The 57671-nt window shown below is 32.5% G+C and carries 47 protein-coding genes (2 of these 47 cut by a window edge); 14 read left to right on the plus strand and 33 right to left on the minus strand.

Features of this window, described 5'->3' with window-relative positions:
- Positions 1-865, minus strand: partial view of a YifB family Mg chelatase-like AAA ATPase gene (locus AAGV33_RS03435; RefSeq protein WP_373390548.1) — the 5' portion only. Its footprint begins 671 nt before the window's first position; only the first 865 of its 1536 coding nucleotides appear in the window; the start codon lies at positions 863-865; its stop codon lies off the left edge, out of view.
- Between the two features lie 51 nt (positions 866-916).
- Positions 917-1897, minus strand: a complete 981-nt coding sequence (locus tag AAGV33_RS03440; RefSeq protein WP_373390549.1) for a Gfo/Idh/MocA family protein — start codon at positions 1895-1897, stop codon at positions 917-919.
- 454 nt (positions 1898-2351) lie between these two features.
- On the opposite strand from AAGV33_RS03440, the gene AAGV33_RS03445 reads away from it, so the two are divergent.
- The 6 genes from AAGV33_RS03445 to AAGV33_RS03470 all read left to right on the plus strand — a co-directional run bounded on the left by AAGV33_RS03445 (position 2352) and on the right by AAGV33_RS03470 (position 9169).
- A complete protein-coding gene (locus AAGV33_RS03445) occupies positions 2352-3821 on the plus strand; it encodes a sodium:solute symporter family protein (protein WP_373390550.1) in 1470 nt (489 codons plus the stop codon).
- The gene (locus AAGV33_RS03450; protein ID WP_373390551.1) at positions 3802-4236 is read left to right on the plus strand and encodes a GNAT family N-acetyltransferase; all 435 of its coding nucleotides are present in this window, start codon (positions 3802-3804) and stop codon (positions 4234-4236) included. Before AAGV33_RS03445 ends, AAGV33_RS03450 begins: the two co-directional genes overlap by 20 nt.
- Positions 4237-4242: 6 nt before the next feature.
- Positions 4243-5397 (plus strand): amidohydrolase, encoded by a 1155-nt coding sequence (locus tag AAGV33_RS03455; protein WP_373390552.1) that lies wholly within the window; start codon positions 4243-4245, stop codon positions 5395-5397.
- The gene (gene alr, locus AAGV33_RS03460; protein WP_373390553.1) at positions 5387-6538 is read left to right on the plus strand and encodes an alanine racemase; all 1152 of its coding nucleotides are present in this window, start codon (positions 5387-5389) and stop codon (positions 6536-6538) included. The genes AAGV33_RS03455 and alr overlap by 11 nt, the downstream gene beginning before the upstream one ends.
- Positions 6538-7611: an alanine/ornithine racemase family PLP-dependent enzyme gene (locus AAGV33_RS03465; protein ID WP_373390554.1), complete on the plus strand. Its 1074-nt coding sequence runs from the start codon at positions 6538-6540 to the stop codon at positions 7609-7611. Before alr ends, AAGV33_RS03465 begins: the two co-directional genes overlap by 1 nt.
- A 253-nt stretch (positions 7612-7864) precedes the next feature.
- Positions 7865-9169 carry an ammonium transporter gene (locus tag AAGV33_RS03470; RefSeq protein ID WP_373390555.1) on the plus strand — a complete coding sequence of 435 codons (1305 nt, stop codon included), beginning with the start codon at positions 7865-7867 and terminating at the stop codon, positions 9167-9169.
- Between the two features lie 206 nt (positions 9170-9375).
- Here the strand turns inward: AAGV33_RS03470 and ypfJ are convergent, their stop codons facing one another.
- The 14 genes from ypfJ to AAGV33_RS03540 form a co-directional block, all read right to left on the minus strand.
- The gene (gene ypfJ / locus AAGV33_RS03475) at positions 9376-10239 is read right to left on the minus strand and encodes a KPN_02809 family neutral zinc metallopeptidase (RefSeq protein ID WP_373390556.1); all 864 of its coding nucleotides are present in this window, start codon (positions 10237-10239) and stop codon (positions 9376-9378) included.
- Positions 10240-10252: 13 nt separating this feature from the next.
- Entirely contained in the window at positions 10253-14317 is a 4065-nt protein-coding gene (locus AAGV33_RS03480) for a PAS domain S-box protein (RefSeq protein WP_373390557.1), read from the minus strand.
- A gap of 137 nt (positions 14318-14454) precedes the next feature.
- Positions 14455-15207: a hypothetical protein gene (locus AAGV33_RS03485; protein ID WP_373390558.1), complete on the minus strand. Its 753-nt coding sequence runs from the start codon at positions 15205-15207 to the stop codon at positions 14455-14457.
- A 75-nt stretch (positions 15208-15282) separates the two neighbouring features.
- Positions 15283-15972: an RluA family pseudouridine synthase gene (locus AAGV33_RS03490; protein WP_373390559.1), complete on the minus strand. Its 690-nt coding sequence runs from the start codon at positions 15970-15972 to the stop codon at positions 15283-15285.
- 166 nt (positions 15973-16138) lie between these two features.
- On the minus strand, positions 16139-16957 hold the full coding sequence (gene panB / locus AAGV33_RS03495) for a 3-methyl-2-oxobutanoate hydroxymethyltransferase (RefSeq protein ID WP_373390560.1): 819 nt from the start codon (positions 16955-16957) through the stop codon (positions 16139-16141).
- A gap of 87 nt (positions 16958-17044) precedes the next feature.
- Positions 17045-18349, minus strand: coding sequence for an acetylxylan esterase (locus AAGV33_RS03500; RefSeq protein WP_373390561.1), 1305 nt, complete (start codon positions 18347-18349; stop codon positions 17045-17047).
- 83 nt (positions 18350-18432) lie between these two features.
- Entirely contained in the window at positions 18433-19761 is a 1329-nt protein-coding gene (locus tag AAGV33_RS03505; RefSeq protein ID WP_373390562.1) for a rhamnogalacturonidase, read from the minus strand.
- A 423-nt stretch (positions 19762-20184) separates the two neighbouring features.
- On the minus strand, positions 20185-21480 hold the full coding sequence (locus AAGV33_RS03510) for an APC family permease (protein ID WP_373390563.1): 1296 nt from the start codon (positions 21478-21480) through the stop codon (positions 20185-20187).
- A gap of 190 nt (positions 21481-21670) precedes the next feature.
- Positions 21671-21901, minus strand: a complete 231-nt coding sequence (locus AAGV33_RS03515) for a HepT-like ribonuclease domain-containing protein (protein WP_373390564.1) — start codon at positions 21899-21901, stop codon at positions 21671-21673.
- Positions 21902-22004: 103 nt separating this feature from the next.
- On the minus strand, positions 22005-22304 hold the full coding sequence (locus AAGV33_RS03520; RefSeq protein WP_373390565.1) for a nucleotidyltransferase family protein: 300 nt from the start codon (positions 22302-22304) through the stop codon (positions 22005-22007).
- 159 nt (positions 22305-22463) lie between these two features.
- Positions 22464-23429 carry a hypothetical protein gene (locus AAGV33_RS03525; protein ID WP_373390566.1) on the minus strand — a complete coding sequence of 322 codons (966 nt, stop codon included), beginning with the start codon at positions 23427-23429 and terminating at the stop codon, positions 22464-22466.
- 210 nt (positions 23430-23639) lie between these two features.
- Positions 23640-24869: an ATP-binding cassette domain-containing protein gene (locus AAGV33_RS03530; RefSeq protein ID WP_373390567.1), complete on the minus strand. Its 1230-nt coding sequence runs from the start codon at positions 24867-24869 to the stop codon at positions 23640-23642.
- 279 nt (positions 24870-25148) lie between these two features.
- Positions 25149-25919, minus strand: coding sequence for a patatin-like phospholipase family protein (locus tag AAGV33_RS03535; RefSeq protein ID WP_373390568.1), 771 nt, complete (start codon positions 25917-25919; stop codon positions 25149-25151).
- A 39-nt stretch (positions 25920-25958) separates the two neighbouring features.
- Positions 25959-26396, minus strand: a complete 438-nt coding sequence (locus AAGV33_RS03540) for an acyl-CoA thioesterase (protein WP_373390569.1) — start codon at positions 26394-26396, stop codon at positions 25959-25961.
- 392 nt (positions 26397-26788) lie between these two features.
- Between AAGV33_RS03540 and AAGV33_RS03545 the strand changes: the two genes are divergently transcribed.
- Positions 26789-27631 (plus strand): transglutaminase-like domain-containing protein, encoded by an 843-nt coding sequence (locus AAGV33_RS03545; protein WP_373390570.1) that lies wholly within the window; start codon positions 26789-26791, stop codon positions 27629-27631.
- Between the two features lie 24 nt (positions 27632-27655).
- Here AAGV33_RS03545 and AAGV33_RS03550 read toward each other — a convergent pair whose 3' ends face one another.
- From AAGV33_RS03550 to AAGV33_RS03565, 4 genes are all read right to left on the minus strand, one after another.
- Positions 27656-28939 carry a serine hydrolase domain-containing protein gene (locus tag AAGV33_RS03550; protein ID WP_373390571.1) on the minus strand — a complete coding sequence of 428 codons (1284 nt, stop codon included), beginning with the start codon at positions 28937-28939 and terminating at the stop codon, positions 27656-27658.
- A gap of 146 nt (positions 28940-29085) precedes the next feature.
- Positions 29086-29394, minus strand: a complete 309-nt coding sequence (locus AAGV33_RS03555) for a type II toxin-antitoxin system RelE/ParE family toxin (RefSeq protein ID WP_373390572.1) — start codon at positions 29392-29394, stop codon at positions 29086-29088.
- Positions 29376-29618: a hypothetical protein gene (locus AAGV33_RS03560; protein ID WP_373390573.1), complete on the minus strand. Its 243-nt coding sequence runs from the start codon at positions 29616-29618 to the stop codon at positions 29376-29378. The genes AAGV33_RS03555 and AAGV33_RS03560 overlap by 19 nt, the downstream gene beginning before the upstream one ends.
- Before the next feature lie 154 nt (positions 29619-29772).
- A complete protein-coding gene (locus AAGV33_RS03565; RefSeq protein ID WP_373390574.1) occupies positions 29773-30162 on the minus strand; it encodes a DUF1398 domain-containing protein in 390 nt (129 codons plus the stop codon).
- Between the two features lie 276 nt (positions 30163-30438).
- Here AAGV33_RS03565 and dnaK point away from each other — a divergent pair, with 276 nt between their 5' ends.
- Positions 30439-32316 carry a molecular chaperone DnaK gene (gene dnaK / locus AAGV33_RS03570; RefSeq protein WP_373390575.1) on the plus strand — a complete coding sequence of 626 codons (1878 nt, stop codon included), beginning with the start codon at positions 30439-30441 and terminating at the stop codon, positions 32314-32316.
- A 93-nt stretch (positions 32317-32409) separates the two neighbouring features.
- Here the strand turns inward: dnaK and AAGV33_RS03575 are convergent, their stop codons facing one another.
- From AAGV33_RS03575 to AAGV33_RS03590, 4 genes are all read right to left on the minus strand, one after another.
- The gene (locus AAGV33_RS03575) at positions 32410-32808 is read right to left on the minus strand and encodes a DoxX family protein (RefSeq protein ID WP_373390576.1); all 399 of its coding nucleotides are present in this window, start codon (positions 32806-32808) and stop codon (positions 32410-32412) included.
- A gap of 96 nt (positions 32809-32904) precedes the next feature.
- Positions 32905-35433: a TonB-dependent receptor gene (locus AAGV33_RS03580; RefSeq protein WP_373390577.1), complete on the minus strand. Its 2529-nt coding sequence runs from the start codon at positions 35431-35433 to the stop codon at positions 32905-32907.
- Positions 35420-36334 (minus strand): FecR family protein, encoded by a 915-nt coding sequence (locus AAGV33_RS03585; protein WP_373390578.1) that lies wholly within the window; start codon positions 36332-36334, stop codon positions 35420-35422. The genes AAGV33_RS03580 and AAGV33_RS03585 overlap by 14 nt, the downstream gene beginning before the upstream one ends.
- A gap of 58 nt (positions 36335-36392) precedes the next feature.
- Positions 36393-36908: an RNA polymerase sigma factor gene (locus AAGV33_RS03590; protein ID WP_373390579.1), complete on the minus strand. Its 516-nt coding sequence runs from the start codon at positions 36906-36908 to the stop codon at positions 36393-36395.
- Between the two features lie 238 nt (positions 36909-37146).
- Here AAGV33_RS03590 and AAGV33_RS03595 point away from each other — a divergent pair, with 238 nt between their 5' ends.
- Positions 37147-38190 carry a hypothetical protein gene (locus AAGV33_RS03595; protein WP_373390580.1) on the plus strand — a complete coding sequence of 348 codons (1044 nt, stop codon included), beginning with the start codon at positions 37147-37149 and terminating at the stop codon, positions 38188-38190.
- 77 nt (positions 38191-38267) lie between these two features.
- Complete coding sequence (locus AAGV33_RS03600; protein WP_373390581.1) at positions 38268-39023, plus strand: membrane metalloprotease; 756 nt, start codon at positions 38268-38270, stop codon at positions 39021-39023.
- 57 nt (positions 39024-39080) lie between these two features.
- Here AAGV33_RS03600 and AAGV33_RS03605 read toward each other — a convergent pair whose 3' ends face one another.
- Complete coding sequence (locus AAGV33_RS03605) at positions 39081-39956, minus strand: lysophospholipid acyltransferase family protein (RefSeq protein ID WP_373390582.1); 876 nt, start codon at positions 39954-39956, stop codon at positions 39081-39083.
- Positions 39957-40071: 115 nt separating this feature from the next.
- Here AAGV33_RS03605 and AAGV33_RS03610 point away from each other — a divergent pair, with 115 nt between their 5' ends.
- Positions 40072-40710 (plus strand): rhomboid family intramembrane serine protease, encoded by a 639-nt coding sequence (locus AAGV33_RS03610; protein WP_373390583.1) that lies wholly within the window; start codon positions 40072-40074, stop codon positions 40708-40710.
- 46 nt (positions 40711-40756) lie between these two features.
- Positions 40757-41446 (plus strand): SIMPL domain-containing protein, encoded by a 690-nt coding sequence (locus tag AAGV33_RS03615; protein ID WP_373390584.1) that lies wholly within the window; start codon positions 40757-40759, stop codon positions 41444-41446.
- 91 nt (positions 41447-41537) lie between these two features.
- Here the strand turns inward: AAGV33_RS03615 and AAGV33_RS03620 are convergent, their stop codons facing one another.
- The 8 genes from AAGV33_RS03620 to AAGV33_RS03655 form a co-directional block, all read right to left on the minus strand.
- Entirely contained in the window at positions 41538-43946 is a 2409-nt protein-coding gene (locus AAGV33_RS03620; RefSeq protein ID WP_373390585.1) for an alpha-ketoacid dehydrogenase subunit alpha/beta, read from the minus strand.
- A 184-nt stretch (positions 43947-44130) separates the two neighbouring features.
- Positions 44131-46959, minus strand: coding sequence for a gluzincin family metallopeptidase (locus AAGV33_RS03625; RefSeq protein ID WP_373390586.1), 2829 nt, complete (start codon positions 46957-46959; stop codon positions 44131-44133).
- An 88-nt stretch (positions 46960-47047) separates the two neighbouring features.
- Positions 47048-47776: an LOG family protein gene (locus tag AAGV33_RS03630; RefSeq protein ID WP_373390587.1), complete on the minus strand. Its 729-nt coding sequence runs from the start codon at positions 47774-47776 to the stop codon at positions 47048-47050.
- A 154-nt stretch (positions 47777-47930) separates the two neighbouring features.
- Positions 47931-48425 (minus strand): MepB family protein, encoded by a 495-nt coding sequence (locus AAGV33_RS03635; protein WP_373390588.1) that lies wholly within the window; start codon positions 48423-48425, stop codon positions 47931-47933.
- A 34-nt stretch (positions 48426-48459) separates the two neighbouring features.
- Entirely contained in the window at positions 48460-51291 is a 2832-nt protein-coding gene (gene uvrA, locus AAGV33_RS03640) for an excinuclease ABC subunit UvrA (protein WP_373390589.1), read from the minus strand.
- Positions 51292-51482: 191 nt separating this feature from the next.
- Complete coding sequence (locus AAGV33_RS03645; protein ID WP_373390590.1) at positions 51483-53267, minus strand: chloride channel protein; 1785 nt, start codon at positions 53265-53267, stop codon at positions 51483-51485.
- Between the two features lie 34 nt (positions 53268-53301).
- Positions 53302-53976 carry a DNA alkylation repair protein gene (locus AAGV33_RS03650; protein ID WP_373390591.1) on the minus strand — a complete coding sequence of 225 codons (675 nt, stop codon included), beginning with the start codon at positions 53974-53976 and terminating at the stop codon, positions 53302-53304.
- Positions 53977-53997: 21 nt separating this feature from the next.
- On the minus strand, positions 53998-54582 hold the full coding sequence (locus AAGV33_RS03655; protein ID WP_373390592.1) for an acyl carrier protein phosphodiesterase: 585 nt from the start codon (positions 54580-54582) through the stop codon (positions 53998-54000).
- Between the two features lie 100 nt (positions 54583-54682).
- Here AAGV33_RS03655 and glmM point away from each other — a divergent pair, with 100 nt between their 5' ends.
- Together glmM and AAGV33_RS03665 are read left to right on the plus strand one after the other, a co-directional pair.
- Positions 54683-56083 carry a phosphoglucosamine mutase gene (gene glmM, locus AAGV33_RS03660; RefSeq protein WP_373390593.1) on the plus strand — a complete coding sequence of 467 codons (1401 nt, stop codon included), beginning with the start codon at positions 54683-54685 and terminating at the stop codon, positions 56081-56083.
- A 644-nt stretch (positions 56084-56727) separates the two neighbouring features.
- Positions 56728-57671, plus strand: partial view of a glycoside hydrolase family 95 protein gene (locus AAGV33_RS03665; protein WP_373390594.1) — the start only. The gene runs 1516 nt beyond the window's last position; the window shows 944 of its 2460 coding nt (coding positions 1-944); the start codon lies at positions 56728-56730; the stop codon falls past the right edge of the window.

The raw sequence follows: 57671 nt of genomic DNA on the forward strand, positions 1-57671 counted from the left end.
GGTAGCTCCCCCCACCGACAAGTGCTACGTTCGAAATTGTGTGATGTGGACTGCGAAAAGGCCTTTGATTCATTAACCCGACTTCTTTTAATTTTCCAGCGACACTATGAATTTTAGTAGTTTCTAAGGCTTCGTGTAAGGTCATTGGCGGAAGAATACTGGGTAAACGTTTGGCAAGCATGGTTTTTCCTGCTCCTGGAGGACCAATTAAAATAATATTATGTCCGCCAGCAGCGGCAATTTCCATACATCTTTTGATACTTTCTTGTCCTTTAACATCTGAAAAATCAAATTCTGGAAAATCTAAATCTTTATAGAATTCGGCACGAGTATCAATTTTTGTGGGTTCCAAATCGCCTTTTCCTTCGAAAAAATCAATTACTTCTTGTACGTTTTCAATTCCGTAAACATCCAGTCCTTTTACAATGGCAGCTTCTTTTACATTGTGTTTTGGAAGAAAAAAACCTTTAAAACCCTCTTCTTTTGCTTTGATAGCAATGGGTAAAGCACCACGAATAGGTTGTAAACTACCATCAAGTGATAATTCGCCCATGATGATGTATTTGTCAATTTCGTCTCCTTTAATTTGTCCTGAAGCTACAAGAATGCCTAAGGCAAGTGTCAAATCGTAAGCTGAGCCTTCTTTGCGTAAATCAGCGGGAGCCATATTGATGGTTATTTTTTTGCCTGGCAACATATAACCATTGTTTTTTAAGGCAGCGGCAATCCTGTAACTGCTTTCTTTTATGGCGTTGTCAGGCAAGCCAACTAAATGATAACCTACACCTTTATCAATATTTACTTCAACAGTAATTGTTGTGGCTTCTACACCAAAAACGGCACTTCCAAATACTTTTACTAACATAAAAAATAGAATTACAATATTACACTAAGCTTATATACTCTCAATTTGGTTTTAAATAGAAAAATCCAATCCTACTTGGTTTTTAACTTCATCAATTATCTTAATTAGTTCTAGGCTATTTTTATGAGACCATAAGTTGCTTTCGATAACATTATTTCGAATGCATTGATGACATTCTTCAATTTCATACGTATAGCCCATGCCTTTTGTGGGCAAAGAATAATTAGTTTCATTGTTGTCTTTTATCAAAGTATAGGATTCAGTCATGTGCCAATTAGAACTCAAATTGATTCTGCCTTCAGTCCCGCTTATGGTGGCTTCCATGTTAGATGTATGGGAAATTCCAGAGTATAATACCGCTTGAGCTTCCTTATAATGTAATATCATAGAGGTTTGGGTGTCAACACCAGAGGAATGAAAATTTGATTTTGCATAGATGCTGTCTGGAATTCCTAGAATAACATAAGATAAAAATAATGGGTAAACACCAATATCCATTAAAGAACCACCTCCTTGTTTTAAATCAAACATCCGATTTCCTTTTTTTTCTTCAGCAGGAAAGGCAAAATCAGCATTGATGTAACGTATTTTTCCAATTTCTCCTTGTTGAATTTTTATAAAAGCTTCTCTAAAAGAAGGATTAAATCTTGTCCAGAAAGCTTCCATGAAAAATTTATTATACTTCTTTGAAGCAGCAATCATTTTTTCGGCATCTTGATACCGCAACGCAATTGGTTTTTCACATAAAACATGTTTGTTGTTTTCTAATGCTTTTAAGGATAATTCAGCATGAGAATCATGTGGTGTGGCGATATATAGAATGTCAATAGTATCGTCATTCATAATGTCTTCATAAGTATCATAAGCCTTTGGACATTGATAAATATCAGCAAATGCAATCGCATTATCTTTACTTCTTGAAGCGACTGCTACTAATTTTGCACCATCAACCATTTGTAATTCTTTTGCAAACAGATGTGCAATATTGCCTAGTCCTATAATTCCCCAGTTAACCGTGTTTTTATCTTTCATATTTTATATAAAAATTAGAATGTATTCTTGCTTTCATAATTAATTTTAATGATGCAGGAATATTTTTTTTGTAGTCTAATTTTTAAAAATAATTATTTTTTTCTTACAAAACTATTTTTGTTAAATAATCTCTATCAATTATTTGATATTGAGGATTGATTTAAAATGAAACAACAGTTTTTTAATAAATTTTGAAGTGTAATAATTTTTGAGTTTGGTTTTGTATCAAGCCTAAAATGGTTTAAATATTAAGTTTTAGGATGTTTTTCTTATATTTGCAAAAGTTATTTGATTTTTAAATGGTAAAAAAATGATTTATTGTCATTGTTTTTAAGCCTATCTACTATTTCATTTTCTTGAAATAATTTTAAAAATCACCTTTTGTAGCATGCTACATCTTTGCCTTTGGAAAAATTCCATGTACAGGCTATTAAAAATCTTGAAAATTGAAAAAATGCACATAATTGATTATGTAATCTTTTTTGTTTATATGCTGGCTATGCTAGGTGTTGGTCTTTATTTTTTTAACAAAAATAAAACTGCAGAAGACTTTTATGTTAGTGGAAGAAGTATGAGTAGCTGGCACATTGGGTTATCTGTTGTTGCTACCGATGTGGGAGGAGGATTTTCTATAGGATTGGGAGGTCTGGGTTTTACTATGGGTTTATCAGGTTCCTGGATGCTTTTTACCGGTTTATTAGGTGCTTGGCTGAGTGCAGTATTTTTAATTCCAACTATTAGTAAATTAGGACATAAACATAAATTTTTCACATTTCCTCAAATTTTCAGTCATTTTTACAATGCGAGAGTGGCTTTTTTAGCAGGAATTATTTCGGCAATTGGTTATATTGGTTTTACCAGTTCGCAGGTTTTGGCTGGAGCCAAATTAGCTTCGGCTACCATTCCAGAATTAGACATTCAAACAGCGCTAATTGTTATGGGAGTTATTGCGGTAGCTTATACTTCAATAGGCGGTTTAAAAGCAGTTATTTATACCGATACCATTCAGTGGTTAGTACTTATTAGTGGTTTGGTTTTTATTGGAATTCCCGTTGCTTACAACGCCGTAGGAGGTTATGATGCTATAAAAAGTACTTTAGCTCCTGAATATTTATCGTTAACCAATGTTTCTATTTATCAAATTATAAACTGGTCGGTAACAATTATTCCTATTTGGTTTGTAGGAATGACATTGTACCAACGTATTTATGCCAGTAAAGGAGAAAAAGAAGCTAAAAAAGCCTGGTTAATTGCAGGTGTTTTCGAGTGGCCTATTATGGCTTTTATGGGCGTAATATTAGGAATGCTTGCCAAAGTAGCCGCAACAAAAGGAATGTTTACAGGAATTACAGATGCTGCCAATATGGATAGCGAAATGGGATTACCTATTTTGCTCGCTACTATTTTACCCGTTGGGTTAATGGGGTTGATGCTTTCTTCTTATTTTTCGGCAATACTTTCTACTGCTGATAGCTGTTTAATGGCGGCTTCCGGAAATATTGTAACCGATATTATTGCTAAATTTTCTAAAAAAGAATTAACTCATAAAAAGGAATTACAGCTGTCGCAAATAGTGACTTTATTAGTGGGCTTATTTGCTATTTTATTAGCGTCCCAAATGCAAAATGTATTGGAACTTATGCTTTATTCCTATGCTTTTATGGTTTCTGGATTATTCATTCCGGTTATTGGCGCATTATTTTGGAAAAAAAGCCATCCCATTGCGGCTTTTTGGAGTATGCTTTTGGGTGGAGCAACTACAATTGGACTAATAGTTACAAATAATAAACTACCTTTAGGGATACAACTTTCTGAAAATTTAGATGCTAATATTTATGGAATAAGTGTTTCTCTTATTTTATTCGTCACATTATCAATTTATTATCATAATAAAAAAATAAAAAATGGATTTCAAACAAATTAATTATACTTCAGGAGAAGACAAAAAATATTCAAATCAAGTTATAGCTGATTTTCTTTATACGCATTTAGAAGAATATGGCGATAAAGTAGAAGATATTTTGAAATGTATGGCTTATGTAATGCATCCTGAAAAAGGAGGAAATATTATTCTAGGAATTGATAACGATGCCATTGTAGGTGCTGTGATTTTGAATAATACAGGGATGAAGGGCTTTATACCCGAAAACATTTTGGTTTACATTGCTGTTGATAATAGCAAACGAGGAAAAGGCTATGGAAAAAGTTTAATGGAAAAAGCAATTTCTGTTGCCGATGGTGATATTGCTTTGCATGTTGAACCGAATAATCCCGCTAAAAAACTCTATGAAAAACTAGGATTTACAAATAAATATCTAGAAATGCGTCTCATTAAATAATGTAAAATGGAGCACTTTAATCAATATTTAGACACTTTGATTTCGTTACGTAAAGAGTTGCATCAAAATCCTGAAGTTTCTGGCGAAGAAGAAAAAACAGCACAACGAATTGTTTCTTTTTTAGCAAAGTATCCTCCGGACAAAATAATCGAAAATATTGGTAAAACAGGGGTTGCAGCAATTTACAACAGTAAAAACCCAGGAAAAAAAGTATTGTTTAGAGCTGAACTTGATGCGTTGCCTATTGAGGAAAACAATGACTTTGATTATCAATCAGTAAATAAAGGAGTTTCGCATAAATGTGGTCATGATGGACACATGGCTATTTTATGTGGTTTAGCTATCGCCTTGCATCACAAAAGACCCGAAACGGGATCAGTAATTTTATTATTTCAGCCTGCTGAAGAGGATGGCAGTGGAGCACAAAAAGTAATTAGTGATGATAAATTCGGATCAATCCAACCTGATTATGTTTTTGCGTTACACAATTTACCCGGTTATCCTAAAAACCAAATTGTTGTAAAAAACAATACTTTTAGCTGTGCCGTTGGTAGTATTATTATAAAATTAAAAGGAATTATTGCCCACGCTGGGGAACCTGAAAATGGCATTAATCCAGCTTTAGCCATTGCTTCTATTATTTCGGAATACAACAAACTGATTCAATCTGATATTTCTAAAGACAATTATCAAATCATTACGCCAATTTATATTCAAATGGGCGAAAAAGCGTATGGTATTTCAGCTGGGGAAGGCGAGGTTCATTTTACGATAAGAAGCAACAGCACACTTCAGATGAAAAAAACAACAACATTATTAGAGACTATTGCTGAAAAAATTGCAAAAGAGCATCAACTTGATTGCGAAATTGATTGGATACAAAATTTTGAAGCCAATGAAAACAATCCTGAAGCAGTAAATTTTGTTCGAAAAGCAGCAAAAATAAATCATTTTGAACTTCTTGAAAAAGAAAATCCTTTTAGTTGGGGTGAAGATTTTGGATTGTTGACGCAACAATATTCAGGTGCTATGTTTGGTATAGGCGCAGGAATAGATACGCCTTCACTTCATAATCCTAATTATGATTTTCCAGATGATATTCTGCAAACAGGAATTAGTGTTTTTAACAATATTAGCAAACAAATTACAGATGCAAACTAATTCAATTATAGAACTGAGTCGTTCGGCATATCAAAAAAATATAGATTTTCTGAATCAATTATTTGGAAAAAAAAGAATTCTTTCTTCGGTAGTAAAAGGAAACGCTTACGGACATGGAATTCCCGAATTTGTTACTATAGCATCGGAATGTGGTGTCAATCATTTTTCTGTTTTTGATGTAGAAGAAGCGCGACAAGTTCAAGCGGTTGTACAGAATAAAGCAACGATTCTAATTATGGGATTTGTGCATGAAGATGATTTAGAATGGATTATTGAGCATGATATAGAGTTTTTCGTTTTTGATAAAAAAAGATTGACCAATGCTTCTAAAGCAGCTAAAAAACTCAAAAAGAAAGCCATTGTACATATCGAAGTCGAAACGGGTATGAATCGGACTGGTTTTGAAAAAAACGAACTGAAATCAGTGATTTCGATTCTAAAAAAAGACAAAGAATACCTTAGTTTTAAAGGTCTTTGTACACATTATGCTGGTGCCGAAAGTATAGCCAATTATTATAGAGTAGAAAGCCAAATCAAGCGTTTTGAAGAAATTTATCAGTATTTATGTAAAGAAGAATTAAAGCCTGAAATTTTACATTCGGCTTGTTCAGCAGCTTCAATTATGTTTCCAAAAACAAGAATGAATCTGGTAAGAATTGGAATTATGCAATACGGTTTATGGCCCAGCCAGGAAGTTTTTGTAGCTTATTTGAATTCTAAAAAAGTAAAAATAGATCCCTTGCATCGGGTTATTGCCTGGAAAACGGCTGTAATGGATGTTAAAAAGGTAAAAATGGGTGATTTTATAGGTTATGGAACAAGTTTTATGGCTAAAAAAAATATGAAGATTGCTGTAATCCCTATTGGTTATGCTCATGGTTACAGTCGATCACTGAGTAATCATGGTCGTGTGCTTATTCATGGACAACGCTGTATGGTAGTAGGTGTAGTCACTATGAATATGATTGCTGTAGATATTACAGAAATTGAAAATATTAAAAAAGATGATGAAGTAGTATTGATAGGAAACCAAAAAGAGCTTTCCATTTCCATAGCTTCTTTTAGTGATTACAGTAACCAACTGAATTATGAATTATTAACCCGAATTTCTAAAAGAATTCCAAGAAAAATTATAGACTAATGGCATTCGTAAAATTATACAGAAAAAAATTAGAAGAAAATTATCGGTTTCTAGATACAATTTTTAAATCCCGAGATATAAATTGGGGAGTAGTTTCTAAAATGTTGTGTGGAAACATCATTTATCTAAAAGAAATAATTGCTTTAGGAGTAAAAGAAATTCACGATTCCAGAATTAGTAACTTAAAAAAAATAAAGGATTTGGATCCCGAAATTCAAACCGTATACATAAAACCACCAGCCCAAAGAAGTATTGAAAGTATTGTTCGCTATGCTGATGTGAGTTTTAATACTGAAATTTATACCATTAAATTGCTTTCCAAAGAAGCTAAAAAGCAAAATAAAGTCCACAAGATTATTATTATGATTGAAATGGGAGATCTTCGTGAAGGGGTTATGGGCGACGAATTGGTTGAATTTTATGGAGATGTTTTGAGTTTGCCTAATATCGAAATCCGTGGAATAGGAACGAATCTGAATTGTTTAAGCGGAGTTATGCCTACTCAGGACAAATTGATTCAGTTGAGTTTATATAAACAATTAATTGAAGCTAAGTTTAATATTCAAATTCCCTGGGTTTCGGGAGGAACATCGGTGGCTGTACCTTTGATTTTGAAAAATGCTCGTCCTATGGCGGTCAATCACTTTAGGATAGGAGAGGCGTTGTTTTTTGGGAAAGATTTATTTACCGGAGAAACTATGGACGGAATGCATAATGATGTTTTTAAATTGTATACCGAAATTATTGAAATCACCGAGAAACCTAATACGCCAACAGGAGAATTAGGCGAGAATGTGGCAGGAAATACTTTTTCGATGCAACAAATAGAAGATTTTAGTAGTACTTCATTAAGAGCCATTTTAGATATTGGTTTATTAGACATGCAGCCACAATATCTTAGTCCAGAGGATGATGACATAACAATTATTGACGCTAGTTCGGATATGTTAGTTATAGATATTACTTATTCCAAAAAGAATTATAAAATTGGTGATTTAGTGTCTTTCAATTTAAAATATATGGGCGCACTTTATTTATTGAATTCCGATTATATTGGAAAGAATATTGGCTAAAACTATTCTAGATTGCGGAATTGTAATTTTTGCACGTTTTTTCTGTAAAATAATTTGCTAAAATTAACATAAAACGCATCTAAAGTAGGTTTGAATTTAACAAATCGATATTTTTTATGTGTTTTATGGTTGTTGCCCCTAAAATTCATGGGGGTAAAATGAATAAATAATAAAAGTTAAAACATTTACTGTTGTTTTGTATGGGGGTTGTTAATCGTTTTATATTTTTGACGAAAATTTAAACCAAAACAAAATGAGAAAAATTAGTTTAAGTGTAATAATGATTGCGCTATTAATCGTTACACTATTTTCAAGTTCTATTCTAACTGGGATTACCGTTCCTGCAGAAGCCGCTACATTTGATACTGGAGATACTGCTTGGATGATTGTTGCTACAGCACTTGTATTGATCATGACACCAGGATTAGGATTCTTTTACGGAGGTATGGTTGGTAAGAAAAATGTAATTAGTACAATGTTACAAAGTTTCATGGCAATGCTAATTGTAACTATCTTATGGATTGTTATCGGATTTAGTTTATCTTTCGGTACTTCTATAGGAGGAATCATTGGAGATCCAACAGAATTTTTTATGTTTCAAAATGTAGGTATTACTACAGCTTGGGGAACAATTCCTTTTATGCTTTTTGCTTTATTTCAAGCAAAATTTGCGGTTATTACACCAGCTTTAATTACAGGAGCATTTGCTGAAAGAGTTCGTTTTTGGGCTTATTTGTTGTTCATGGTTTTATTCGTTTTATTTATTTATACTCCATTATGTCACATGACATGGCATTCTGATGGTTATTTCTTTAAAATGGGAGTATTGGATTTTGCAGGAGGTACTGTAGTGCACATGAGTGCAGGATGGGCAGCTCTTGCTGGAGCAATGTTTTTAGGAAAAAGAAAAGTTCAAAAGGTAAACCCATCTCGTATTACTTATGTATTATTAGGAACGGCTTTATTGTGGTTTGGATGGTTTGGTTTCAACGCAGGTTCTTCTTTAGGTTCAAATAGTTTAGCTGTTCAGGCTTTAGGAACAACTACAGTTGCTGCTGCTGCTGCTGGTATGGCTTGGGTATTTATGGATAAAATTTTAGGTCATAAATTATCGGCTATGGGAGCTTGTATTGGTACTGTGGTAGGTTTAGTAGCTATTACTCCAGCTGCTGGATTTGTTAGTATTCCTCACGCTATCTTTATTGGATTGTTTAGTAGTATTGTAAGTAACTTTATGGTAAGTAAATTTCCAAAAGGAAAAATTGACGATGCTTTAGATGTATTTGCTTGTCACGGTGTTGGTGGTATGGTAGGGATGTTGTTAACTGGAGTTTTTGCTTCTAAAGATATCAATCCAGCGGTTACTGATCAAGGACTTATCTTTGGCGAATCTACTTTATTTATCAATCAATTTACAGCATTAATAATGGTATCTGTATTTGCATTTGTAGGTTCATATATTTTATTCTTTGTAGTTAACAAAATTACTCCTTTAAGAGTTAGTGAAGACAAAGAAGAATTAGGATTAGATATTTCTCAACACGGAGAGTATTTGTAATCAATACAAGAATTAGTTGTCTATAAAGACTTTATAATTATATAGAAAAGCTTAGTTAAACCCAGTTTAGCTAAGCTTTTTTTATTCGGTAAGTTTGACTTACTTTAAATTTTATCGTTTTTTAAAACTATAAGTACATTTGTAGTTAAACAAAAAATAGCCGTCTAATCCCAGACGGCTACTTTTTTTAAAGCTATTTTTTCAGCTTATTCTAGCTCTTTAAAAGTATTTCCTTGATGGATATCACCAGATTTATATCCTTTCATAAACCAATATTTACGTTGTTCAGAAGTTCCATGTGTAAAAGATTCCGGAACAATATGACCTTGTATTTTAGCTTGAATGGCATCATCTCCTACTGCGTGAGCGGCACTTAAAGCTTCTTCAAGATCGCCATCTTCTAAAACATCATTCATTTTCTGGTTGTAATGTGTCCAAACTCCAGCATAAAAATCAGCTTGAAGCTCTAGGGCTACTGATAATTTATTGGCTTCAGCCTTACTTTTTCCTTGTTGCATTTGCCTCATTTTGGCTGAAGTTCCTAGTAAAGTTTGCACATGGTGACCAATTTCGTGAGCAATTACATAAGCTGTAGCAAAATCTCCGCCTATGGCACCAAACTTAGTTTTCAGTTCTTCAAAAAAAGTCAAATCCATATATACTTTTTGATCGGCTGGGCAGTAAAAAGGACCAGAATCAGAAGAAGCATTTCCGCAACCAGTTTGAACACCACCGCTGAATAAAACGATATTTGGTTTTTTATAGTGTAGATTGTTCTCTTCAAATATTTTTGTCCAAACCTCTTCGTTATCGGCTAATACTGTTTTTACAAAGGCTTGTTCTTCTAATTCTTTTGCGGTTAAGTCTCTTTGTTCTGTAGCTTGTTGGTTTTGACCTTGGTTCATTTGTTCAAGAATAGGTGCAATCATTTGTCCATTTTCTCCTCCAAAAACATTGAGTAATAAAATGATAATTCCAAGAATTCCGCCGCCAACAATCGTTTTTCCTCCAGAAGACATTCCTCTTCGGTCTTCCACATTGTTACTTTGTCTTCTGCCTCTCCATTTCATAATATTGTATTTTTTACTTGTTAGTTACCCATTTTACAAGGGTTTCTTCAATAATTCCTTTTACAATTGGTTTCGAAATATAATCATTCATCTCCATTTGTATGCATTTGTTTCTTTCTTCTTTTTCAGTTCCAGCAGTAATGGCTATGATAGGAATATTTTTTCCAGCCGCACTTTTTCTAATAGCTTCAGTAGCCTCATAACCGTTCATTACAGGCATTTGAATATCCATAAATATGATATCAGGAAGAATACTTTCAAATTGATTTACGGCTTCAAGTCCGTTTGAAGCTTCAAAAATATTCGCTTTTGGAAGACTATTTTTTATAATTGTTTTCAATAAAAGCATATTAATTTTATTGTCTTCTACAAGCAAAATTTTAGTGTTCTTTAAATTAGGATTAATTTCTAAAATACTTGGATTTTCTACAGTTACAGTTGGTTTTGTATTTGCTGTTGGATTAATCAACTGGTTATTTGTTTTTAAATCGATATCAAAATAAAAATAACTTCCTTTTCCTACTTCACTTTTTAGCTTTAAATGACTATTCATTAAGTTCAAAAGCTTGTTTGAAATGGTTAACCCAAGTCCGGTTCCTCCAAATTTCTTAGTTGTTGAACTATCTTCCTGTGAGAAGGCTTTAAATATTTTTTTCTGATTTTGTTCTAAAATTCCAATTCCTGAATCCTCAACTGAAAAACGAATTTTAGTTTGTGTATCGCTTATTTTTTGTTTGATAGTAACATTGAGCTTAACGCTTCCATTTTCGGTAAATTTAACGGCATTCGATAATAAATTAATCAATACTTGTTTGATTCTCACAATGTCAATCCAAAAATAGTAAGGAACTTCATCATCAATATTTAATTCCAGCTGTAAGTTTTTTTGATTGGCTTCAAATTGAATTAAATCGATAACCTGAGTCATTAATTCCTTAATTTCATGTTTTTCAATATGCAAATCAAGTTTTCCTGCTTCAATTTTCGAAAAATCTAAAATGTCATTTACAATTTCGAGTAATGTATGAGCCGACTGATTTACCGTAATCATGTGTTTTTCCTGAATATGATTCAGTTTTGTTTTCATCAACAAATCGGTAAAACCAATAATTCCATTGAGTGGCGTTCTAATTTCGTGACTCATATTCGCTAAAAATTCTGATTTGGCTTTATTGGCTGTTTCAGCATATTCTTTGGCTTTAATCGCTTTTTCTACATCTTTACGCTTGCTAATATCAAGCATAATTCCTTCAATGTATTTGATTTCGCCATTATTAACTACGGTGTCGATAAATTCGTCAATCCAAACAATTTCTCCTTTTTTGTTTAATATGCGATAACTAATATGAAAAGGTTCTAGTCTAGATAATTTAGCACTCGATTTTATAAGTGTTTTTTCTAAATCCTCGGGATGAATTAAATCTTTGAATCGAATTCTTTTTTCAAGAAAATCCTCTTTTGGATATCCAGTCAGTTTTTCAATTTCATCATTAAGATAGATTTTAGTAAAATCTTCGTCATTTTCAGAGAGATAAACTGTTCCTGGAATATTGTTAGCTAATAATCTGAATTTTTCTTCACTTTCATTAACGGCAATTTCAGTTTCAATTCGTTCAATAGACGAGCCAATATTCATCGTTAAAGTTTGTAAAATTTGAACTTCGTCCTCAGCCCAAATTCTATTCTCATCTAAATCATTTAAACCAAGAACACCGTGAAATTTGTTTTTAACAAAAACAGGCAAAAGTATGATAGAAGCAACTTCTAAGGTTTGGAGTTTTTGTTTTAATAATGGGTCTTTTACATTGGAAATAACACTTTGGTAAACTTTATTTTCTACTTTATTAGGATTGAAATCGCCAAAAAAAGAATAAGGTAAATTTTGATACGCTGGATTTATTTCCGTTAACTGTTCATTGCCTTTTGTCCAGCGGTATTTTTGACTAATAGTTTGATTGATACTATCATGCAGGTAATAAAAACAGCGATAGGATTTGGTTACTTTTCCAATGATTATAAGTACATCCGAGAATACATTGTCGATGTCTTTTACATTCAAAAAGCGCTCAGTACATAAGTTCATTGCCGAAAGCAAATCACTTTTATAGGTTAATTTTTGCTCAACTTCTAATCTTCTTTTCGATTCAAAAGCAATGGTAATACTGTCAGCAATAGATCTGGCAAAATTAATATCTTCATTATCCCATTGTTTGATAACAAAGGTGGATTCTATACAAAGAATCCCAATCAAATCTCCATTTATAAAAATAGGAGTGTCTATCATTGAATGAATATTATTTATTTTAAGGTAATCATCATACAATTCTTTGGTTATAGGATTGTTTATAACATTAGAAGCCACTACAGGTGTTTTGTTCTCAATGGCTTTAAAATAATTAGGATAAAGTGCTTTAGTCAGAACACAACCATTAGAAAATTCATTAGTTTTTAAATCATACAATTGGTTGCAATGAATGCTGTCACCAAGATATTCCCAATAACTGACTCTATTGGCTTCAATAGTTTTGGTTGTATTTTGTAATATGGATTTGAGCTTAGTTTCTAAGGTTTCTTGTCTCGAATAACTTTTTGCGGTAAAGCTTTTTAAACTTTCGGAGAATTTTTTATTTTTTTCGTTTCTTTTCTCATTTTCAAATTCAATGTTTTTGATAAATGTAATGTCTCTGGCAATGCTCGAATAACCCGTGATTTTTCCTAAATCGTTGTGGCTTATCATTACTTTTTGAGCTACCCAAATGATTTCTCCATTTTTTTTCAAAAGTGGAATTTCCAGTTGCGGAAATTCTAAATCATTTTCCTGATTGCTATTGTAAAATCGGGTTAGCGTAATTACATAATCTTTTTTAATAAAATTAGAGTAATGCTGGTTTAAAATTTCGCTTTCAGAATAACCTAAGGCTTTAAGTGTATAATTATTTACAAAAATGATATTTCCGTCTAAATTAACTTCATAGATAAAATCTTGAGCATTTTGAATTAGATTTTTATATTGATTTTGAATATGAATTTCATTGGTAATATCCTGACCAATTCCAATGATTAAATTGTCTGAAAATTGTTTGTTTTTCCATTGGATGAATTTGAATTCTCCGTTTTTACATTTTAATTTTCGAACAAAAATCTTATCATTTATTTGGCTTTCAAATGATTCAGTCGAAGTGATTTCAGGACTTTCTGTGAGTTTATAATATTCATAACCCATAATTTCATTTATAGTATAGCCTAAAATACTTTCTACATTTTCGCTACAAAAAACAATCTCATTATTTTTGTTTTTTGCCATAATTAGCGAATTCCCTTTATTGATAATTTGGTTATTAAACTGGAATTTATCATTGATGTCCTGAATAGACATGTGGCGAATATAATTGATAAAAATAACGATTAAAGTGTAATTAAAAACAAACGTAATTCTATCTAAAGGGGCTAGTTTTAATAACGAAATAGCAATAAGATAGCCAAGAGAAAACAAGAGAAATAACCAATAGAGTTTTGCTGGTTTTAAAATATTATAAGAAAAATAAACAAAGAGTAAAAAACTTAAAAATGGAATATTATCATCATCTAATTGAACCAAATTTCTGCACACTTGAAGAAAAGCAATACAAAAAACAACTCTAAATATTTTTTTGATGTTTCTAAAAACAAAATTGGATTTGGTACTAATGTAAGCAATGGCAATTAAAACAATAGAGATGCTAAGGTTAGTAAATAAAAGACTTTTGGGTCTTAGTTTGAAAAACTCAAAGGTTAATTCTAAGATTAAAACAATGAGTCCTAAAAAAAGAAAATGAAGTTGATATTCTTTATGTTCAGAATTTTGAGGAGTAAAATCTTTGATAAATTTGTTTCCTAAAGCATATTTTATCTTGTGGAATTTATAAATCAACAAAAAAATGATGAAAAAGACAAATGGCACAATGGTACGATAAAGATTTTTATCGATAGGCAACTGATCCATAATGTCAAACATTTTTATCGCCGAAAAATTAGTATTACCACCAAAACCCATGCTATTAGCAAAGGCTTCAAACGTCGAGCTGAATTGTGGCATCATATATTTATAATTAATAAGCTGAATTCAACAATATCTTTGGATTGTTAAATTTTGTTAAAAATAAGACTATTAGAAAGAAAAAAACATCTTTTTAGTTAAAAAAATATGCTAAGTTGCTAACAATGAATAATGTCTATTTATTTAAAACCTATTATAGAACTATAAATAGCATAATACATAGAAAACATAAGGGGCAATGTAAAAAATAAACCTATTATGAAAAAGAAAAATCCAACAATACAAAACAAATAACTAACAGCAAAAAGCCCAAAAAGAACCAATGGCTGTTTAGAAACTAAACTAAAACTAGTATTTACTGCCTCTAAGGCTGTAAAATTGCTGAAAATTATTAGAGGAATAGCTAAAATACTTAATAAAGAAATAGTCAGTGAACCAAAGAAGCCTAGCATGGGAAGTCCAGTTAAATTAAGAACAGAAGAAATTCCTAAACTTAATACTGTGATAAATAAAGTGGCTAAAAACAATTCTTTAAAATAAGAAAATTGATAATATTTAAAAACCGTAGCAACATGAAATTCTTCATCTATTTGTGCACTATGAGCCATTTTGATAAATCCTGCCAAAATTGGGCTTATAAGACAGCTGAATAGAGTAGAACCCACTAAGTAATACGCTAAAAACTCATCAGAAAAGTTTTTTGGATCTAAATTTTCAGGTTTTGCCAGTTCTTGGAGATTTTCAATTCCTACACTAAAAGCCAAAGTTAGGGATGCTGCAATTCCGAAAAAAATACATAAAACCAACAATAACAAACCTGCATAGATTACAATTTTTTTATAATTTTCGAAGGCAAGATTGAAAACAGTTTCAAAACTTAAAGAATATCCGTTGGTTTTTAATTCTTGAATTCGGTCTGTATTTGATTTCATATTTTTAGGGGCACTAGTTGTTTTTGTAATTATGGTATAAATTTAAGGTTTTTATTTTTTGCTGTATTCTAAAAATTAAATTGCATTCCAAATAACTTCATTTGGAACCGGAGCAACCACAGTAAGCGATTCTTTAGAAACAGGATGTATAAAAACTAATTTTCGGGCATGCAAATGAATTCCTCCATCCGGATTACTACGATCGAATCCATATTTTAAATCGCCTTTTATTGGGCAGCCAATAGCGGAAAGTTGCGTTCTAATTTGGTGATGTCTTCCCGTATGTAAATTGATTTCCAATGCCACATAATTATTGAGTTCTTTGATGATTTGGTAATCCAAACTTGCCATTTTGCTATCTGGAACTTCTTTTAAATGTGCTTTGGAAGTATTGTTTTTTTCGTTTCTTTTGATGTAATGAATCAATTTTGCTTGCTTTTCCAAAGGCTTGTTTTTTACAACTGCCCAATAGGTTTTTTGAGTTTCTCTGTTTTTAAATAACTCATTCAATCGGGTTAAAGCCTTACTGGTTCTGGCAAAAACTACAATTCCAGTTGTAGGTCGATCCAAACGATGCACTACACCTAGAAAAACTTCGCCAGGTTTGTTGTATTTGTCTTTAATGTATTCTTTAACAACTTCACTCAGCGGTTTATCTCCCGTTTTATCGCCTTGGACAATGTCGCCAACACGTTTGTTGATTACAATAATATGATTGTCTTCGTGCAAAACCTGAAGGTTGTTTTTATTTGAAAGTTCTTTCATTAATGGCTTTAATTTGAATACAAAAATAACAGTTTTACTAAAAGGATTCTTAGTATGTAAAAAGCTCGAAATAATTTCTCTTCACTATCATCAGAAATTCTGATGAAGCTAAGTGCTATTTCGAGCATTTTTTCAGATAAATAATGACTAATAAAAGTCGAAAATCTTAATACTGTTCTTTCTCGTTAGGGAAATCGGTAGATTTAACATCGCTTACATATTGGCTGATAGCTGAAGTCATTCCTTCAAAAAGGTTCATGTATCTGCGTAAAAATCTCGGACTAAATTCATTGTTCATTCCCAGCATATCGTGGATAACTAATACTTGACCGTCTACTCCTGAACCTGCTCCAATACCAATAACAGGAATACTGATGCTTTCGGCAATTTGTTGGGCTAATTTTGCTGGGATTTTTTCTAAAACTAAAGAGAAACAACCTAGTTTTTCTAATAGTTTTGCGTCTTCAATTAGTTTAAGAGCTTCTTCTTCTTCTTTGGCTCTTACAGTGTAAGTTCCAAATTTGTAAATAGATTGTGGCGTTAAACCCAAATGTCCCATTACAGGAATTCCAGCGTTTAATATTTTTTTGATGGATTCTTTAATTTCTTTACCGCCTTCTAATTTCACGGCGTGACCACCGCTTTCTTTCATGATTCGAATGGCAGAACGTAAGGCTTCTTTTGGATCCGATTGGTAGCTACCAAAAGGTAAATCGACTACTACTAAAGCTCTTTCGGCTCCTCTTACTACCGAAGAAGCATGATAAATCATTTGGTCTAAAGTAATTGGCAAAGTAGTTTCGTGTCCAGCCATTACATTTGAGGCTGAATCTCCCACAAGGATTACATCGATTCCAGCAGAATCAACAATTTTAGCCATCGTAAAATCGTATGCAGTTAACATGGAGATTTTTTCTCCGTGTGCTTTCATATCAATTAAGGACTTTGTTGTAATTTTTTTATAGTCTTTTTTCGCTGTGGACATAGTCGTAGTTTTTGAAGCTGTAAAAGTAGTAAAACAAATTTGGATGAGATATATAACGGATTACTAATCTTTCAAAAGGTATTTAGGCTATTCTATTCCACATTTTTCTTGTAACCATTTGATGGATGTATCATCGGTTTCTCCAAATCGCCAATGTCCAGAAATAGGAGTAATAACAATTTCTTTAGATGCTGTTACTGAATTAAATGCCGAAAGAGTAGAAGTGGGTGAACAGGTATTATCATTATAACCAGTAGAATAAAAACCAGGAACGGTAGTTTTACGGGCAAAATTCACCACATCATAATATTCCATTGTTTTTATTTTTTCAGGGGTATTGTTTTGATGTTTATCACTAAACATAAAAGGCCATCCAGCAGATCTATTGTTCAAATAGCCTGTATTATCGCTCAATGCAGGATAAAATGATGCAATATAATTCACTCTTTTGTCAATTCCAGCGGCAACAATAGTCAATGCGCCACCTTGACTTCCACCTGTTACTACTACATTTTTTTGGTCAAATTCAGGAAGACTGGTTAAAAAATCAATAGCGCGAACACCGTCTAAATATACTTTTTTGTAATAATAATTATCCTTGTTGTCTAAGTCGATAGCCCAATAGTCTTTTAGTTTTTCTCTCATATTTTCAAAATCAGTATCGTTGATTTCAGGAGAAACACCATGAATTTCGGTTGTAAAACTGATAAAACCTTTTTCGGCATAAGCAGTTATAGGAACTATTTTTTTTACTCCAGCACCTGGTGGGTTGAATAAAACAGGATGTTTTTTATCGTCTTTTGGTTTACTTAAATAACCATAAAAGTATTGACCTAATTTATAATTTTGCAAACGAACTAAATAAACATCCACAGTCGCGGTGGATAATTCCGGCTTGTGAGTAATTACAGCATCCATAGGAATTTTTTTGTTTTCGGCTTTGGCTTTTTCCCAAAAGGCATAAAAATCCTTTGGTAAATTGACCGTTGGTTTTATTTCAAAAGGAGCAAAACCCACATTGATTTCATTTTTATAAATATAACCATCAATATTAGTCTGCACTTTTAATTGACGAAAACCAGGAGTATTAGTTGTTCCAATATTGATTTCGCCAATACCATTTGCTAGTTTGAGAGTTCCTTTTTTTTCTGGATTTAATTGTTCCGGACCGTATTGGTATTCAATTTCCACATTCTTAACTGGAGAACCATATTTAAGAACACTAATTTTTATTATGGCTTCTTCATTGAGTTTGTAATTCCAATCGGGATGATTGGCGGTTAGAATAATTTGAACTAGTTTTATAGGAGCAGGCGTGTTTTGAGCCTTAACACTAGCACTAGCGGTCAAAAAAACAAGAAATATTGAAAAATAGCAGAGGAGTAGTTTCATAAGAAATGGTTTTTAAAAAAGCCAAAGGGCATAATAATGATATTATACCCTTTGGTGATTAGAATTTCTATAAGTAAAAATAATTATTTAATTACTTTATTATTAACAACTACATTTTTAAGTTTTAAACCTTTAATGATGCTTTTATCAATAGCATCATTTTTAGCTTCTACTTTTAAATTTTCAAAAGTAAAGTTGGTTAATTTGTCGTATTCTGTGATTTTCATATCGTAGAAAACATCACATTTTAAGTCAATATTTCTTAGTGTGATATTATCACAATACGATAGTGGAACTTCTTTTCTACCTTTTAAATCAAAAAATTGCGTCCACGGTTTTACATAAATCAAGCTGTATGCATATCCTTTGATGTTTTCAACAGTAATGTACTCGTAATTTTGTGGTGTATCTGGACGCATTTTCAACCATAAAAGTCTCTTGGCATCATTAATAGTACAATTACGCATCAGGATATTTTTGTTATGAATGGCTTCACTACCACTTGTTAAAGCAGCATGACAGAATCCAAATTCACAATCTTCAATAATAATATTTTCATTTCCTCCATTGCTAAAATCTTTATCCGCCCAAGGTCCTTTTCCGCCTTTTAATGCAATAGCATCATCATTTACAGCCATGTAGCAACCTTTAATCAACATGTTTGTACACACGTCAATATCAATAGCATCAGTACTTGGCGCTTTTACTGGTTCGTGTGGAGAGAAAATATGAACATCAAGAATTTTTACATTGTTGCATTGGTAGTAATGACTTGTCCAAAAACCCGAATTGTGTAATCTTACATCTTGCACCTGAACGTTATCACATTTCCAAATGAATACTAAACGTGGTCTGGAAACTTCAAGATTAGTACATTGTGGATTTTCTTTTCTTCTTTGCCAAAAAGCTTCCCAAAATTTCAATCCGTTTCCATCAATAGTACCTTTTCCTGTAATGGTGAATCCGTTTATACCATAAGCATTAACCAAAGCCGTGAAATATTCAATACTTTGTCCTTCAATTCTGGAAGGCATTTTTGGATAATCGTTGATGTTATCTGAACCTTTTAAAGTTGCTCCTTCCGTTACATGCAAATGCGTATTGGCTCTAAAGAACAAAGCACCGCTCATGAAAGTCCCTTTTGGAATTACAACAACTCCACCGCCATTGTTGTAAGCTTCGTCAATCGTTTTTTGGATGGCCGCCGTTTGTACAATAGTACTATCGTTAACTGTGCCATAATCGGTAATGGAGTAAAATTTACCTAAATCGCTTGGATTAATTTTTGTTGCATCTAAAAACCAATCTGGAATTTTTGTTCCATCAGGAAAAAGATCTTTATTGTTTTTTTGCGAAAATGTTTTTGGAGTAATTGCTAATAAAGCAAGAATGAATAAACAGATTTTTTTCATTTTTTTTAATAAAGGTTAATAAAGCTTGGTCTCCACAAAAAGAATGCCCTTTTACTATTCAAATTTATTAAAGGCGATTCAATTTTGGAATTAACGAAGATAAGAAAATGGAAAGCAAATGTTCATCCTGCATGGCAGGCAGGATACTTTATAGCGAGGAAAAATCAACCGCAAATTCACAAATTTAAAGACTTCGAAAGTGAAAATAATTTGCGGTGAATGTTTTTAGAAGTTTAAAGGAAAACACACTTTAACTATTTTTGATTAGTGAAATTAAAGCCCATTGCATTTTGTGTAAATTGGTGTAATTTGTTTAGGAGCCTGTTTAAAATTCATCAAAATTAATTCCCCAAACCCTAAAGGGTGCAATTTTGATAAATTTTGAAGAACATTTCCACCCTTTAGGGCCAGAGAAAAGAAATTTTATTTTTTCTTCGAAAAATAAATCAAAGCATAAATAACAGATAAAACGCCAATTGCAATCAACGTTCCAATGATTTCGTTTTGAGTTAAATTCGATAAAAAATAAAGAATAATACTGATGGAAATTATTGGAATGGTAAGTCCGCCAGGAATAGTAAATTCATCTGGTTTTGATTTTTGAGTGTAACGCAATTTGATTACGGCTAAAACGACTCCCAAATAAACAATTAATATCGAGCTGCTGGCAATCACAACCAAACTTTCAAAACTTCCAGTAACCGCAATGGTAAAACCCAGTAAAGCATAAACAATAATAGCAATATATGGAGTAGCAAACGAAGGATGGATTTTAGCCAAGGCTTTTATCGGAATCACTCTGTCGCGACCCAAGGCATAAAGCGTTCTGGGATTGTTTAGAATATCGCCACTTAAAAAACCAAACATAGAAATAGCTGCTCCAATAGTTAGAATGATAAAACCAATTGGACCAAAAATAACATTAGCAGTTGCAGCAAGTGGAGTAGCGGTAAATTTTGGTAACTGATCGCCTAACACTCCCTGAGCGATGGTTTGAATGAGCATATAAAGAATAACAATTGCCGAAATACTAATAAAAATAGCTTTTGGAATCGTTCGTTTGGGATTGATGACCTCGCCCGAAACCACAATTCCCGATTCGCAGCCTTGAAATGCAAAAAACAAAATAAGAGAGGTTTTGCCTAATTGCTGGATATCAGGAAAACTTTCTATGGTTAAGTTGTCTACCGAAACCGCTTCCCAGCCAAAAATAACCAATAATAACAAGGGAATTAGTTTTGCAACCGTATTGATTTTTACCAAACCAATGCCTTGTTTGACCCCAATAACATTCACAAAAGCCAAACCAAAAAATACGATGGTTAAAAACAGTATTCGCATCCAGGCTAATTCAAAAATAGGATGTGCTGATCCTAAAACATTGACCAAAGCATTAGAAACTGCAGCGTCAGCCAATAAAGTTCCTGATACGGTAAAAATGCCTGCTAAAAAACCAGCATAAGGGCCAAAAGCTGTTTCTATATACGAATAAACGCCACCAGTTTGTGTCACTTTGCTGGAAGCTTCTGCAAAACAAAGCATGATAAGCGCCATCAAGAGTCCACAAAAAACATAAGCAATAATACTCGAAGAACCCATTGATGCAGCAACTATAGCGGGTAAAGCAAAAATTCCTGCGCCAATAATAACATTCATAATATTAGCCGACAAACCAAATACGCCAATGGTTCTCTTGAATTCTTCTTCCTGTTGTATCATGAATTGCTGTGTTTGTTTTGAATAAACTTCTTAAAAAACGAAGTTATGGAAAATAATTTTTTAAGCAACAAAAGAAAGGAAATTCAAATGAAAATTCAAGGTTTTTGTAAAAATGATGAAAAAAATGTTGGGTTTTTGGGTTTGGTTTTCTGAAAGTGAGGTGTAGTAGCTATTCTGTTAACTTTAATTATTATTTTATTAAAATCTCAATTTCAGTTTTTAATTTTGGGAGATGATTTATCAAAATTGACCAAATACTTTCATCAGAAATATTATCATAAGCATGGATTACTTGATTTCGTAAACCAATTATTGCTTTTGCATTAGTGATTTTTTGCTCAAATGTTGGATCGCTTTTCAAAATTCTGTTTATTGCTTCACCTATGATTTCAAGATTTCTTTCGACAGCTCTTTTTAGCATCAAATTTTGTCTGTATTAAAAAAAGTCTTTTTCGTTAGATTGGAAAAAACCGTCAATTTCTTCAATTGACATTTTGACATCAAATAACCATTTTAAAATTCGTTCATCCATAAACTAATTCTTTTGATTTATTAATCGAATTTATAAGAATTGGATTTTTTAAAGTCTGTTCTTCTAGTAAATCCACTTCACGACCAAATAAAGATTCTAATTTTTCTTTTAAGCTAAGATAGTTTTGAAAATATTCTGAAAGCTCAATAGTTTTAAACTTTACCAGAAAATCAATATCGCTTTTATCATTGAATTTTGAGGTTAATGCAGAACCAAAAAGATACATTTTGTCAACATTATAAATATTGCAAAGTTTTTTTAAAGATTCTTTATTTTGGTCGATTATCATCATAGAGACAAAGTTAGGAAAAAAAGTTATTGGTTATGTGAATCGTTCTAAATACAAAACCAACTTTACATTAAGCCTGATGGATGTAAAGCGGTTTCGTTCAACAGGAGTTTCGTTGTTGGTGCTACGCACCCAACGAAACTCTAGCTGTTAGCGGTAGTTTTAATTAGCGTTCCAATTTGAATTTTCACAATTTTCACAAGTTTCACAAGCTTCATCTTTCGCCATTTCTACACCACAATAAGCACAATTTTTATTTTTATGAACTTTTTTGTCGCTTATTCCTAGTTTATCAAGAATTGAAGAATCTTGTATTTCTAATTTACAATATTGGCATTTCAATTTTTTTACTTCGAAACCTATTATTTCCTCTTCTAATTTTAACTGATCAAATTCAATAATTGGTTTCAAATATATTACTGCTGTACTTTCACATGCTGGACAGTCAATACTTTCTTTATTTTCAGTCTTTAATATTTCTTTTGTAATTGAATCTTTTTCTACGACAAACCCAGATCTACCTTTTAAAATTTGCCATGTTGCGAGATGTGTTTCGAATAATAATGACATTTTTTTATTTAAATCAGTTTGTAATGAGCCTGAAATTCTAGATAATTTTATACGGCTACCATCAAAAAAATGTGATTGTTTAATATCTAATTCATCTGAAAAAGATTTAAGCATTGTATAGAAATCACGTTGTAAAACCTCTTTTATTTTGTTTTTTTCTAATAAATTCAATTCACAATGTGCGATAATATCTCTTGCTCTAGAAATTGCAAAAAGAATATTTTTATGGCTTGCCACAGTGTTTGATATATGTTGTGCCTTAAGCAAACTATTGTTAAACGAAATTACATCTGGATTAGGTTTAGTAGCTAATTCTTTGGATGCCATTGCTTCTGAAATGATTTTATGTGAATACAATGTTTTTAAAGAATGTTTGAAATCTGGCTCAATTAAAATATATGTTGGATTGATGTCATAGAGAATACCTTTTAATAGTCTTTCACAACCTAATGCCAAATTAAAAGACAATTGTATTACTTCATTGTCAGACATTTCTAATTGTATTCTTCTGGAGACTTCTTTAAAAAAAATCCCACTATCAAGTAAATAATTATTCATTTTCTAATAGTTAATTTGTGAGCAAAATATAGTTTTATGTTCGTGGTTCTCGAAAATTACCACCAACTGTTATATACCCGCTACAAAGTAGTGACAATCTACCTATTTTAGGGTTTATACTCGCTACTGGGTTATGTATTTCTAACAAATATAGAGGTAAATATTTATAAATAATTAAAAGATTGATATTGAAATTGACATTGAACGGCGTTATTTTATGACTCCTATAGAACCTTCACTGGCTGGAATTAATTCGAAAATAGAATTGGGTGCTAAATTGGGTTCAATGCGGTGCGAAACATAAACAATAGTCATATTGGATTCTTGTTTTAGTAAATTGATGAGTTGGGTAACCATAGCTACATTTTCATCGTCAAGACCTTCAACAGGTTCGTCTAAAATAACCAATGGCGGATGTTTTAAAACCGAACGCACAATCATGGCAAGACGTTGTTGACCAACAGAAAGTCGTTTGAACATTTTGTTTTTCAGCTGTTTCATCCCGATTAAGTCTAACCATTGATCGGCAATGTTTTTCTGTAAAGTTGTTGGCAAATCATACAATCCAATCGAGTCAAAAAAACCAGACAAAATCATTTGTTCCAGTGTGTGATTTCGTTGAAACAAACTCGTCATATTGGTAGCAAAATAACCGATGTTTTTTTTGATGTCCCAAACACTTTCACCGCTTCCTTTTTTGTGACCAAAAAGATGTAAATCCTGTCCGTAACCTTTCGGGCTGTCTCCATTTATCAGTGACAAAAGCGTACTTTTTCCGGAACCATTGGGGCCAATAAGTTGCCAAAATTCGCCTTGTTGAATCGTCCAGTTGATGTTGTGAACCACAGGACGACCTTCGTAGCTTACGTTTACATCATTCATCTGAACGAGAATTTTTTGGTTGTATTCGATCGCATGTGCTGGCTGCGGAATTCCGGATTGTGTTATTATTTTAGTTTCGTGAGCTTCGGTAGTTATTTCTTCCAGTACAAAAGCATCCGAATTAATTTGTCTGTTATTCGAAATAAAAGGCAATACATCGGCAGCACGATTAATCAACTGAATAATCTTGATTTTTGAAGCCATTTCTTCCAATGATTTTGATAATTCCACTCTGGAAGCCTGGTCTAAGTGATCCATTGGATTATCAAAAATGATGTAATCAGGATTTTGGTTGATGCAATATTGAAGGAATTTCTTTTTGCGTTGTCCCGAAGAAAAAGTGCTCAATTTTCGGTTAGAATCTACCGCAGTCAATTCGAGGTATTGGAATTCTTTTTGGATAAAATGATCAATGGCTAAATCGGAATAAAGAATTCCTTTTAGACTATTAAAAGGCGCTAATTCGGCAGTGGCATTTCCAGAAAGAATGGTTTCTATAAACTCTTTTTTATTGATTTGATTGGATAATAAAATATTCCAATGAGTGGCAGTATTCATGAAAAAGGATCTGTTTTTATTGACCGTAAAGATAAGAAAAGAAGTTGGGAGATGGAAGTTAGAAGACAGAAAGCAGAAAATCGAATAAAGAGAAAAGAAAATAGAATAAAGAATGCAGATTAAAAAAATGAGACATAAGTAATGCCAATAAGTTTTTGTTTTATAAAAATTTCACCTTAGACTTATATGAACTAATTGATAAAGCCGCAAGCAAGACAAAGGATAAAACAAAAACTTATATGACTTATGTGGTTAAAAAAAAATAGCATTATTAATTATTTACAAATGAATGTTAAGCGCTTTGATTTCGTCTTCAAAAGTAAGCGCATGTTGATAACTGTATTCGAAAATTTCATCGGCATTTTTAAGGTTGTAAAGACTAAATTGACTCATATTAGGTGGTTCAAAATACAAGTTGCAACTGTGCGTTTTTTGTTCGACTGAACTTTTCATAGCCAAATGAAAACAGCGATCCAAAATGTTATTCATTCCTACTTTATCCACTTCTTTTTTGATTGAGTTAACATAACTGCCAATGATGATATCGCATTGTCCCATTAAAGGTTCTATAGGGAAATTGTTCATCACGCCACCATCAACATATAAAGTATTGTTGTAATTTACGGGCTGAAATAGTAAAGGCAGGCAAGAGGAAGCCATAATAGCCTGAGATAAATTTCCTGACGAAAAATAAACCAATTCGCCTTTAAGAATATCCGTTGCAGCGATATATAATGGGATTTTTAAATCGTCGAAAGAGTTGGTTGGGAAACATTCGGTATAAATATCATGAAAACCTTTCATTGCAAACAAGCCTTGTCTTTTGATTAAAAGATTGGAAAAACTAAAGATCTGTCCTTTTTTTAGAATCGTTAAAATTTCATTTGCCGAATAACCCGCAGCATAAAACGCAGCCGCAATAGCACCAGCACTTGTTCCCGAAACATGCGAGGCTTTGATACCAAATTCCTCTAAGGCTTTTAGCATTCCTAAATGTCCAATGCCTCGAGCACCTCCACCGGATAATACAATTCCTATTTTAGTTTTCATAGTTTTTTTGCTATTGAAATTCAAATACAATTCTTGTTTTTAGGATTCGATAAAATCTTCGGATTTTGGAATGCTAGCCAAAGCTTGAAAGGCAATTTCAGGAACTGGATTGACTAATTTACGCAATTTAGTGTCCATCCAGGCACCATCTACAGTTAAAGCGGCACAAAGTTGGTCTTCTTCGTTTCTAAATTCATGAGTAATGGACCAGCGGGAAGCATCGGCTCTCATTTTAGCTACTTTGGTATGGATAAAAATCGAATCATTCAATTTTACTTCTTTTCTAAAAATACATTCTTCTCTAAAAAGTACGGGACCAAAATGCTGTGTTTGAAATGCTTTCATGGTCAAGCCCAGACTGTCTAAAATTTCTACACGATGTTGTGCAGCACAATCATAATACACACTATGACGAAGATGAAAATTAGGATCTAAATCGGCCCAACGAAAAGATAATTGTTTGCTAAAAGAGCTCATGCTGTTTGCTTTTTATAATTGTAAGTTCTCGTAAATTTAAAAAAAAATAAGCCAAAAAGAAAGAAATAGATTCTTTATAGTTTTGGATAAATTTACTGTTAAAAAGGTTATCAAGATTTATTTGTTTCATTTTGAATTTACGTTTTTATTGAAAGTGAAAAATTAAGAGTTATCATTTTTCTTTTTTGCTTGATCAAAAAAGAAACAAAAAAATCAAGTCTTACACTTCCTCGTCGGTCAAATTAGTTTTCGAATGCTAAAAGAAAAGAACTCGCTAACGCTCAAACAGCTTTTCTTTTTACGCATTCTTCAAACATTTGACACTCGACTGCGGAAGTTAAGGACAGTTAAGTTTCTTAAGTAATCTAACTGATAATTAATATCTTTACAAAATGAGATCCAAAGTAAGCAGTTTTTTATCCTACGAAGTTTTTTCTACAACAACCTTTATTTTTAATATTCAGGTTGCTAACTCGGCAACGCAACTAATTATTTCAGAATCGCTTACTATTATTCCTGAAATTAAATACGAAGAATTTGTATTGCAAAATTCAGCAACTCGTTTTATTAAAATGGAGGTCGAAAAAGGAACTAATTTCTCGATTAGTTATGAAGCTGAAGTTGATGTTTTACATGAGTTAATTACAGATGAAAAGCTTTTAGGATCTATTCCAATTATTGATTTGGACAACGAAGTTTTGCCTTTTATTTCGCCAAGCAGGTATTGTGAATCGGATAAATTATTGGATTTTGCTAATCAGCAATTTGGACATTTACCGAATGAATTCGCAAAAGTCAAAGCAATTAATGAATGGGTTTATAATTCGATAGCTTACAAAGCAGGAACTAGTGATTCTAGTCGCTCTGCTTATGATGTTCTCAATTTAAAAGAAGGTGTTTGTAAAGATTTTGCTCATCTTGCCATTGCTTTGTGCCGCGCTTTAGATATTCCAGCGCGTTATTTTACAGGTTATGCTTATGCACTTGATCCGCCAGATTTTCATGCTTGTTTTGAAGCGTATGTAGGAGGGAAGTGGCTCTTTTTTGATCCAACTCAATTAAGTATTCCTAATGCATTGGTGAAAATTGCTAATGCAAAAGATGCCAGCGAAGTAGCTGTGGCTAGTTTTTTTGGAGAAGTGAATTGTACTTTTATGAAAATTGAATGTCATCCTGTTTCAGCTGATTTTACTCCTTTCGATAAAAAAGAAAATGAAGCCGTTTCTTATGGTTGAAACGGCTTCATTTTCTCGAATGTATTAATCATCAATGGCTTGTTCTGCTAAAATTTGGAATTTCCATCCTGTATTGTCACTCGTTTTTTGAGTCTGTTTTAAGATAATTCCAATCAATTCTTCTTTTGGATCAGCAAAATATTGGGTATTGAAATAACCGCCCCAATTGAATGTTCCTGCGCTACCTTGCCCGCCTAAATCTTCGCCTTTTTGGTTTAAAACTCTAAAACCTAAACCATGTCCAGCATCGCTATTGCTCCAAATATCTCCAATTTGGTTTGTCAACATAAATTGGACTGTAGTTCTGCTTAACAAACGAATACCGTTTAATTCTCCTTTGTTCAAAAACATTTGCAAAAAAGTAGCATAGTCTTTTGCCGTGCTTGAAAGTCCTGCTCCACCTGAGAAAAAGCTTTTAGCTCCTGATTTTGGATAATTAGTATCGTAGAACGTATTTGGAAACGGAATCCATTTTCCATTTTCTTTGGTTTGAACGCTTACTAATCGGTTGTATTTTGATTCAGGCAAATAGAAATACGTATCATTCATTTCTAATGGTTCAAAAATGCGTGTTCTGTAAAATTCATCCATCGGTATGCCCGACATAATTTCGATAAAATACCCAATAACGTCTAATCCTTCACTATAAGTGAATTTTTCTCCAGGATTGTGGTGCAAAGGCAGTTTTGCTAGTTTTTTGACACTTTCGGCAATGGTGATTTTGTTGGTCGTAAATAAATCGGTTACGCCAGCGTCCTGATATATTTTTTTGAAACGAGGATCACTATCAATTTGGCCGTAGCCAATTCCGGAAGTATGCGTAATTAAATCACGAATGGTAATTTCTCTTTTGGCTGCTTTCGTTGTGTATTTTCCATCGGGATAAACTGAATCTAAAACTTGTGCATTTTTAAATTCAGGGATGTATTTTGAAATGGGATCGTCTAGTTTGAATTTTCCTTCTTCCCAAAGCATCATTACCGCTGTAGTAGTTATGGCTTTGGTTTGCGATGCAATTCTGAAAATAGCATCTGTTTTTAAGGTTTTTGAAGTAGCATTATCTGCCATTCCAAAAGCTTTTAAATAAACAATCTTTCCTTTACGAGCTACTAAGGCTATAGCTCCCGGGATTTCCGAATCGGCAACGGCTTTGTTTAGCATGTTGTCAATGCGTGCCAGTCGTTCGCTAGACATTCCTACACTGCTTGGAGTTGCTTCTGAAAGTTTTGGTGAGTTTTTTACGGAATGGGTTTGAGCAAAAGTGCTGCAATTCCATATCGTAAAAAGGGTAATAAAGATTTTTTTCATGGTTGGTTTTTTGTTTTTAATGACATAGCTGTGGATTATTTATCTATGCAGAATTGCCTTTTTATGGTTTGTTGTAAATTTTTGGATAAACAAAGAGTTCTATGTCTAACAAAAAATCTAATTTTCCAAAACTGCAGGATAGTGTTTTATTTTTTGAGTAGTTTCAATAATTTTTTTGGATCTTGACGATTGTCCCAAAAAGCAGTAATTATGATTTGATTATCATCATTTTTATAATAAATACTGAAATTTCCCATTGCAGCTTCTCTAGTATCTAAGTGATTTGTAGGTTTGCCAACATCTGGATTTTGTGAAATCAGTTTAATACGCTCGTTGATCAAGTCAATGAGCTTTTCTGCATACTTAGTTGATTTGTTGCGGATTGTCCAATATTTTAAAATTTCACGTCGCTGCTTTATCGCAGTCTCTGTCCAAACTACAGACTTTTTAGCCATTCTAAATCCATTTTGTCTAACTCTTCTTGCGATACAATTCGATTATTTTTAATGTCTTCTTCACTCATATTTAGCATTAAAATTTGAGCTTCTGAAAGCTGTATTGTTTCTTCGTTAATGTTACTTGTACTAACTAACTTATAAAGAGCTAATAAATAATCTTTGTTAGATATTGTAAGTAACTTATCTATGATGCTATTTCTAATATTGTCGGCTCCAGTCATAATTTTAATTATTTACACAAAGGTTGTGAATTTATAGTAGATTTCCAATAATTACACACAACTAATTGGTAGTTTTTATGTTGTATGGTATTGATAATCAGTGTGAATTTATTGGATTTCTTTTATCTGTTTCAGTTATTTAAAATTAATTGTATTATTCTGGGATTTTCTCAATCAGAATTGGGTTTTCGGTACTATCATAATAAGTACAAGTCATTTCGATAATGTCCACACGCCATTTGGCAATTCCGCATTGAGCAGCATGGTTGCAAAAAGTCATATAATCGGTTTGACCGTCTTGATGCATTACTAAAAACTCGATGAATCGTTCTTTGTTAGCAGAAGCAGCAATGTTAAGGCTATCGTAGGTTTTATTTTCGGATGCTCTAAAATTATTTTCACCAAAATATTCTACATGACCGTCATTAACAAAGGCATCGTAGCCCAGAACGCCCAGCTCAATTAAATCTTTAATGTAATTTGGAAAATCAGCACCCGATTTTACTTTTTCGTGCGCTGCTTTGATTTGATCTATGGTAAACATATTTTAAATTTTTAGGTTTTCAAATATAGTTTAAAATCAAATTATATTAATACTGATTCTATTTTAGTTGGAATTATTATAGATTAACGTGACAGCCCTAATTTCCCGTTTCCGTAAATCTGTCAGTCAGTTTGAAATGTCATATTGTCAGCTAATATTACGACAGTTTTAAGATTTTATGACAAATTATATAAGGCTTTAATATTGGCACAAAGATTGACTTAAGCACCTTGAGTTATTAAATCGAGTATATAATAAAAATTAAATATATTAAAAATGGGTAAAATAATCGGAATTGATTTAGGTACGACGAACTCTTGTGTTTCTGTAATGGAAGGTAGCGAAGCAGTTGTTATTCCTAATGCAGAAGGAAAAAGAACAACGCCATCTATCATCGCTTTTGTAGAAGGTGGAGAAATTAAAGTAGGGGATCCTGCAAAAAGACAAGCGGTAACTAATCCAACTAAGACTATTGCTTCTATCAAACGTTTTATGGGACATTCATTTGCTGAAACTACTGAAGAAGCAAAAAGAGTTCCTTACAGTGTTGTAAAAGGTGACAACAATACTCCACGTGTGGATATTGACGGTCGTTTATACACTGCTCAAGAATTGTCAGCAATGACTCTTCAAAAAATGAAAAAAACTGCTGAAGACTATTTAGGTCAAACAGTTACTGAAGCAGTTATTACTGTTCCTGCTTACTTTAATGATGCACAACGTCAAGCTACTAAAGAAGCTGGTGAAATTGCAGGTCTTAAAGTGATGCGTATCATCAATGAGCCTACTGCTGCAGCATTAGCTTATGGTTTAGATAAAAAAGGAACAGATCAAAAAATTGCTGTTTACGATTTAGGTGGAGGTACTTTTGATATCTCTGTTCTTGAATTAGGAGACGGAGTTTTTGAAGTATTGTCTACTGATGGTGATACTCACCTTGGAGGAGATGATTTTGACCACGTAATTATTGACTGGTTAGCTGACGAATTTAAAGCTGAAGAAGGAATTGACTTGCGTTTAGACCCAATGTCATTACAACGTATCAAAGAAGCTGCTGAAAAAGCTAAAATTGAATTGTCTTCTTCTGCTGAAACTGAAATCAACTTGCCATACGTTACGGCTACGGCTTCAGGACCAAAACACTTAGTTAAAAAATTATCTCGTTCTCAATTTGAGAAATTAACTGACTCATTAGTAAAACGTTCTATGGAACCAGTTGCTAAAGCGTTGAAAAATGCTGGTTTATCAGTTTCTGATATCGACGAAGTAATCTTGGTAGGAGGTTCTACTCGTATCCCAAGAATCGTTGAAGAAGTGGAGAAATTCTTTGGTAAAAAAGCGTCTAAAGGAGTTAACCCTGATGAAGTTGTAGCTATTGGAGCTGCTATTCAAGGTGGTGTACTTTCTGGAGATGTAAAAGATGTATTGTTACTTGACGTTACTCCATTATCTTTAGGTATCGAAACTATGGGTGGTGTAATGACTGTTCTTATCGAAGCCAACACTACTATTCCAACTAAAAAATCTCAAGTATTCTCTACTGCTGCTGATTCTCAACCAACTGTTGAATTGCACGTATTGCAAGGAGCTAGAGCAATGGCTGCTGATAACAAAACTATTGGTCGTTTCCACTTAGATGGTATTCCACCAGCACCAAGAGGAGTTCCTCAAATTGAGGTTTCTTTTGATATTGATGCTAATGGTATCATTAAAGTAACTGCAACTGATAAAGGAACTGGAAAATCTCACGATATCCGTATCGAAGCTTCTTCTGGTTTAACAACTGACGAAATCGAACAAATGAAAAAAGATGCAGAAGCTAATGCTGATGCTGATAAAGCTGCAAAAGAAAGAGCTGAAAAATTAAACGAAGCTGATAGTACTATTTTCCAAACTGAAAGTCAATTGAAAGAATTGGGAGATAAAATTTCAGACGAGAATAAAACAGCTATCGAATTTGCTTTAACTGAACTTAGAATGGCACACCAATCTCAAGATATTGCTGCTATCCAAAAAGGTTTAGATAATGTAAATGCTGCTTGGAAAACTGCTACTGAAGCTATGTACGCTCAAGGAGAGCAAGGCCAAGCTGCTGCTGAACCACAAGCTGAAGGTGATAACGTTCAGGACGTAGATTACGAAGAAGTAAAATAATTTTATAACTAAGCAATTAGTATTAAAATCAAAAACCGAGTCAGAAATGACTCGGTTTTTTTGTTTTATTACTACAATAGTTTGTTTTCTATTTTAGTCCCATTGATTGGTAGAAGAAATTGCCATTTTTCCACCACCAGTAAAAAATAATGTAAGTCCACCAGAGATGTATAATCCTAATAATTCTAACTCCCAACCTCCATTTTGGTTGATTAAAAATAGTTGGGCAGAATGTGCTAAGAACATTGCAAAAAAGGCTCCAAAAACAAATACTGCTGCCGATAATCTGGTTCGGAATCCAGCTATAATTAATAATGGTGCTACAATTTCAGTGATGTAAACTCCGTAAGAAAGAAATGATGGTAATCCTTTCTCGGTCAACATTCCTCCAATAAAAGAGGTGTTTCCAATTTTAGCAATTCCGTGTAATAACATTAAGCCGCCTACAGCAATACGAAGGATGAGTAATCCTAAATCAGTGTTTTTATTCATAATTTCGATTTTAAATAGTTTAAGCTAAAATACTGTTATTTTCTAATTGAGAGGATATTTCAATTGATTTTATGTGTTTTGAACTGGAGATTATCATCAAAAATGAATCCTAAAACTTACATTAGGAGTAAAAGCTAACGATCGATTATTGACTTCGATTGCTTTTTCGGTATCATCCGGATCTACTTTATAATACCGATTGATATAGTTTTTTTCATTTGTTAAGTTGATTATACCAGCTCGAAATGTAGCTTTAACCGCCGAATTGAAATTAAAATTATAACTCAATGAAGTATCCAAACGAAGGAAATCATCAAGGTTATGACTATTTGGTGTGTCATAATTTACAAAGATGTTGTTGCCACTTTGCACCGTTTCATCTCCTTCAACGGCTTTTGTATATGGTTGTCCGCTGTGCCAAATTCCTCCAACCGAAATTTTTAAATTATTTAGAATATTGTAATTGAATCCTAGCGTAACCGAATGACGAATATCAATATTGTTAGGAAAAGTTGAAGGAGTAAAACTTTCGAAATAGTAATTATTATTACTCAAAGTATAACTCAACCATGTACTGAATTTTTGTGTTGTTTTATTTATTAAAAATTCAATCCCTTTATTAGTATAGCTTCCATGTGCATTTTTAGATTGAAAATTATTATAAAAACCTTGATTAGAAGCGGTAATTCCGTCAACAATTTTGTAAAAGCCGCTAAGTTCAATATTTAAATTATTCTTATTAAATTCCAAACCCACAGATGCTTGTTTGCTTTTTGCAATAGGAATGTCTTTATTGTTTACTAATTGCCAACGTCTTTTTTCTACTCCTAAAAAATCATCTTCAAAATCGATAATTTGTGTACTGGTTTGATTTTTAAATTCTCCTTCTAATTTTATTGCTAATGGATTAAAAATTTGCTGCCTGAAATTGATTCTTGGTTCAAAAAGCAGTTTGTCAAATTTTTCAAAATAATTCAAACGCATTCCTAATCTTACATAAGTATTGTTATGGTTGTATTCCGTTTCAGCGTATAAAGCATGGTTTAATAACACATCTTTTTTAGTACTGGAATAAAATGGCGCACTTACCCGAGTTTGGTTAAGCATCCCCGTTTCGTTAATTTGATAACCAGCTAAAAGTCTAAATTTTTCATTAAAGGTATAATTCAAATTCAGCTTTATTGCTGTTTCTATTACTTCGTTTGCTTCTGTTAAAAGTTGGTCGGTTGCAACGCGATAATCGCTAGCATCAATATTATATTTTGAAAAATAAGAGCTAAGTTGGGTACTGAATTTACTGTTCCATTGTGCTTTCCAATTTCCACCGTAACCGATGTTTTTTTGCGAAAGCGCACTGGTTTTAGATTGGGTTTGGTCACTATTGTTTTCAGAATAATTCAATTCATTTGTAATCCCGATGATATTAGCTCTAAATTGATGTTTATCATTCAAATCATATAGGATTTTAGCGGTATAATCATAAAAATAGAAATCAGAATTGGCGTTTTTATCCAAATTGTTGGCGTTGATTTCGCTATCTTGAAAACTCTTTTTATAGTAGGTGTTATAAGTAGGCGTGTTGATGAAATCGGTTATCGAATGTCGAGCCGAAAGATCCAGTTCTAAATTTTTTGCTAATGGAATTTCAACAAAAGCATCTCCACTTATAAGATTGATACCAGCTCCACCCGAAACCGTATTTTTAATTTCGTTATTGGTACTCATATTAATCATACTAGAAACTCCATCGCTGTATTCAGCGCTAGTTCCGTTTTTAGTAACAACAATTTTGTTCGTTAAATTAGGATTGTAAGCTGAAATTAAACCAAAAAAATGTCCCGAATGATACATTTTGATGTTATCCCAAAGCATTAAGTTTTGGTCATTTGTTCCTCCGCGAATATTGATATTAGCGATACTTTCGTTAGTGCTTTCCACACCAGGAAGTGTTTGTATGGATTGTAAGATATCAGGTTCTGTTAAACCAGGAAGGATTCCGAATTTTTTAGTATTTAAAATGGTGCTTCCATCTATAGATTTTTGTAATCCCGAGGTTAGAAACACTGGAATTAAGACTTGGTTTAATTCTACTTTTGTAGGTTTTAAAAAGATGTTTGGACAATTTTTATCAGTAGAAAAAAGGTCTTCTGCTTTGAATTCCTGAGTTTCATAACCCAAATAAGAAATCATAACTGTTGCATCAATGGAAATGTTTTCCAGATTGAATGTTCCATTGGTTGAAGCGACACTGGAATTAGAACTATTATTAATTCGAATGGAAGCTCCAGGAAGTGTTGTTTTTAGATTTTCGTCGAAAATGATTCCGCAAATGGAAACCGTTTTGTTTAAAACCGAAATGGTAATATAACGACCGTCTAAGGCTTTGAAATTTAACGGAACTTTTGCGTTTAAATAATCTATTGTTTGTTGAAGATTTAAGGTGCTTGAAGGTTTTTCGATGCTTATATTTGAAATATCTTCTACGGCATAAGAAAATTTGATATCAAACTGTTTTTCAATAGTTTTAATAATAGTTGTTAGCGGAATTTTGTTAACGTTTTTTTGTGCGCTACCAATATTCCCAACTAATAGAAGTAAACAAAATATCCATTTATTGAACTGCATATTTGTAAAATATAACGGTTTTTCCTTTTATGCTGTAACTTAACTGCAACGGAATAGTGATGGCTTCTAGTGCTATTTTTTGATTGGTATGGGTAAAACTTCCAGTGAACAACTTTGATGTGTCAATGTCCTGAGTTTCTATTTTAAGATCATATTGACGCTCTAATTCGGCAATTACCTGATTTAAAGGAACACGGGTAAAACTGGATTCTTTTTGCAACCAAGAGGGTGCTTCAGTATCAAAATCATCTGTTTTTTCAATTTGCTTGTTAATTACTTTAAAGGTTTTTCCAGGAGGTAATTTTACGGTTTTGTCATTGTAGGTTACACTTACTAATCCTTCGTAACAACTTACTTCATAATAATTGTGGCGTTGTTTGACATCAAAATGAGTTCCAAGAACTTTTACCACACCATCAGCGGTTATTACGCTAAAAGTTTTTCCTTTTTGTACCTGAAAATAAGCTTCTCCTTCTAGTGTTAAATCTCTTTTTTTGTCCCAATTTTTTTCATTGAAAGAGATTTTAGACGAAGCATTCAATACTACTTCCGAATTATCGGGTAGATGGAACGTTTTTGTTTGTGCAATTCCTGTTTCAAAAGTTTGTGTTATATTGGACAATAAAAAATATGCCGAAGTTAATACTACCGCAAAAACAGCTGCAACTTTAAAGAAATTCTTAATGTACAATGGTCGTACCTTAGGTGTTTTTTTAGTCAGTTTTCTGCTTTTTAAATTAGCTAATGCTTCTTGTGCATTTATTTTTGGAGTGGCGATATGAGCAGTATAATGAGCAATTTTTTCAAGAGTCTCAAAATCTTCTGATTGTTTTAAATCTTCGATTTCTTTGCTTGAAAGCTCACCATTAAGCCATTTTAATATTTCTTTTTCCTTTTTCATTGATTCTCGCTATAGTGATAAGACAACTTAAGTATTTTTTACCCTACTATTCAATTAATTAAATATTTTCGATTTGCTCTTTTAGGATTTTTAAAGCTCCTGACATTCTTTTTTCAACTGCTTTTTGACTGATGCCTAATTCATCAGCAATTTCTCTGTATTTTTTTCCGTCAATTCGATTCATCAAAAAAACTTCTCTTTGTGCTTCACTCAAAGAAGCAATAGCATTTTGTAGTTTTATTTTAAATTCTTCTTCTTCTAAAAGGTATTCGGGACTTTGATTCGTTCTGTCCAGATTAGGTGTTTCTTTGGCGAAAGCCAGTACTACTTTTTGATGTTTTATAGTATTGAGAAATAAATTATTTACGGTGGTAAATAAATAGGTTTTTACTTTTGTGAAGTCAATTTGAGAACAGTTTTCCCAAATTTTAGCAAAGGCTTCTTGAACTAAATCTAAGGCAGCATCAGCATCACCTGATTTATAATAGGCAAAATTAGTAGCCGACTGAACATTTTTTATGTAAAATTCACTAAAATAAGATTCTTCGCAAAGACTATTTTTTTTCTCAGGCATTCTTGTTGTAGGATTGGTTTTTGGTTATTGTAAAATTAGATTATTTTTTTGAAATCCATAGTGTTTGAAAAAAATGTGTTTTTTCAGGTTTTAAATTATTTGTAAATCAATTAGTTATAAATTTTTTATTTTTTTTAATGTTTTGATGTAGGGAAAAATACTATTGTGTTGTCTTACTAACAGAAATGCGAATAAATCGTCATTATAAACTATTAATAAAATATTAAATTTGTAAATTATGAAAACATTAAAATTGATTACCGGAATTGCATTGATGGGGATTTTTAGTTTAACATCATGCCAAAGTGAAGTGGATGAAGTTCAAGGAGACAATCCAAATACGAATACATCTAATTCAACAACTGCCAATAATTTGAAACAAGTTTCAATGTATGACGGATCATCAGATGATTTTATAGATGGTTCTTCTTGCTCTTCTATTGTATTTCCTTTTGTTGCTAAGGTAAATGGAATACAAATTAATTTTATAAGCCAATTGAATTATGAACAAGCAATTACTATTCTTGGAGCATTAAATAACGATACGGATTCAGTTGTACTTCAATTTCCATTAAAAATTAAAATGAGTGATTATACTGAGGTTACTGTAAATAGTCAATCAGAATACAATGCGATTGTTAATGATTGTAATCAAGCAGAAAACGCTGGAAAAGCAGCAATTTCTTCGTTAAATATTAATTATCCAATTACGATATTAACTTTTGATGCGAGTTTACAACAAACAGGAAGTGTTGTTATTACAACAGAAAAACAGTTGTTTACGTATGTGAGTAATATGAACAGTTCAGAATATTTTTCAATAAAATACCCAATAACCGTTACACTTACTGGTGAATCTGCTCAACAAGTGAATAGTGATGCAGAATTAAAAGCGAGTGTTAATGCTGCTATAGATATCGAAGCTAAAATAGATGAAGCTATTGAAAATAAGAAAAAACTTGAAACTATTTTAGTGAATGGTACTTTCAAAGTAAACTCTTATATCAATGCAGGTGTAGATTCAGCTAATAATTATCTAAATACAACTATTGATTTTGCTAATGATTGGAAAGTAAAATCAATGAGCACATTAACTACTATTGCAACTGGAACTTATTCAGTAACTTCAGATGTAGATGTATTTTTACAATTTGGTTTTACAGGAAGTACTAATTTCAGTTTGTTTAACAACACTTGGAAAGTAACTAGTTTTACTGCTTCAACCATTACTTTGCAAAGCAAAACCAATAGTGCTGTAACCTTGGTATTAAAACAAATTTAATGGATTAGCGTTAGTTTTTACAATTAATTTGTTTTTAATTTATATCATTAAAAAAGTAGTTTTTTAAAACTCAGAAAATGAAGAAAATAATTGCTGTAATTACCTTAGCCTTTTTAGTGTCAATTTCCTGTTCGAAAGACAGTACAGAAAATGATTCTAATGGTGTTGTAAAAGCGAATAATAAAAAGGCATTAGGTACTTCGGCACATGATTTATTATCAGAAGACAAGTTTGACACGTTGTTAATTGAGTTGGTTTATGTAGAAGGATTTGAACCTTCGGCAGCAGCAATTACTAACTTAGTTTCATTTTTAAATAATAGACTTTATAAATCAGGAGGAATTCTTGTCGAAAAAAGAGCTATTCCCTCTCCTGGTAACGAGAGTTATACTATTGCGCAAATTATTGCTATAGAAGAAGCTAATCGAACTCATTACAATGAAGACGGTCAAATTGCAGTTTGGGCATTTTTTGCTGACGCAAAATCTTCTACAGATACTAATACGGCTGTAGTTTTAGGAACTGCTTATAGAAATACATCTTTTGTAATTTATGAAAATACAGTTCAAAAACTAAGCAATAGTCCGTTTAAACCTAGTAGAACAATATTAGAAACTACAGTAATCAATCATGAGTTTGGTCATATTTTAGGGTTGACTAATATTGGAACTCCTTTACAATCAGACCATGAAGATGCTGAGCATAAAAGACATTGTAATGTAACGAGTTGTTTGATGTATTGGGAATCAGAATCAGGTAATGTACTTGGTGGAGTTGTTCCGCAACTAGACGCTCAATGTATTGCTGATCTTAGAGCTAATGGAGGGAAATAATTAGTTATTGTGAATAAATTTAAAAAAGGGTAGTCGAAAATTTCAACTACCCTTTTTTTATGCGTTTTGGTGGTGTTTCCATCTTTTATGCGTCCAGAAATAATATTCAGGAGCTTCATAGATTTGTTTTTCTACTTCTTTAATATAGCGATGAATAATTTCGTAATTCGGAAGGGATTTTGCATCATCAGTTATTGGAACTATAGTAGCTTCATAATATCCTCTTTTCACCTTTTTTATTTTGGCAAAAACAACATTGAGATTGTATTTTTTAGATAATAATTCAGGTCCAATGTGAACGGGAGTTTGTATTCCCATAAAGCTTTCCCAGTGAGCAATTTGAGCTGTTTTTGGCGATTGATCACTTACCAATCCATATACACACAAAATTCCTTTTCGATTATTATCAGCCATTAACGGAATGGTTTTTTCGGTAGAAACTAATACAGTATTGTATTTTGAACGGATGTCCTTGATGAGTTTGTCAAAATAGCGGTTGGCTATTTTTTTATAGACAGCAACCCCTTGGTAAGACATTTTTAAATTGAGTGCCACTAACCATTCCCAATTTGCGTAATGTGAAGCTAAGAGCATAATACTTTTGCCCTTTTCTTCGTATTCTTTCATTAATTCTAAGTTGGTAATTTTAAAACGTTTGTCCATTTCTTTATGAGAAAAAGTCATGGTTTTTGTCATTTCCATAAATTGATCGCAAAAATGCTGATAGAATTTCTTTTCTATAATCAAACGTTCTTTGTCGCTAAGGTGAGGCAATGTAATTTTTAGATTGTTTCTTACGGTTTCTTTACGATAGCGGATAATATAGTAAACAATAAAATAGACAATATCAGAAATCCAATAAAATATTCGAAAAGGTAAAATCGATATAAACCAAAGGAAGGGATAAGCGATAATAAAAGCTAAAAATTGCATGCAGTATTTTTTAGGCAAATATAAGCCAAAAATGAATAACCATAATAAAGTGTGCTTACTTACTGATTGCTTCTGGCGGAATTGTTATCTTTACTCTTCACAATAAAAACTGTTTATGAGTACTTTTTTGATAGCCTTAATAATTGCCAATGTACTTTTTAGTTATAAAGGATTTAATGATTATTCTTTTTTTAGAAAATACGAATTTCATATAGGAAGCATTCGTTCGGGAGAGCAAATAAGAATGCTGACATCGGGATTTCTTCATGCCGATATGGGACATTTGCTCTTTAATATGATTACCCTTTATTTTTTTGCTCCGGTTGTTAGTGGTTATTTAGGAAACCTATTGTTTATAGTAATCTATTTTGCTAGTTTGCTTTTTGGAAGTTTACTAACGCTGGTTTTGCATAAAAACGATTATAATTATCGAGCAGTTGGTGCTTCGGGGGCTGTTACAGGAATTTTATATTCAGCAATATTGTTACGACCAGATATGATGTTAGGCATCTTTTTTATTATTCCAATGCCAGCTTATGTATTTGGAATTTTATACTTGTTATATTCTATTTACGGAATGAGAGCCAAGAATGATAATATAGGACATACGGCACATTTTGGTGGAGCAATAGGAGGTTATTTAATTACGTTATTAGTTTATCCAAATTTAATTTTCTTACATCCCTTGATGGTCAGTTTGTTAACAATTCCAATCCTTCTTCTTTTCATTTTAATAAAGATGAAGAAGATTTAATGGCACAACTTTTGAATATTTAGTATAAAATTTAAAAATTATAAAAATGAAAAGAGTAATAGTATTTATGTCAGTAATGTTTATGACTTTGTCTTATGGACAAGAAATCAAACAAGTTCCACAAGTAACCGTTTCAGGTGAAGGAAAAGTAAAAGTAATTCCGGACGAAGCCACAATTTCGGCTACAGTGGAAACAAAAGGAAACAACGCTAAAGAAGTAAAGCAAAAAAATGATCAACAAATAGATGCCGTTTTAAAGTTGATTAAAAAAATGAATTTGGCTCCAGCCGATTACAGAACACAACGCGTGAGTTTAAATCCACAATACGATTACGAAAAAAAGAAAACCTCTTACAATGCTACACAAACAATAGAAATTATTGTTAGAGATTTAAATAAGTATGACGAATTAATGGAAGGATTAGTGAATCAAGGAATCAACCGAATTGATAATGTCGTTTTTCAATCGTCTAAGTTAGCGCAACACGAATCAGAAGCTCGAAAATTAGCAATGAAACAAGCTAAACTCAAAGCCGAAGATTATGTTTCTGTTTTAGGACAAAAAGTGGGTAAAGCAATGGCAATATCTGATAATTCTCAAACCTACTATCCGCAACCCGTATATGCTACCATGAGAAAAATGGAAATGAGTGATAGTGCCGCTCCAAGAGAAACTCTAGCAGCAGGAGAAATTACCATTACTGCTAATGTAACAGTGAATTTTATTCTAGAATAAATAATCATTTTATATCCTACAAAACACGGAAACCGATTCAAATTTGAATCGGTTTCCGTGTTTTTATAATACGATAAGAATTTCTTTTAAATCAATACAATTCTGGAAATTTTGCAGGATTTGCTTCCGAAAGAATGCTGTAAACTTTTTCATAAATGTCTTCTGTAGAAGGTTTAGAAAAATAATCACCATCAGTTCCGTATGAAGGTCGGTGTTCTTTAGCAGCTAAGGTTTGCGGTTTACTGTCTAAATATTTAAAAGCATCTTGTTCTTCAATAATTTGTTGTAAAATATAAGCTGAAGCTCCGCCAGGCAAATCTTCGTCAATAACTAAAAGACGATTTGTTTTTTGAACACTCTTGACAATATCATGATTGATATCAAATGGAAGCAGAGATTGAATGTCGATAATTTCGCAATCTATACCTATTTCTAATAGTTCTTTTGCAGCTTGTTCTACTAAACGTAAAGTAGAACCATAAGAAACTAATGTGATATCAGCTCCTGTTTTAATTGTTTCTACTACACCAATTGGAGTTTTAAATTCTCCAAAATTTAGCGGCATTTTTTCCTTCAATCGGTAGCCATTCAAACATTCTATAACCAAAGCAGGTTCATCGCATTCCAATAATGTGTTGTAGAAACCAGCAGCTTTCGTCATGTTTCTAGGAACTAAAACACGAATTCCTCTTATTGCGTTTATTATCATTCCCATAGGCGATCCTGAATGCCAAATGCCTTCTAAACGATGTCCACGGGTTCTAATAATTAATGGTGCTTTTTGTTTTCCTACCGTTCGGTATTGTAAAGATGCTAAATCGTCACTAAGAATTTGGATTGCATAAAGTAAATAATCAAGGTATTGAATCTCGGCAATAGGTCTTAATCCTCTTAAAGCAAGTCCGATTCCCTGACCAATTATGGTTGCTTCGCGAATACCTACATCGGCCACACGAGTTTCTCCATATTTTTCTTGCATTCCTTCTAAACCTTGGTTTACATCACCAATGTTTCCAGAATCTTCTCCAAAAATTAACACATCTGGGTACTTTGCAAATAAAGCATCGAAATTGTCCCGGATAATCATTCTTCCATCGGTATCTTTTCTAGCGTCGGCGGTATAAGTAGGAAGCACTTCTTTAACAGAAAACACATTCTTTTTTGATTCAGAATAGAGATTGTTGCTAAATGTTAATTGGTTTCTTTGTGTATATTTTTGTATCCAAAGTGATAATTCATTCGCTACAGCTTCGTTTATTACTAATCGTAATGTCTTTCTAGCTGTAACCAGAATTTCTTTTTTAAAGGGATCTTTAACGGTTTTAAGACTATTGGAAAGTCTTAGAATTTGATCTTTATTTTTACTTGAAGGGGCTATTTTTTCTAATAAACTAACCAGTTCATTTTTCTCAGTAACGATTGGAGAAATAAATGAATTCCAAGCTGCTTTTTTAGCTTCTAAAACCTCTTTTTTAATAGCGTTATCAATTTCATTCAGTTCTTCAACTGAGGCAATATTGATAGCAATCATCCATAAACGCATCTGTCTGAGGCAGTCAAACTCTTTTTCCCAGTTGAGACGTTCAGTGCTTTTGTATCTTTCATGAGAGCCAGAGCTAGAATGGCCTTGAGGTTGTGTCAATTCAGTAACGTGAACTAAAACAGGAATGTGCTTTTCACGAGCAATTCGGGATGCTTTTTCGTAAGTGGTAATTAAATCCGAATAATCCCAACCTTTTACGGTTATAATTTCGATTCCATCCTTGTTTTTATCACGTTGAAAACCAGATAAAATTTCAGAGATGCTTTCTTTTGTAGTTTGGTGTCTTGCGTGAACTGAAATTCCGTATTCATCATCCCAAACACTAATTAGCATTGGAACTTGTAATACACCAGCGGCATTAATGGTTTCGAAAAATACACCTTCAGAAGTACTGGCATTTCCTATAGTCCCCCAAGCAATTTCATTTCCATCATTAGAAAAGTTTTTTTGGTTGGGAATATTATTGATTTCACGATAAATTTTAGAAGCTTGTGCTAATCCTAAAAGGCGAGGCATTTGAGCCGCAGTAGGCGATATGTCTGCGCTTGAGTTTTTTTGTTGGGCTAGATTTTTCCAACTTCCATCGTCGTTTAGACTATGAGTAACAAAATGACCGCCCATTTGTCTTCCAGCCGACATTGGTTCTTGTTTGATGTCAGTGTTTCCGTATAATCCAGCAAAAAAATTAGCGAGTGTTAATTCGCCAATGGCCATCATAAAAGTTTGATCTCTATAATATCCTGAACGAAAATCTCCATTTTTGAAAAACTTAGCCATTGCAATTTGAGGTACTTCTTTTCCATCTCCAAAAATCCCAAATTTTGCTTTGCCAGTCAATACTTCTCTGCGTCCTACAAGACTGCATTCTCGACTTGTTGCGGCTATCTTATAATCATTCAATACTTCAGTCTTGAAATCCTCAAATGTCAATGTCGTATTGTTTTGTTCTTTTATCATAATTGAAAGATTATAATTCATGGCGCAAATTTACTTAAAAACTGGCTATTATCATAATTGATTAAAAGAAAAATGTAAGATAAAGTGATGTTTTTATTCAGGAAAAATGTTGTTTTTTTAATAAAAAGTAATTTTTTTAATAAAAAATTGATTATTCTGTAATGTAAAATACTAAGTTATTTATTTAGAACCATTTTCGATTGAATAAATTGACTAGTATTTTAGGCGAAAATGTAATGATGAATCGTATTTTTTCATTGTAATTATTTTGGCTTATTTCCCATCCATTAGAGGAATATACCGGAAAGTACAATTCAAAATAATCAGTCACTAAGTTCAGACGAATGCCGCTATCAAAAACAAATTTGGGATCTTGGTATTTGTTTTTTAAAACCCCTACATCTCCATAGATTTCGACCCAATTCCAAATAGAATATCCTGCGTTTATGGTGCTAATCCACTGATTTGCATAAGGTGTTTTTAATTTAGACTTAAATCCGCCTTCGGCTAAAATTAATTGTTGGCTGAAAAAACCACTGCTTTCCGATCTTCCATAATAGCCATAATCGAATAGATAATCGGTAGGACGATCTAAAGCAAAACTAAAAAAATCAGAATTACTATTGTTGTACAGAAAACTTCCAGCATAAACGCGTAGATTAATTTGACGGTTGTCTTCAAAGAGTTTTCTGTATTCAATTTGGCCAGCTAGTTTTCCAAATTTATTAGCAAATTGAATGTCGCTCGTTAAATTAAAATGTTGCGTAACTTCTGTTTTTGTATTGAAATATTTAACATTGAATACAGAATAATTTTCAGCAGAATTATCACTAATTAAGGCGCTTTTTTCTCTATCAACAAGTACCTGACGTATATATATAAGTTGTTTTCTATTGTCTCTAAAATCATTTTCTCTAATCCGCAATTGGATATTTGGATTTAATTTGGTGTAAGTTGCATCTGGTGCATAATGAAAATAAGAGCCCGAAAACGAATATTTTACGTTAAATAACTTACTATTTCGATAATTATGATTAATGGTAAAACTTCCTGAACCTGATAATGTTTGTGTATTTGTGGAATAGGCGGGGTTGACATCAAAAATAAAGGGTTTGTCTAATATAGTTTTGTTATGAAGACGCATTCCAGGAATCAAACCATCATATAAGTTATATTCTAATGTTGGAACATACAAAAGTTGGTTGTAATAAGGATCTTCTAAATCCTTCATAAATACAAACTTTATAGGTCGGTTATTAGGAAAAAAAGGTTTTAGTGATTTCCAGTTGTTTCTTAAATTGTATTCAGGAACTTCATTTTCATAATTCAAAACAATTTTACTGGCATTGTTTCTTGGAATGCTAAAAATACTATCCTGGGTAGGTTCAATCCATTTTTTAAAAACAATTTGTCCTTTGTTTATTCCGTAAACAGGAATTGGAACGTTAACATCTGTTTTGCTTTTTACTGAAAATTGAATGCTATCATTGGTTTTTGTAACCTTATTAAATTTATAGTCAATTAAATCTCTGGAATTAATTGTAGAGTTAAAAAACCATTCAATATTTTTAGGACTTTGTTGCTTTAATTCGTTTTCAAAGTCTAGAGCTGTTATTTGTTTTCCTTGATTTTTAGTGTAAAATTCGTTAATACCTTTACTCACCGCTTGGTTTTCCAGATAGCTATTTAAGAAACGCAAACTTAAACCAGCACGATATTTACTAGCAATTTGTTCGTTGAATTTGATGAGTGTGTTTTTTGGTGCTCCTAATGGCTGATCCAGATTTTTTCGAGCCATTAGCATATAAAAATAGCTGTATTGCTCATTGAAATCTAAGTTGGTTAAATTGAAGCTTTTTAATAATTTATAAGAAGATGCATTACCTAACATTTTAGTATCAGGATAATTTTCTTCAATATATTTCATCATGGCATAAACTTGAATTCCATTATGAACCCAGCTTTCATTTCTATTATTGATAAAAAGGCTATTGTTGAGAAAAACGGAAAGATAAGTTTTTAAAAATTTTATCTCATAAGTAAATTCATCCGAAAAAGGTCTAATTATAGAAGGCAACTGATTCAGTCCGTAAAAAGGATTTTTTTCGTAATCGGTTTGAGAAATTACTATTTTTTTAAAAGGATAATCGCCAACTAATTTTTTTACAAAACGCACCACAGCATCAATCGCTTTAGCTTGATCTTCAGTAGCCACTTTGTCGCCATCTAAATTGGTTATTACTTCAAAATTATCGCTTTTAAAATTCGTAAAACTAGATTTAGGTTCTATAAAAAGACTAAAATTAACTCTATTTTTCCCTTCTAATTTATAAAAAGTATAATCGCTATTGTTGCTTTGTTCGATTGTGTTTAAATCAGTAGTAAGAACAAAACCATTGGTTAGTTTAAGTTCAATATCAAAATCAGAAATAGCATTAGCAATATCATCTAAATTTTCATTACTCTGTTTAACAAAAGCATGATTTTCATAGCGAGCTGGGCATAAAAACCAATCTTCCAGATTGATATTACCCAAATCATCATAGCCAATTTTAGTGAATTTACTACTCGGAATTTTTACATTATAACTTAATTTTAATTTGATTTTTTCATTTGGAGCCAATTTATAATTCAGTTTAATAATAATAAGATCTGGGTTTTCTTCGGTTCTTTTCCAAAAAAGTGGCAACTGCTCATTGTTAAAAATAGTAATATTTGAAGTTTTTCCTCTTTCTTCTTCTTTTGCTAAATGAAATCCACGATAAAATTCGTCTGAAAAGCGGAGTGCCAACGGAGTTTTTACATCAGAATAGGCGTTATTCCAGTCATTTAAAACAATTTCCGAAATACTATCAGTTGAATTGTTTAAAAAATCAATTTCCTGTTTGATATTCAACAGATGAGTTTTTGTATCAACTTCCACAAAAAGCTGATTGCGATGTTGCGCAATACTACTATTTATTGAAGCCAAAAGTGCTACAAAAGAAAGAGAAATTTTAATGATGGTATTCAATTTTGGTTTTGGTTTTAAATGTACTTCAATTTACATTTTTTTATTTTACAGAATACATTAAAATAAAAAAAAGCTGTAAAACAGCTTCTTAAAAATTGGGTTTCAAAGTATATTTCTTGTAGAAATTGTCTAAAACATCTACAACCTCGTCTTCGTTGTCCACAATCTTAATCAATTTTAAATCATCAGGACTTATCGTTTTTTCTTGTTCAAGCAAAACGGTTTTTATCCAGTCTAATAATCCTGACCAGTAACTGCTTCCAACTAAAATAATAGGAAAACGAGCAATTTTTTTGGTCTGAATTAATGTGATTGCTTCAAACATTTCGTCCAGTGTTCCAAAACCTCCAGGCATAACAACAAAACCTTGCGAGTATTTTACAAACATTACTTTTCTAACAAAGAAATAGTCGAAATTTAAGTTTTTGTCGTGGTCAATATAGGGATTGAAATGTTGTTCAAAAGGCAATTCGATGTTTAATCCTACCGAAGTTCCGCCACCTAAATGTGCTCCTTTATTTCCTGCTTCCATAATTCCAGGTCCACCGCCGGTAATAACGCCGTAACCTGCTTTACTTATTTTAAAGGCAATTTTTTCGGCTAATTGATAATACCTGTCATCCGGTTTTGTTCTAGCTGATCCAAAAATAGAAACACAAGGACCAATACGACCCATATTTTCATACCCGTTTACAAATTCCGACATGATTTTGAAAATTGCCCAACTATCATTGGTTCTAATTTCATTCCATGTTTTTTGTTTTAAGCGGTCTTGGATTATTTTTTCTTCATCATTGTCAAAATCTTCTAATCTCATATTTAAAGTAGTTAATTGATAATCAGTGAGCTGAAAGTTACTGCTGCTTTCTAGCAATTTTAAAAAAATGCTAGTAGCTAATATAACTTTTTTTGTAAGATTAGAAAGGGAGAAGTCTTAAATTTTATGCTTTTTTTGACAACCGTTTATGGCTTTATAATTGATATAATTTTTGAATTTTATCTTTTTCGAAAGGAATTTCGATAAAATACTCCAATTGCCATTGTTGTGTTTTTTGAGCTTGTTTACTGGTTGTCTTATCCCAAGGTGGATAAACACGAATAGCACGTTTGCCTTCTTTCAAATCAGTTGAAAAAACAGCTTTTTCGAGAAGTATAGCAGTTGGAAATACAAATTGTCCAAAATAATTTTCAGTTTCAGTATTGATAATTACTAAGTCAAAACCATCTTTAATTTCAAAAGGAGCAATAGGACCATTTACACTTCTTTTCCATAAAGTAACAAATTGACCTATCTTCGTTGGTGTGGTTTTAGCAGTTCTAAAAAGAATTTTTTTGTCATTCAGTAATAATTGACAAGCATTATAATCGGCACTTTCTTTTTCTAAATAAACGCTTTTAATTTCTAGACTTAATTTGTTAAAAACAAGTATGTTGGTTTTATGTAGAAAATCAGGAATAGAAATCATAAAGTAGTTTTATTTGTTTTGATGCAGATTATATTTAAACCAATTCTTTCTTCAAAAACTTAGCAGTATAACTTTTTTTATTGTTTGCAATTTCTTCTGGAGTTCCTTTAGCAACAACAGTTCCGCCACCTTTTCCGCCTTCAGGGCCAATGTCTATAATGTAATCTGCAAGTTTAATAACATCCATATTGTGTTCGATAATTAGGATAGTATTTCCTTTGTCAACCAATTTATTAATCACTTCCATAAATACCCTGATGTCTTCAAAATGCAATCCTGTAGTAGGTTCGTCGAGAATATAAAAAGTATTTCCGGTATCTTTTTTAGACAATTCTCCTGCCAGTTTGATGCGTTGCGCCTCACCACCAGAAAGGGTAGTGCTTTGTTGTCCTAATGTGATATAACCTAAGCCAACGTCTTGCAGAGTTTTTACTTTTCGGTAGATTTTTGGAATATTTTCAAAAAACGGAACGGCTTCGTCAATAGTCATGTCTAATACATCCGAAATGGATTTTCCTTTGTATCGAATTTCAAGGGTTTCACGATTGAAACGCTTGCCTTGACAGCTTTCGCATTCGACATAGACATCGGGTAAAAAGTTCATTTCAATTGTTCGTACTCCTGAACCCTGACAGGTTTCGCAACGACCGCCTTTTACATTAAAACTAAAACGACCGGCTTTGTAACCACGAATCATACTTTCGGAAGTCATGGTGAATAGATTTCTGATTTCGGTAAATACTTCGGTATAAGTCGCTGGATTGGAACGAGGTGTTCTTCCAATAGGGCTTTGGTCAATATCAATTACTTTATCGATATGTTCTAAACCTTCAATTTTTTTGTAGGGCTGTGGTTTTTTTACGCCGTTAAAATAGTAGGCGTTTAAAATTGGGTACAACGTTTCGTTGATTAAAGTCGATTTTCCACTTCCTGAAACTCCAGTCACGCAAATCATTTTTCCAAGCGGAATTTCTATCGAAACATTCTTTAGATTGTTTCCTGTAGCCCCACTTAATTTTAAAGATTTTCCATTGCCTTCACGACGTTTTTTTGGAATTTCGAACTTCATCTTTCCATTGAGATACTGCGCTGTAATAGTATTGGATTTCAAAGTTTCAGCAGGCGTTCCTTTACTGATAATTTCACCGCCATATTTCCCTGCTTTTGGTCCAATATCAATTACATAATCGGCTTGTTCAATCATGTCTTTGTCATGTTCCACAACGATTACTGAGTTGCCAATGTCACGCAATTGCTCCAAGGAATGAATTAGTTTTTCATTGTCTCTTTGGTGCAAACCGATACTGGGTTCATCTAAAATATAAAGCACACCTACAAGCTGTGAACCAATTTGTGTCGCCAACCTTATACGCTGTGCTTCACCACCAGAAAGCGATTTTGAGCTTCGGCTTAAAGCCAAATAGTCTAAACCTACATTCATCAAAAAGTTCAAACGGTCTTTGATTTCTTTGATTACTTCAGTAGCGATACGACGTTGTTTATCAGATAAATGACTGTCTAAATCTTGAAACCAAGTTGTTAAATCCGAAATATCCAAATTGCATAATTCGCTAATATTTTTCTCGTTGATTTTAAAGAAAAGTGCTTCTTTTTTCAAACGGGAACCTTCACAAACAGGACATTTTATTTCGTCCATGAAATCTTTTGCCCAACGTTTTATGGTTGTAGAACCGCTTTCGTCGTGTTGGTTTTTGATGAAATGCGAAATCCCTTCAAAATCTATTTTGTAATCTCGGGCAACGCCCAAATCTTTTGAGTTGATTGTGAACTTTTCTTTACCGCCATTTAAAATCATTTCCATCGCTTCGGCTGGAATTTTCTCTATGGCATCGGTAATTTTAAAACCATATTTTTCTCCAATAATTTCCAATTGCTTGAAAATCCAGGACGATTTATATTCGCCTAATGGCGCAAAACCACCCGCTTTGATGGATAATTTAGGATTTGGAATGATTTTCTTGACATTGATTTCATTGACAGTTCCCAATCCGTTACAATGTTCGCAAGCGCCTTTTGGCGAGTTGAATGAGAATAAATTTGGTTCTGGATTCTGGTAGGATATACCGGTTGAAGGACACATTAAATTTCTACTGAAATAGCGTACTTCTTTTGTATCCTGATCTAAAATCATCAATACGTTTTCGCCATGATGCATAGCGGTATTAATGCTTTCGGATAATCGTTTTTGATTGTCTGCAGTATCTTCAATCTGCATTCGATCTACGACAATTTCAATATCATGGGTTTTATAACGGTCTAATTTCATTCCAGGTGTAATATCCAGAATATCTCCATTGACACGTACTTTCAGGAAGCCTTGTTTGATTATTTGTTGAAATAATTCGCCATAATGTCCTTTTCTCGCTCTAATTACCGGTGCAAGAATATTGATGCGTTTATTAGCAAAATCCTGCATAATCAAATCCTTGATTTGCTCATCCGAATATGAAACCATTTTTTCTCCCGTATTGTAGCTGTAGGCATCGGCGCCACGGGCATAAAGCAATCGCAGGAAATCGTAAATTTCGGTAATCGTTCCCACGGTAGAACGCGGACTTTTACTGGTTGTTTTCTGTTCAATGGCGATAACAGGCGATAGTCCGTCAATTTTATCTACATCAGGACGCTCTAAACCTCCTAGAAATTGTCGGGCATAAGCCGAAAAAGTTTCCACATAACGACGTTGTCCTTCGGCATAAATAGTGTCGAAAGCCAAAGAAGATTTTCCAGAGCCAGAAAGACCAGTAATAACCACTAGTTTTTCCCTCGGAATCGAAATGTCTATATTTTTTAGATTGTGAACGCGTGCACCAAGAACTTCAATAGTATTGTCTTTTTCTAACATAATTTTAGCAAAAAAGCAAAGTTACTATTTGTTTCGCAGAGATTCGCAAAGTTAACACAGAGTATCTCAGAGAATTTTCGATAAAAGAGCTATTTTGCAGTAATTTACTATGTTAATTCAAAATATTTGTTGGGTTTTCAAGAAAAATTTTGTGTATCTCTGTATCATCTTAGCGAATCTCTGTGAAATTTTTATTCAATAGTCATCGATTTCAATTTGGCACGATAGGCTTCAAGTGCAACAGATTTAGAGATGAATCCATAATATTTTTCATCTTTGATAACTGGAAGAAAAGCCATTTTAGAACGTTCAAATTTATCCATAACGGTTTCCATAGTATTAAAAGGATAAATCACTTCGTTTGGAGTAGCCATGATTTCTTTAACCAAAGTATATTTTACTCTATAATTGTTAAAAATAATTTCTCGAATATTATTAAAATGAACTACACCAAGCATGTGATTTTCCTTGTCCACTACTGCGAAAATAACTTGATTAGAATGAGAAATTAAGTCGACTAAATGTTCTAAATTTTCGTCAGGTGTAAGCGTGAAATAATCCGTTTGAATGATGGAATGAATATTTAAGGTCGAAAGGACATTGGTATCTTTATTATTAGTAAAAACGTGTCCTTTTTGAGCAAGGTTTTTCACATCCATGGAATGTTTTTCAAATTGTTTTGAAATTGCGAAACTAATAGAAGCCACAATCATTAGTGGAACCATTAGGCTGTAACCGCCTGTAATTTCAGCAATAAGGAAAATAGCGGTTAGCGGTGCATGAAACAATCCGCTTAAGATTCCTGCCATACCTACCATTGTAAAATTACTCACAGGTAAATGTGATAATCCTGTAAAATTAATGAGTTTAGAAAATACAAAACCCAAATAAGAACCAACAAAAAGGGAAGGGGCAAAATTTCCTCCGTTTCCTCCAGAGCCTAAAGTAATGGCAGTGGCAAAAACTTTTATCATCATAGTGGCAGCCACAAAAGCAAGTAAAACCCAGCGGTTGCTTTTAAAGCTTTCAAACAGCGTATTTTCAAGGATTTCTTCGGGATGACTTTCGGCTAAGATTTTGATACTTTCATATCCTTCTCCAAACAGTTTTGGAAAGATAAAAATTAATACGGCTAGCAATGAAGCACCAAATAGTGCTTTTTTGTACGGAGTTAATTTAAGTCGATGAAAAAAGTGTTCGGTTCGTTGAAAATTTCGAGTATAATAAACAGATATAAAACCAGTCAAAACCCCAAGTAATACATAAAATGGAATATTATGATATTTAAAAACCTCTTGTTGTTTAAAATTTAATAAAACGGTTTCGTCTAAGGTAATGGCTGATACAATGGCACCTGTAGCGGCCGAAATCATAATGGGAGTAAAAGCAGAGATGCTTACATCCACCAATAAAAATTCAATAGCAAATAAAACTCCAGCAATAGGGGCATTAAAAGCAGCTCCAATTCCTGCAGAAACGCCACAACCAATGAGAAGTGTTCGGTCTTTATAACTTAACTTGTATTTTTGAGCATAATTAGAACCAAATGCAGCACCAGTAACCACAATTGGGCTTTCTAAACCTGCAGAACCACCTAAACCAACCGTTAAGGAACTGGTAATAATATGAGCATACATTTGCTTTTCTGGAATGATACTGGCTTTTTTGGCAACGGCATATAAAATTTGAGAAGTTCCTTTTTCTATACTACCTCCTAATACTTTTTTGATGACAAAAACGGTTAGCAAAAGTCCTGCAATAGGTAGAATACTATTGATAAAACTTAGTTTTAGAATTCCATTAATATAAGTAGCAAAAGAAAAAACCCAGTGGGCAAATGATTTTAAAATAATTACGGCAAATGCAGCACTAATACCTACTAAAACACTGGATAGAAAAATAAACTGTTTTCCAGTCAAAATGGATTGTGCCCATACTATGATAGTGTCTAATTTAGAAATATATTTTTTGAACATTTTGCTGTTTTAAGAGGTCAAAATTACTATTATTTTAAGCAAAAGATAAATTTTTGAGGGCTTCTTTTCGGCTTAAAGGCTTTAAGTTATTAACTAAAACAAAATTTTTCACGGCCTCAGAATTTGTTTTTGCATATTCTCGTAAAGCCCAACCAATTGCTTTTTGAATAAAAAATTCCGTAGAAGATTGATGTTGAATACAAATTGCTTTTAGTAATTCAAAATCTGTTTGTTTTTTGTAGCCTAATTGAAATAAAATGGCACTTCGGTTGAGCCATAGATTATTAGAATTTGAAAAACGTTCTATAGTATTTTCTATTTCCTGTGGATGTTCTAATAAATATTCTCCTAAAATATATTTAGAAATGGTATCCACACTGTCCCACCAGGAATTTGTAATAATGAGTTTTTCAATAAATTCGATTTCGTCTTTTTTATAATTTCCCTTGAGCTCTTTTATGAGAATTTCAATCGCACAATAATGCAATTCCCGCTGTTCTTTTGCGTAAAGTTCAAAAGCAATTGCTCTGGCATTTTTAGCAACTTCTTGTTGGTTTTGTTTCCAAATAGTTTTAAAAACATTCCTTCTTTCCGTAGTTTTAATACCGTAAAAAGGGAATTTGTCTTTCATGTATTTTGACATGGCAAAAGCATTTTCAGCATTGCTGTTTTCTTGAAAAGCAGTTTCTAACGCACTGATAAAACTCATATTCGAATTAGATTAGAGAATTTATAATGTTTTTAATTTTTCTTGTGCATGCAATTGTAAATCTTCAAAAAACAAAGTGAATTCTTTTTCAAATTCAATGTAGAACGTTTTTAGTTCTTCAGAAGCAAATCGCATTTTAGATTCATTTTTTGTACGACGATCCATTTGGGTTAGAATTTGACTGATTCCATCGATAGTTTGGTAACTCAACAACCAATTTTGTTTTTCCATGTATGGAAGCATGTTTTTGGTTTTTTCGCTAACTAAGTCATGATTTGTATGCAAGGATTGGTAAAAACGATCAATAAAGTCTTCCAGATTTTCATTCGAATATTGCTCCCAGTTTTTTGCTAAAAAGTGATCATAAAAAATATCTACAATTACACCCGCATAATGATGATAGCGTTCGTGTAAACGCTTTGTACTCTCTCTAAAAACGGGATGTGCATCGGTATAGGTATCGATAGCTCTATGCAAAATAATTCCTTTTTGGATTTCTTCCGGGAAATTTTCAAATTGTTTCCCACGGATTCCATCGGCCATAAAGTTGCCAATTTTTATCAAATCATTGTCTCCAGAAAGGTAGATGTGTGCTAGAAAGTTCATTCGTCTAAAATATGAAATCTAAATGACTTTTATAAGCAGTCAATTATTATATTTGTGAGCAATTTATATTATTTTACTTTAAAAATTAAAGATAACAAGGATGACATTAATAAAATCGATATCAGGAATTCGTGGAACCATTGGTGGAAAAGTAGGAGATAACCTGACTCCGGTGGATGCAGTAAAATTTGCTTCGGCTTATGGAACATTTTTAAAAGAAGGAAGAGGGAAGCTTGTAGAGGGAAGTAAACTTAAAGTTGTTGTGGGTCGTGATGCCAGAATTTCAGGGCCGATGATTCATAATTTGGTAGTAAATACTTTATTAGGTTTAGGAATTGATGTGATTGATTTAGGTCTTTCGACTACACCTACAGTTGAAGTTGCTGTTCCTTTAGAAAAAGCTGATGGCGGAATTATTTTGACTGCATCACACAATCCAAAACAATGGAATGCCTTAAAGTTACTGAATGAAAAAGGAGAATTTCTGAATGGTGTTGAAGGAGAAAAAATTCTTCAAATTGCCGAAGCGGAAGCATTTGATTTTTCAGATGTGGATAGTTTAGGTGAAGTGATTCAAAATGATGCTTACATGGACATTCATATTGACGAGGTGTTGAATTTGCCTTTGGTAGATATTGAAGCGGTAAAAGCGGCTAAATTTAAAGTGGTTGTGGATGCTGTGAATTCTTCGGGAGGGATTATTATTCCTAAATTGTTAGAATTAATGGGCGTGGAAGTGGTAAAATTATATTGCGAACCTAACGGACATTTTCCTCACAATCCAGAACCTTTAAAAGAACATCTGACTGATATTTCAGAATTAGTGGTTAAAGAAAAAGCCGATTTTGGAGTTGTGGTTGATCCCGATGTAGATCGTTTGGCTTTCATTTGTGAAAACGGAGAAATGTTTGGCGAAGAATATACTTTAGTAGTTTGTGCTGATTATGTTTTGAGTAAAACACAAGGAAACACCGTTTCTAATATGTCATCATCTCGTGCTTTACGCGATGTAACAAATACACATAACGGAAGTTACGAAGCCAGTGCTGTAGGAGAAGTGAATGTGGTAGAATTGATGAAGAAAAATAATGCCATTATTGGGGGAGAAGGAAACGGTGGAATCATCTATCCTGAATTGCATTACGGAAGAGACAGTTTGGTAGGAGTTGCTTTGTTTTTAACACATTTGGCTAACAAGAAAATGAGTGTTTCGGCTTTGCGTGCTTCGTATCCGGAATATTATATGAGTAAAAACAAAATAGAATTGACTCCGCAAATTGATGTAGATGCAATTTTAGTTGCAATGACTGAAAAGTACAAAAACGAAGATATTACTACGATTGACGGAGTGAAAATTGACTTTGCAGAAGAATGGGTTCATTTAAGAAAATCCAATACAGAACCGATTATTCGTATTTACACGGAAGCAGCTTCACAAGAAAAAGCAGACGTTTTAGCATTGCGAATTATTGACGAAATTAAAGTGATTGCGGGAATTTAAAAGTTTTTCTACAATAAAAATTAGTTTAGAAAAAAACAGGAAATCGAGAAGATTTCCTGTTTTTTGATTTTAGGACTAAGAAAGCCTGTTTAGTTTTTTATAGATTTATTTTACACTTTCGTTTAATTCGATGAATATCATTATCATTCTGAACTGTTTGTTAAAGTTATTGTTTTGGAAAGATTATCATTTCTCAAATGGTAATTTCTTTTATTATTAAATTCTTTATTAAAGCAGACAACAATATTGTTTTATATGACTCATAATTTTAATAGTTTCTTTATCTATAATCAATTATTCTAAATGTTTGTTAATAAGTAATGAAATGAGTAAAAAATGCAATGTATTTTTTTTAAAAATAAAATAATAAATAAAAAGCAACCGATTGTGTAATTTTTATATATTTGTAAAGTTGAATTTTCAGTATTCTTGATATTAATAAAAATACAAGAATAGCTGTTGTTTAAATAAGAGGTTATATTCTTTATTTAGGTTTCCAAAATACGATTTATTCACTTTCTAAAAGAACATAAAAATCAATGGGTTTTTTTACTCTTTTTTTTAAGTGTAGTTTGGACACATAAATAAAAATTATAATTAATTTCAGAATATTTAGATAATTAAGAATCATATCAATTTATAGAATGAAAAAATATTTTTTTATATACTTATTTTTAGGTTTCTCAATGGGGTATTCTCAAACCAGTCAAAACCTTAAACTTTGGTATAATCAACCTTCAGGGAAAACTTGGGAAAATGCTTTGCCTATTGGTAATGGTTTTCTAGGTGCTATGGTTTATGGAAATGTTGAGCATGAAATTATCCAGTTAAATGAAAATACAGTATGGAGTGGTGGACCGAATAGAAATGATAATCCAAATGCTTTAGCTGCTTTACCTGAAATTAGAAAGATGATTTTTGATGGAAAACATAAGGATGCTGAAAAATTAGCAAACCAGACTTTCATTTCAAAAAAATCTCATGGACAAATTTTTCAGCCTGTAGGAAGTCTCAATTTGGATTTTGAAGGACACGATAAATATTCTAATTATAGGAGAGAACTTGATATAGAAAATGCAATTTCAAAAACCAGTTATGAAGTTGATGGTGTAACTTATACAAGAGAAGCTTTTGTTTCATTTTCAGAAAGAGTGATTGTAATTCATCTTACAGCAAATAAAAAAGGAAGTATTTCATTCACGGCTAATTATACTTCCCCTCATAAAATTAAAATTTTTTCAATAAGCAATTCAAAAGATCTTGAAATTACAGGTATAACCAGTGATCATGAAGGAGTAAAAAGTTTGGTAAATTTTAAAGGTATAAGCCGTATAAAATTAGATAATGGAAAATTAGAACAAACTGATCATTCACTTATTGTAAAAAATGCCAATGCTGCTACTATTTTTATATCGATAGCAACTAATTTTAGTAATTATAATGATGTAAGTGGAAATGAAGTGAAACGTGCTGCTGATTATATGAATGCAGCCTATGGAAAATCTTATGAAACCATTAAAAAGAAACATATTGCAGCTTATCAAAAATATTTCAATAGGGTTAAATTAGATTTAGGAACAACTCCGGC

The organism is Flavobacterium magnesitis, assembly GCF_041729735.1.
Taxonomy (GTDB): Bacteria; Bacteroidota; Bacteroidia; order Flavobacteriales; family Flavobacteriaceae; genus Flavobacterium; species Flavobacterium magnesitis.

What these genes read in the sequence shown, in the direction of transcription:
- AAGV33_RS03440 (WP_373390549.1), bottom strand. Translation starts at nt 1,897, where the DNA reads ATGAAAGATAAAAACACGGTTAACTGGGGAATTATAGGACTAGGCAAT.
- AAGV33_RS03445 (WP_373390550.1), top strand. Translation starts at nt 2,352, where the DNA reads ATGCACATAATTGATTATGTAATCTTTTTTGTTTATATGCTGGCTATG.
- AAGV33_RS03450 (WP_373390551.1), top strand. Translation starts at nt 3,802, where the DNA reads ATGGATTTCAAACAAATTAATTATACTTCAGGAGAAGACAAAAAATAT.
- AAGV33_RS03455 (WP_373390552.1), top strand. Translation starts at nt 4,243, where the DNA reads ATGGAGCACTTTAATCAATATTTAGACACTTTGATTTCGTTACGTAAA.
- alr (WP_373390553.1), top strand. Translation starts at nt 5,387, where the DNA reads ATGCAAACTAATTCAATTATAGAACTGAGTCGTTCGGCATATCAAAAA.
- AAGV33_RS03465 (WP_373390554.1), top strand. Translation starts at nt 6,538, where the DNA reads ATGGCATTCGTAAAATTATACAGAAAAAAATTAGAAGAAAATTATCGG.
- AAGV33_RS03470 (WP_373390555.1), top strand. Translation starts at nt 7,865, where the DNA reads ATGAGAAAAATTAGTTTAAGTGTAATAATGATTGCGCTATTAATCGTT.
- ypfJ (WP_373390556.1), bottom strand. Translation starts at nt 10,239, where the DNA reads ATGAAATGGAGAGGCAGAAGACAAAGTAACAATGTGGAAGACCGAAGA.
- AAGV33_RS03480 (WP_373390557.1), bottom strand. Translation starts at nt 14,317, where the DNA reads ATGATGCCACAATTCAGCTCGACGTTTGAAGCCTTTGCTAATAGCATG.
- AAGV33_RS03485 (WP_373390558.1), bottom strand. Translation starts at nt 15,207, where the DNA reads ATGAAATCAAATACAGACCGAATTCAAGAATTAAAAACCAACGGATAT.
- AAGV33_RS03490 (WP_373390559.1), bottom strand. Translation starts at nt 15,972, where the DNA reads ATGAAAGAACTTTCAAATAAAAACAACCTTCAGGTTTTGCACGAAGAC.
- panB (WP_373390560.1), bottom strand. Translation starts at nt 16,957, where the DNA reads ATGTCCACAGCGAAAAAAGACTATAAAAAAATTACAACAAAGTCCTTA.
- AAGV33_RS03500 (WP_373390561.1), bottom strand. Translation starts at nt 18,349, where the DNA reads ATGAAACTACTCCTCTGCTATTTTTCAATATTTCTTGTTTTTTTGACC.
- AAGV33_RS03505 (WP_373390562.1), bottom strand. Translation starts at nt 19,761, where the DNA reads ATGAAAAAAATCTGTTTATTCATTCTTGCTTTATTAGCAATTACTCCA.
- AAGV33_RS03510 (WP_373390563.1), bottom strand. Translation starts at nt 21,480, where the DNA reads ATGATACAACAGGAAGAAGAATTCAAGAGAACCATTGGCGTATTTGGT.
- AAGV33_RS03515 (WP_373390564.1), bottom strand. Translation starts at nt 21,901, where the DNA reads ATGCTAAAAAGAGCTGTCGAAAGAAATCTTGAAATCATAGGTGAAGCA.
- AAGV33_RS03520 (WP_373390565.1), bottom strand. Translation starts at nt 22,304, where the DNA reads ATGATGATAATCGACCAAAATAAAGAATCTTTAAAAAAACTTTGCAAT.
- AAGV33_RS03525 (WP_373390566.1), bottom strand. Translation starts at nt 23,429, where the DNA reads ATGAATAATTATTTACTTGATAGTGGGATTTTTTTTAAAGAAGTCTCC.
- AAGV33_RS03530 (WP_373390567.1), bottom strand. Translation starts at nt 24,869, where the DNA reads ATGAATACTGCCACTCATTGGAATATTTTATTATCCAATCAAATCAAT.
- AAGV33_RS03535 (WP_373390568.1), bottom strand. Translation starts at nt 25,919, where the DNA reads ATGAAAACTAAAATAGGAATTGTATTATCCGGTGGAGGTGCTCGAGGC.
- AAGV33_RS03540 (WP_373390569.1), bottom strand. Translation starts at nt 26,396, where the DNA reads ATGAGCTCTTTTAGCAAACAATTATCTTTTCGTTGGGCCGATTTAGAT.
- AAGV33_RS03545 (WP_373390570.1), top strand. Translation starts at nt 26,789, where the DNA reads ATGAGATCCAAAGTAAGCAGTTTTTTATCCTACGAAGTTTTTTCTACA.
- AAGV33_RS03550 (WP_373390571.1), bottom strand. Translation starts at nt 28,939, where the DNA reads ATGAAAAAAATCTTTATTACCCTTTTTACGATATGGAATTGCAGCACT.
- AAGV33_RS03555 (WP_373390572.1), bottom strand. Translation starts at nt 29,394, where the DNA reads ATGGCTAAAAAGTCTGTAGTTTGGACAGAGACTGCGATAAAGCAGCGA.
- AAGV33_RS03560 (WP_373390573.1), bottom strand. Translation starts at nt 29,618, where the DNA reads ATGACTGGAGCCGACAATATTAGAAATAGCATCATAGATAAGTTACTT.
- AAGV33_RS03565 (WP_373390574.1), bottom strand. Translation starts at nt 30,162, where the DNA reads ATGTTTACCATAGATCAAATCAAAGCAGCGCACGAAAAAGTAAAATCG.
- dnaK (WP_373390575.1), top strand. Translation starts at nt 30,439, where the DNA reads ATGGGTAAAATAATCGGAATTGATTTAGGTACGACGAACTCTTGTGTT.
- AAGV33_RS03575 (WP_373390576.1), bottom strand. Translation starts at nt 32,808, where the DNA reads ATGAATAAAAACACTGATTTAGGATTACTCATCCTTCGTATTGCTGTA.
- AAGV33_RS03580 (WP_373390577.1), bottom strand. Translation starts at nt 35,433, where the DNA reads ATGCAGTTCAATAAATGGATATTTTGTTTACTTCTATTAGTTGGGAAT.
- AAGV33_RS03585 (WP_373390578.1), bottom strand. Translation starts at nt 36,334, where the DNA reads ATGAAAAAGGAAAAAGAAATATTAAAATGGCTTAATGGTGAGCTTTCA.
- AAGV33_RS03590 (WP_373390579.1), bottom strand. Translation starts at nt 36,908, where the DNA reads ATGCCTGAGAAAAAAAATAGTCTTTGCGAAGAATCTTATTTTAGTGAA.
- AAGV33_RS03595 (WP_373390580.1), top strand. Translation starts at nt 37,147, where the DNA reads ATGAAAACATTAAAATTGATTACCGGAATTGCATTGATGGGGATTTTT.
- AAGV33_RS03600 (WP_373390581.1), top strand. Translation starts at nt 38,268, where the DNA reads ATGAAGAAAATAATTGCTGTAATTACCTTAGCCTTTTTAGTGTCAATT.
- AAGV33_RS03605 (WP_373390582.1), bottom strand. Translation starts at nt 39,956, where the DNA reads ATGCAATTTTTAGCTTTTATTATCGCTTATCCCTTCCTTTGGTTTATA.
- AAGV33_RS03610 (WP_373390583.1), top strand. Translation starts at nt 40,072, where the DNA reads ATGAGTACTTTTTTGATAGCCTTAATAATTGCCAATGTACTTTTTAGT.
- AAGV33_RS03615 (WP_373390584.1), top strand. Translation starts at nt 40,757, where the DNA reads ATGAAAAGAGTAATAGTATTTATGTCAGTAATGTTTATGACTTTGTCT.
- AAGV33_RS03620 (WP_373390585.1), bottom strand. Translation starts at nt 43,946, where the DNA reads ATGATAAAAGAACAAAACAATACGACATTGACATTTGAGGATTTCAAG.
- AAGV33_RS03630 (WP_373390587.1), bottom strand. Translation starts at nt 47,776, where the DNA reads ATGAGATTAGAAGATTTTGACAATGATGAAGAAAAAATAATCCAAGAC.
- AAGV33_RS03635 (WP_373390588.1), bottom strand. Translation starts at nt 48,425, where the DNA reads ATGATTTCTATTCCTGATTTTCTACATAAAACCAACATACTTGTTTTT.
- uvrA (WP_373390589.1), bottom strand. Translation starts at nt 51,291, where the DNA reads ATGTTAGAAAAAGACAATACTATTGAAGTTCTTGGTGCACGCGTTCAC.
- AAGV33_RS03645 (WP_373390590.1), bottom strand. Translation starts at nt 53,267, where the DNA reads ATGTTCAAAAAATATATTTCTAAATTAGACACTATCATAGTATGGGCA.
- AAGV33_RS03650 (WP_373390591.1), bottom strand. Translation starts at nt 53,976, where the DNA reads ATGAGTTTTATCAGTGCGTTAGAAACTGCTTTTCAAGAAAACAGCAAT.
- AAGV33_RS03655 (WP_373390592.1), bottom strand. Translation starts at nt 54,582, where the DNA reads ATGAACTTTCTAGCACACATCTACCTTTCTGGAGACAATGATTTGATA.
- glmM (WP_373390593.1), top strand. Translation starts at nt 54,683, where the DNA reads ATGACATTAATAAAATCGATATCAGGAATTCGTGGAACCATTGGTGGA.